A 57,671-nucleotide genomic window follows, 5' to 3' on the forward strand; every position below is an offset into this window, starting at 1 on the left:
AGCTGATGCGCAACGCCGCGGCGTACTGGCGCGGCAGCGAGAAGAACCCGATGCTCCAGCGCATCTACGGCACCGCCTGGCCGACCAAGGACGAGCTGAAGGCGCACCTGGAGTTCCTGGAGGAGGCCGCCAAGCGCGACCACCGCAAGCTCGGCAACGAGCTGGACCTCTTCTCCTTCCCCGACGAGATCGGCCCCGGCCTCGCGGTCTTCCACCCCAAGGGCGGCGTCATCCGCCGGGCCATGGAGGACTACTCGCGCCGCCGTCACGAGGAGGAGGGCTACGAGTTCGTCTACAGCCCGCACGCCACCAAGGGCAAGCTCTTCGAGAAGTCCGGCCACCTGGACTGGTACGCCGACGGCATGTACCCGCCCATGCAGCTCGACGACGGGGTGGACTACTACCTCAAGCCGATGAACTGCCCGATGCACAACCTGATCTTCGACGCGCGGGGCCGCTCGTACCGCGAACTGCCCCTGCGTCTCTTCGAGTTCGGCACGGTGTACCGGTACGAGAAGTCGGGCGTCGTGCACGGCCTGACCCGCTCGCGCGGCTTCACGCAGGACGACGCGCACATCTACTGCACCAAGGAGCAGATGGCCCAGGAGCTGGACCGCACGCTCACCTTCGTGCTGAACCTGCTCCGCGACTACGGGCTCACCGACTTCTACCTGGAGCTCTCCACCAAGGACCCGGAGAAGTACGTCGGCTCCGACGAGACCTGGGAAGAGGCCACCGAGACCCTGCGTCAGGTCGCCGAGAAGCAGGGCCTGCCCCTGGTCCCGGACCCGGGCGGCGCCGCGTTCTACGGCCCGAAGATCTCGGTGCAGTGCCGAGACGCCATCGGCCGTACCTGGCAGATGTCGACCGTGCAGCTCGACTTCAACCTGCCGGAGCGCTTCGACCTGGAGTACACCGGCCCGGACGGTTCCAAGCAGCGCCCGGTCATGATCCACCGTGCCCTGTTCGGTTCCATCGAGCGCTTCTTCGCCGTGCTCCTGGAGCACTACGCGGGCGCGTTCCCGGTCTGGCTCGCCCCGGTGCAGGCCGTCGGCATCCCGATCGGCGACGCCCACATCCCCTACCTCCAGGAGTTCGCCGCCAAGGCGCGCAAGCAGGGGCTGCGGGTGGACGTGGACGCTTCCTCGGACCGGATGCAGAAGAAGATCCGCAACGCGCAGAAGGCGAAGACGCCCTTCATGCTCATCGTGGGTGACGACGACATGAACGCGGGCACGGTGTCCTTCCGCTACCGCGACGGTTCGCAGGAGAACGGCATCCCGGTCGACGAAGCCCTCGCCAAGATCGCGAAGGCTGTCGAGGACCGCGTGCAGGTCTGATCCGTCACGCAGGAACGGCCTCCGGAGCGCTACCCGCGCTCCGGGGGCCGTCTCGTCCTCCCGGGTGAACACCTGGATCAGCCAGGACGAGAACGACCCCGTGACCGCGCCGAGCAGTGCCAGGCCGCCGGCCATCAGCCCCGCCGCGACAGTCCGCCCCCAGAACGTGACCGGTGCGGCGTCCCCGTAGCCGACCGTCGTGAGCGTCGCGCACGCCCACCACACCGCGTCGCCGAACGTGCGGATCGAGGCGCCGGGAGCCGTGTGCTCCAGGTGGTAGACCGCGAGCGCGGCGGCGAAACCGAGCAGGGCGGCGGTCAGGCCCGCGTACGAGATCACTCGCGCGTACAGACCGAGCCGCGGCCGGTCGCGGCGTTGCTGCACCGCCGTGTACACCTTGACCATGCGCAGCGGGCGCAGCAGGGGCAGCAGCAGGACCAGGGTGTCGAGCCAGTGCGTGCGCGGGAAGCGCGCGCCCAGTCCGCTGAGCCGCAGCCGGGCCCCGTAGTCCACGAGGAACAGCAGCCAGGTCGACCAGACGAGGATCAGGGCGAGGTCGTTCCAGGGCTCGTCGTCGTGCGGAGTCAGCACCCGGACCGCGTACCCGGTCAGGAAGAGCAGCCCCGCGGCGAAGAGCGGAACCTCCGTGCGTCGCTCCCAGCGGGTCAGCCGGGTGGGTGGCTCGGGGGCGGGTCCGTCGCTCATCGCCTCAGCATCGCGGGCGGCCGGGCGGTGCGGCCCCGGCGACACGCTCCGCCGGGGTGACGCAATATGCTGATCGGCATGACGAGTGAGCCGGAGCAGCAGATCGGCGTGGGGACGCCCGACGCATTCCAGCGCCTGTGGACTCCCCACCGGATGGCGTACATCCAGGGCGAGAACAAGCCGAGCGGCCCGGGCGCCGAGGACGGTTGTCCGTTCTGTTCGATCCCCGCCAAATCCGACGAGGACGGGCTCCTCGTGGCGCGCGGCGAGCACGTCTACGCGGTGCTGAACCTGTACCCGTACAACGGTGGTCACCTCATGGTCGTCCCCTACCGTCATGTGGCCGACTACACCGAGCTGGACGGCCCGGAGACGGCGGAGCTGGCGGACTTCACCAAGCGCGCGATGGTCGCGCTGCGGGCGGCCTCCGGGGCGCACGGCTTCAACATCGGCATGAACCAGGGCTCCGTGGCCGGCGCCGGGATCGCCGCGCACCTGCACCAGCATCTGGTGCCGCGCTGGGGCGGGGACGCCAACTTCATGCCGGTCATCGGCCACACCAGGGTGCTGCCCCAGCTGCTGGGCGACACCCGGGCGATGCTGTCCGACGCCTGGCCGAAGGGCGAGCTGTCTGCCCGCTGAGCGCGGTACGTGAGAGGGGAGGCCCGGCCGGGCCTCCCCTCTCACGTCACGTCCTACGCGTCGTAGACGTCGGCCTTGCGCGGGGCCGGGTCCTGGACGAGGCCGCTCAGTATCATCGAGCGGTTGTCGAAGCGCTCCGTGTCGACGCCGTTCTCCGCGAGGACTCGCATCGCCGCCGTGTGGACGGCCCGCAGCACCGGGGTGGCGGCGCGCATCGCGTCGTCCGCCATGAAGCGGTGGTTCCAGGGCTTGGCCGCCCACGCGTGCCGCAGCCCGAACGGCTCGGGCAGCACTATCTTCCCGCCCAGGTAGTCCAGCAGCGGCGGATACCAGGTGAGCGGGGCCCGCAGGGCCAGCCGGACGACCTCCTTGGCGTCCACCAGCGCCAGCTGGATGTCCCGGGTCTCCCAGAAGCGGACGGTCTTGTTGACGGTCCTCGTCTTCGCCGCCGGCTTGGAGAGGAACAGGCCGTGTACCGGGCCCAGCGCGTGGCCCGTGACCTCGATGCGCAGGGTCTCGTGGAGCACGGTGACGGTGATCATCATGGTGATCACCAGCTGGCCGTCCCACAGGGTGAACTGGACGCCCAGGTAATGCCGGTCGCCGCTGCCGAACTGCTGGTGGTTGCAGATCCGCTGTATCTCGTGGGGCTTCACCTGGAAGGTGGCGACGTCCTCGCCCTCGGGGCGCGTGACGGAGTCGGCGTTCTCCCCGATGGGCGAGACGATCCAGTGCTTCACGGACGGCTTCGGGAAGCCGCCGGTGTTCAGCGGTCCGCGCTCCAGCATCTTCAGCTGGTCGTGGATGATCCGGATCAGGTCCCAGCTGCGGAACTGGTGGATCTCCCTCGTCGGGTCCTTGGGCAGCAGCTCCTCGGCCAGCTGCCAGCTGCCCCAGCGGGTGCCCATCCCGAGGACGCCCTTGGGACCCGCGTAGAAGACGGCGTTCGACTGCTGCTCGGCCGACAGCTTCTCCAGGCTCTGGCGCAGGGCCTCGCGGGCGGTCTCGTTGGGGTTCTTCGGCACCGCCTCGGGGATCTTCGCGATCACCCCGGCGCCGGAGAGCAGGCCTTCCCAGCGGGCCCGCATGTCCCTGGCCGAGGTCTCCGCGATCCGCTTGGCGATCAGCCAGCCGATCACCGGGGCGATGAGCGCGCCCCGGACGTAGAGCGCGAGCAGCCCGTCCAGGGGGAGCACGACCATCAGGACCAGCGCGCCGATCCCGAAGGCGGCCAGGAGGATCGTGCCGACCGCGCGGAACGCCATGTCCTTGGACTTGTTGAGCGCCTCCCGGACCCGGAAGGCGATCACCCAGGCCAGCATGCCGGGCAGGAACAGGACGCCGAACACCACGGTCACCAGGGTGAGCCGGGTGTCACGGGCCTTGCGCAGGTTGTTCGCCGACAGGCAGTGCTCCACCACGGTCTGTGGGTCCGTGCCGAAGGACTGGATGAGCGCCTTGCGGGCGCCGCCGAGCATCCGCTCCTGGACGGCACGGGCGAACGCCTCGCCGAGATTCGGCTTGAAGTAGTCGGACTTGAAGAGTTTCGAGGAGCCCGGCTTCACCGCCGATTTGTGCCACTCGCTGTTGGCGTCGAGGATCGTCTCCACCGGACTGTCCCGATACGCCGCCGAGGCCAGGGCATTGGTCGCCACGGTCTGGCCGCCCGAGCCCTGGATCGGGACCTGGGCCCCGGGTGAGAAGTCGAATCCGTCGTTGGCCACCTGTCGCCCCCACTCGCCGCACGTCCGCTCCTGCGGTGTGCCCAACTACCGTACGCGGCATACCTTCTGAGCTGCGACCACAGCGTATCGTCCTGATCACACCACTACCCGTCACCCGCGTGCATCGAACGGCGTGTGCGACAGTGCGCCGGTCACGCGCCGGGGCCCCCGTCCGACCGCTCCGCGCGGACCCGGTCTGCCACCTGGGGCGGCATCGCCTCGTGCCGGGCGTACGCGCGGTCGAAGCGGCCGGTGCCGTGCGACAGGGAGCGCAGGTCCACCGCGTACCGGCCGACCTCGATCTCCGGCACCTCGGCCCGTACGACGGTGCGCCCGCCCGGACTCTGCTCGGTGCCCACGACACGCCCTCGCCGCCCCGAGAGGTCGCTCATCACCGGGCCCACGTAGTCGTCGGGGATCAGGACGCTCACCTCGCATACCGGTTCCAGGAGCTGGATGCGGGCGTCGGACGCGGCCTCGCGCAGCGCGAGCGCCCCGGCGGTCTGGAAGGCGGCGTCCGAGGAGTCCACCGAGTGCGCCTTGCCGTCCAGCAACGTGACGCGCACGTCGACCAGGGGGTGCCCGGCGGCCAGCCCTCGGGCGGCCTGGGCCCGCACGCCCTTCTCCACCGAGGGAACGAACTGACGCGGCACCGAACCGCCGACGACCTTGTCGACGAACTCGATGCCCGAGCCCGGAGGCAGCGGCTCCACCTCGATCTCGCAGATCGCGAACTGGCCGTGCCCGCCCGACTGTTTGACGTGCCGTCCGCGCCCGGCGGCCCACCCGGCGAACGTCTCGCGCAGCGGCACCCGGTGCGGTTCCGCGTCGACCTGGACGCCGTAGCGGCTGCGCAGCCGCTCCAGGGCCACCTCCTGGTGGGCCTCGCCCAGGCACCACAGGACGACCTGACCGGTGTCCGGGTTCTGTTCGAGGCGCAGCGTGGGGTCCTCGGCGACCAGCCGGGACAGGCCCTGCGACAGCTTGTCCTCGTCCGCCTTGCCGTGCGCCCGTACGGCCAGCGGGAGCAGCGCGTCGGGCGTCGACCAGGGTTCGATCAGGACGGGGTCGTCGGCCGGGGAGAGCGTGTCGCCGGTCTCCGCCTCACCGAGCCGGGCCACGCACGCCAGATCGCCCGCGACGCACCGGTCCAGGGCGTGCTGCCGGCGGCCGAAGGGTGAGGTGAGCGCCCCGACGCGGATCTCCGCCTCGTGACAGGGGCGGGGCGCGTGTCCCGTGGCGCCCAGACCGTGGCCGCAGAGGTGTACGGAGTCGTCGGGGCGCAGGGTGCCGGAGAAGACGCGGACCAGCGAGACCCGGCCCACGTACGGGTCGGAGGCCGTCTTGACGACCTCGGCGACCAGCGGGACCCCGGGATCGCAGGCCGGGGCGGGCCGTGGCTCGCCCGACGGGGTGGTGACGGTGGGTGGGGTGCGCTCCAGCGGGGTCGGGAAGCCGCGGGTGATCAGGTCCAGCAGTTCCACCGTGCCGACGCCCTGCCGGGCGCCCTCGGCCGCGGGCGCCGCCGTGAGGACGGGGTGGAAGGAGCCCCGGGCGACGGCCCGTTCGAGGTCGGCGATCAGCGTCGCGACGTCGAGGTCCTCGCCGGCGAGATAGCGGTCCATCAGGGACTCGTCCTCGCTCTCGGCGATGATCCCCTCGATCAGCCGGTCCCGGGCCGCCCGCAGGGGCTCCTCCTGGTCGGGCGCCGGGGGCCGCTCGGCGCGTTCCCCCGAGGAGTAGTCGAGGACGCGTCGGCTCAGCAGCCCGGTGAGGCCGGTCAGCGGGGCGTGCCCGTCTGCGCCCTCGGGCCCCGGCACGGGCAGGTACAGGGGCAGTACGGCGTCGGGGTCCTCGCCCCCGAAGGCCTCGGCGCAGATCCGGTTCATCTCCCGGTAGGAGGTGCGGGCGGTGTCCAGGTGCGTCACCACGATCGCCCGTGGCATGCCGACGAAGGCGCACTCCTCCCAGGCGGCCCGGGTGGTCGCGGCCACGGTCGCCGCGTCCTGGGCCGCGGAGACGACGAAGAGGGCCGCGTCCGCCGCGCGCAGCCCGGCCCGCAGCTCCCCGACGAAGTCCGCGTATCCGGGTGTGTCCAGCAGATTGATCTTGCAGCCGTCCCAGGCCACCGGGACCAGCGAGAGCTGTACGGAGCGCCGTCGGCGCCGCTCGATCTCGTCGTGGTCGGAGACGGTCGCCCCGTCCTCGACCCGCCCGGCCCGGTTCACGGCCCCCGCCGTCAGGGCCAGCGCCTCGACCAGTGTGGTCTTGCCCGATCCGCTGGGGCCGACCAGCACCACGTTCCGTACGGCGGAGGGGTGGTCGGCCGTCGATACTCCTCCGGCGGCCCCGGGGTGTGCGTGTGCCTTGTCGCCCATGGTGCGTGCCTCCCGGTCGATGGCGCGGTGCGGGGGAGGGCGACCGCGCGCGGAGCAGCGGTGGTCACGGGCAGGGGGAGGCCGGCGCGGCGGCTTCGGCGACGCCCGCGGTCCTTCGAGCTTGGCACCGCGACGGGGCCCCGTCCATACGTCGCGTACGGCACGGCTCGTCCGGACGGGGCTCTGCCCCTACGTCGCGTACGGCGCGGCTCGTACGTCGCGTACGGCGCGGTTCGTACGGCGCGCACCGGCACGCCCCGGAAGGCGGGCACCGGCACGGGCCACAGCGGCGCGTACGCGCCCGGCCCCTGCGGGTGCCGGTGTGACACCCGGCGGCGGGTGCCCGTCCGGTGGAAGGCACCGGCGGTGACTACGATGGGCCAGCCGGTGGCCGAAGGGGCCGCCCGGCGAACCGAACCCTCGGGAAGGCCATGCTGAACAAGTACGCGCGTGCATTTTTCACGCGTGTCCTCACACCGTTCGCCGCTCTGCTGCTCCGCCTCGGGGTCAGCCCCGACGCGGTCACTCTCGTCGGCACGGCCGGAGTGATGGCAGGTGCGCTGGTCTTTTTCCCCATGGGGGAGTTCTTCTGGGGCACGATCGTCATCACGATCTTCGTCTTCTCCGACCTCGTCGACGGCAACATGGCGCGGCAGGCCGGGATCTCCAGCCGGTGGGGCGCGTTCCTCGACTCGACGCTGGACCGGGTCGCCGACGGGGCGATCTTCGCCGGATTCGCCCTCTGGTACGCGGGCGGCGGTGACGACACCATCCTGTGCGCCGTCGCGATCTTCTGCCTGGCCAGCGGCCAGGTGGTCTCGTACACCAAGGCGCGGGGCGAGTCGATCGGCCTGCCGGTCGCGGTCAACGGTCTGGTGGAGCGCGCCGAGCGCCTGGTGATCTCGCTGGTCGCCGCCGGTCTCGCCGGACTGCACGCATTCGGCGTCCCCGGTATCGACGTCCTGCTGCCGATCGCGCTCTGGATCGTCGCCGCGGGCAGCCTCGTGACGCTGATCCAGCGCGTGGTGACCGTACGCCGCGAATCCGCCGAGGCGGACGCCGCGGAGACCGCCTCGGGACCGGCCGCCGTGGACCCGTCCGCCGCCGGTTCCGCCGGTCAGGCCGGTCAGGTCGGCCGGGGGAGCGAGGGCGACCGGTGAGCGCCGACGCGTCCGACCTGAAGGGGCGGCTCACCGACGGGCTCTACGGACTGGGCTGGGGCGCCGTCAAGAAGCTGCCCGAGCCCGCCGCCGCCCGGCTCTTCTCCACCATCGCCGACCAGGTGTGGAAGCGGCGCGGCAAGAGCGTGCTGCGCCTGGAGTCGAACCTGGCCCGGGTCGTCCCCGACGCGGGTCCGGAACGGCTGGCCGAGCTGTCGCGGGCCGGGATGCGTTCCTACATGCGCTACTGGATGGAGTCCTTCCGGCTGCCCACCTGGAGCCCCCGGCGCATCAAGGACAGCATCGACATCGCCGACGTCCACCACCTGGCCGAGGGCCTGGACGCCGGGAAGGGCGTGATCGTCGCCCTGCCGCACCTGGCCAACTGGGACCTCGCGGGAGCCTGGGTCACCACCGACCTGAAGGTCCCCTTCACCACCGTCGCCGAACGCCTGGAGCCCGCGACGCTCTACGACCGGTTCGTCGCCTACCGCGAGGGCCTGGGCATGGAGGTCCTGCCGCACAGCGGCGGGGCCGCGTTCGGAACCCTGGCCCGGCGGCTGCGCGCGGGCGGTCTGATCTGCCTGGTCGCGGACCGGGACCTGTCCGCGTCCGGCGCCGAGGTGTCGTTCTTCGGCGCCACCGCCCGGATGCCCGCGGGCCCGGCGCTGCTCGCCCAGCAGACCGGCGCGCTGCTGATGCCGGTAACGCTCTGGTACGACGGCACACCCGTGATGAAGGGGCGCATCCACCCGGCGGTCGAGGCGCCGGCAGAAGGCACCCGCGCCGAGAAGACCGCCGCCATGACCCAGGCGATGGCCGACGCCTTCGCGGGCGGCATCGCCGAGCACCCGGAGGACTGGCACATGCTCCAGCGACTCTGGCTGGACGATCTGGACCCCCGGGGGGAATCCACGTGAAGATCGGCATCGTCTGCCCGTACTCCTGGGACGTACCGGGCGGCGTGCAGTTCCACATCCGGGACCTCGCCGAACACCTGATCCGGCTCGGCCACGAGGTCTCCGTCCTGGCCCCCGCCGACGACGAGACGCCACTGCCGCCCTACGCCGTCTCGGCGGGCCGGGCCGTCCCCGTCCCGTACAACGGCTCCGTCGCCCGGCTGAACTTCGGCTTCCTCTCGGCGGCCCGGGTGCGGCGCTGGCTCCACGACGGCACGTTCGACGTCATCCACATCCACGAGCCGACCTCCCCGTCGCTGGGCCTGCTGGCCTGCTGGGCGGCGCAGGGGCCGATCGTCGCCACCTTCCACACGTCCAACCCGCGCTCCCGGGCGATGATCGCCGCGTACCCGATCCTCCAGCCCGCGCTGGAGAAGATCAGCGCCCGGATCGCCGTCAGCGAGTACGCCCGGCGCACCCTGGTCGAGCACCTCGGCGGGGACGCCGTCGTCATCCCCAACGGCGTCGACGTCGGCTTCTTCGCCAAGGCCGAGCCGAAGACCGCGTGGCAGGGCGGGACCCTCGGCTTCATCGGCCGCATCGACGAACCCCGCAAGGGCCTGCCCGTCCTGATGAAGGCGCTGCCCGCGATCCTCGCCGCCCACCCCGAGGCCCGGCTGCTGGTCGCCGGGCGCGGCGACGAGGAGGAGGCGGTTGAGACCCTGCCGAAGGAGCTGCGCGAGCGCGTCGAGTTCCTCGGCATGGTCAGCGACGAGGACAAGGCCCGGCTGCTGCGCAGCGTCGATGTGTACGTGGCCCCCAACACCGGCGGCGAGAGCTTCGGCATCATCCTGGTCGAGGCGCTGTCGGCCGGTGCGCCGGTGCTGGCGAGCGACCTGGACGCCTTCGCACAGGTGCTGGACCAGGGCGCGGCGGGCGACCTGTTCGCCAATGAGGACGCCGACGCGCTGGCGGCCGCCGCGATCCGGCTGCTGGGCGACCCCGAGCGCCGGGCCGGACTGCGCGAGCGCGGCGAGGCCCACGTACGGCGCTTCGACTGGGCGACGGTGGGGGCCGACATCCTCGCGGTGTACGAGACGGTGACCGACGGGGCCGCCTCGGTCGCGGCGGACGAACGCTCCGGGCTGCGGGCCCGGTTCGGCCTGGCCCGGGACTGAGCCCCGGGGGCTCCTGTGGAAGCGGGGGCCCCCGGCGACGGTAGCGTGGGGGCCCGTGACCGTAACCCTCATCGTCTGGATCGTCGTCGCCCTCATCGCGGTCGGCGTGTACCTCAGCTGGACCGCCGGCCGGCTCGACCGGCTGCACTCCCGGATCGACGCCGCCCGCGCCGCCCTCGACGCCCAACTGCTGCGCCGCGCCTCGGTCACCCAGGAGCTGGCCACCTCCGGCGTCCTTGACCCGGCCGCCTCGATCGTCCTGTACGAGGCCGCGCACGCCGCCCGGCAGGCGGAGGAGGACCACCGCGAGGTCGCCGAGAGCGAACTGAGCACCGCCCTGCGCGCCGTGTTCGGCGAACCGGCGCAGGTCGACGCGGTGAAGGAGATCCCCGGCGGCGAGGACGCGGCCACCGAACTGGCCGCCGCCGTACGCCGCGTCCCCATGGCCCGACGCTTCCACAACGACTCCGTACGCGCCGCCCGCGCCCTGCGCCGGCACCGTACCGTCCGGCTCTTCCGACTGGCCGGGCACGCTCCGTTCCCGCTCGCCTTCGAGATGGACGACGCCCCACCGGTGGCCCTCGCGGACCGGCCCGGCACCTGACAGCCGCCGGGCCGGGATCGGTTCAGGGGCCGATCCGGGGACCGACGCAGGGCCAAAACGATCCACGGCCTGTCCATTGGCCCTTGCTGTGGACTGGTCCCGGGGCGTTTGCTCGGCGTTGCAGTCTCCAGCGTCTTTCACCGAGTGAGGTCCCGTGTCCACGCTTCCCAGCACCCCGCAGTCCGCCGAGTACCCCGCCACCGGCACCGCCCGCGTCAAGCGCGGCATGGCCGAGCAGCTCAAGGGCGGGGTGATCATGGACGTCGTCGACGCCGAACAGGCGAAGATCGCCGAGGACGCGGGCGCCGTCGCCGTCATGGCCCTGGAGCGGGTCCCGGCCGACATCCGCAAGGACGGCGGCGTGGCCCGGATGTCCGACCCCAACATGATCGAGGAGATCATCGGGGCCGTCTCCATCCCCGTGATGGCCAAGTCCCGCATCGGCCACTTCGTCGAGGCCCAGGTGCTCCAGTCCCTCGGCGTCGACTACATCGACGAGTCCGAGGTCCTCACCCCGGCCGACGAGGTCAACCACAGCGACAAGTTCGCCTTCACCACTCCCTTCGTCTGCGGCGCCACCAACCTGGGCGAGGCCCTGCGCCGCATCGCCGAGGGCGCGGCCATGATCCGCTCGAAGGGCGAGGCCGGCACCGGCAACGTCGTCGAGGCCGTACGCCACCTGCGCCAGATCAAGAACGAGATCGCCCGGCTGCGCGGCTTCGACAACAACGAGCTGTACGCCGCGGCCAAGGACCTCCGCGCCCCCTACGAGCTGGTCAAGGAGGTCGCCGAGCTCGGCAAGCTGCCCGTCGTGCTGTTCTCCGCCGGCGGCGTCGCCACCCCGGCCGACGCCGCGCTGATGCGTCAGCTCGGCGCCGAGGGCGTCTTCGTCGGCTCCGGCATCTTCAAGTCCGGCGACCCGGCCAAGCGCGCCGCCGCCATCGTGAAGGCCACCACCTTCTACGACGACCCGAAGGTCATCGCGGACGCCTCCCGCAACCTGGGCGAGGCCATGGTCGGCATCAACTGCGACACCCTGCCCGAGTCCGAGCGCTACGCCAACCGCGGCTGGTAACCACTGATGAGCGACACCCCCCTGATCGGCGTTCTGGCTCTCCAGGGCGACGTACGGGAGCATCTGATCGCCCTGGCCTCGGCGGACGCCCTGGCCAGGCCGGTCCGGCGCCCCGAGGAACTCGCCGAGGTCGACGGCCTGGTCATACCGGGCGGCGAGTCCACCACCATGTCCAAACTGGCCGTGCTCTTCGGCATGATGGAGCCGCTGCGCGAGCGGGTCCGGGCCGGGATGCCGGTCTACGGCACCTGCGCCGGAATGATCCTGCTGGCCGAGAAGATCCTCGACCCCCGCTCGGGCCAGGAGACCATCGGCGGCATCGACATGATCGTGCGGCGCAACGCCTTCGGCCGGCAGAACGAGTCGTTCGAGGCCGCGGTCGAGGTCGGCGGCGTCGAAGGCGGCCCGGTGGACGGTGTGTTCATCCGCGCGCCGTGGGTCGAGTCCGTCGGGGCCGAGACCGAGGTCATCGCCGAACACGGCGGGCACATCGTGGCCGTCCGGCAGGAAAACGCCCTCGCCACCTCGTTCCATCCCGAACTGACCGGCGACCATCGCGTACACGCTCTGTTCGTGGACATGGTGCGCGCGGTGAACTGAGCGGGCCCCGGTAGGATCTCTCGGGTTCGACTCGATTTTGGTGACGCGAAGGAGAAGGCAGATGTCCGGCCACTCTAAATGGGCTACGACGAAGCACAAGAAGGCCGTGATTGACGCCAAGCGCGGCAAGCTCTTCGCGAAGCTGATCAAGAACATCGAGGTCGCGGCGCGCTCCGGCGGCGTGGACCCCGACGGCAACCCCACGCTCGTCGACGCCATCCAGAAGGCGAAGAAGAGCTCCGTCCCGAACAAGAACATCGACTCCGCGGTCAAGCGCGGTGGCGGTCTCGAAGCGGGCGGCGCCGACTACGAGACGATCATGTACGAAGGCTACGGCCCCAACGGCGTCGCGGTGCTCATCGAGTGCCTCACCGACAACCGCAACCGTGCCGCGTCCGACGTACGTGTCGCGATGACCCGCAACGGCGGCTCCATGGCCGACCCGGGCTCCGTCTCGTACCTGTTCAACCGCAAGGGCGTCGTGATCGTGCCCAAGGGCGAGCTGACCGAGGACGACGTCCTCGGCGCGGTCCTCGACGCGGGCGCCGAGGAGGTCAACGACCTCGGCGAGACCTTCGAGGTGGTCAGCGAGGCCACGGACATGGTCGCGGTGCGCACCGCGCTCCAGGAGGCGGGCATCGACTACGACTCCGCCGAGGCCAACTTCCTCCCGACCATGCAGGTCGAGCTGGAGGAAGAGGGCGCCCGCAAGATCTTCAAGCTCATCGACGCGCTGGAGGACAGCGACGACGTGCAGAACGTCTTCGCCAACTTCGACGTGTCCGACGAGGTCATGGAGAAGGTCGACGCCTGACGGCACGGCCGACAGGTCCCACACGACGGGCCGACGGGGCACTCCCCGTCGGCCCGTCGTCCTGTGGTTGCGACGGATTGTCAGTGCGACCCGATAGCCTGCGGGAACAGATGATCGAGCGGGCGCGGCGCGCGTCGGCGACGGGCTGAGGACAGGGGGGCTCCATGCGCGTTCTGGGCATTGACCCGGGGCTGACCCGGTGCGGCGTCGGCGTGGTCGAAGGAGTAGCGGGAAGACCCTTGACCATGATCGGCGTCGGCGTCGTGCGCACCCCTTCCGACGCGGAGCTGGGCGACCGGCTCGTCGCCGTCGAGCGCGGCATCGAACAGTGGCTCGACGAACACTCCCCGGGCTTCGTCGCGGTCGAGCGCGTCTTCGCCCAGCACAACGTACGCACCGTGATGGGCACCGCCCAGGCCAGCGCGGTCGCCATGCTCTGCGCCGCCCGCCGCGGCATCCCCGTCGCCCTGCACACCCCCAGCGAGGTCAAGGCGGCGGTCACCGGATCCGGCCGCGCCGACAAGGACCAGGTCGGCGCCATGGTGACCCGCCTGCTGAGGCTGGACGCACCGCCCAAGCCCGCCGACGCCGCCGACGCCCTGGCCCTGGCCATCTGCCACATCTGGCGCGCCCCCGCCCAGAACCGGCTCCAGCAGGCCGTCGCCGCCCACCGCACGTCCCGCACACCCGGGGCGGCCGGCGCCCTCGGCGCCTCCCGTGCGCCCGGGGTCTCCCGCCCGCCCGGCCCGCCGGGGGCTCCCGGTACGTCCCGCACGCTGAAAGGCCGCACCGCATGATCGCTTTCGTCTCCGGCCCGGTGGCCGCCCTCGCCCCGACCACCGCCGTCATCGAGGTCGGCGGCATCGGCATGGCGGTCCAGTGCACCCCGCACACCCTCGCCGACCTGCGCGTCGGCAAGGAGGCCAAGCTCGCCACCTCGCTGGTCGTCCGCGAGGACTCGCTCACGCTGTACGGCTTCGCGGACGACGACGAGCGGCAGGTGTTCGAGCTCCTCCAGACCGCCAGCGGCGTCGGCCCCCGCCTCGCCCAGGCCATGCTCGCCACCCACAGCCCCGACGCCCTGCGCCTCGCGGTCTCCACCGGCGACGAGAAGGCGCTGACCGCCGTCTCCGGCATCGGGAAGAAGGGCGCGCAGAAGCTGCTCCTGGAGCTCAAGGACCGGCTCGGCGAACCGGTCGGCGCGCACATCGGCCAGCAGGGCATCGGCACCCCCGTCACCTCCGGCTGGCGCGACCAGCTCCAGGCCGCCCTCATCGGCCTCGGTTACGCGAGCCGCGAGGCCGACGAGGCCGTCAACGCCGTCGCCCCGCAGGCGGAGGCAGCCGTCGCCGAGGGCACGGCGCCCCCCGTGCCGCAGTTGCTGCGGGCCGCCCTGCAGACTCTCAACCGCGCCCGCTGACCGGCACCGAACCACCGAAGAGGCCCTTGATGAACTGGGACGAGACCGGACCCGAGACCGACGAGCCGACCGGCCCGGTCCTCGACGACCGGCTGGTCGACGCGGACGCCGATGGCGAGGACACCGCGGTCGAGGCGGCACTGCGCCCCAAGGACCTGGAGGAGTTCGTCGGCCAGGAGAAGGTCCGCGAACAGCTCGACCTGGTCCTCAAGGCCGCCCGCGCCCGTGGCGCCACCGCCGACCACGTGCTGCTCTCCGGCGCACCGGGCCTCGGAAAGACCACTCTTTCGATGATCATCGCGGCGGAGATGAACGCCCCGATCAGGATCACCTCGGGCCCCGCCATCCAGCACGCCGGCGACCTCGCGGCGATCCTCTCCTCCCTCCAGGAGGGCGAGGTCCTCTTCCTCGACGAGATCCACCGCATGTCCCGGCCCGCCGAGGAGATGCTCTACATGGCGATGGAGGACTTCCGGGTCGACGTCATCGTCGGCAAGGGCCCCGGCGCCACCGCCATCCCGCTCGAACTGCCCCCCTTCACCCTGGTGGGGGCCACCACCAGGGCCGGGCTGCTGCCGCCCCCGCTGCGCGACCGCTTCGGCTTCACCGGGCACATGGAGTTCTACGCCCCCGCCGAGCTGGAGCGCGTCATCCACCGCTCCGCCCGCCTCCTCGACGTCGGCATCGACGTGGAGGGCGCCGCCGAGATCGCCGGACGCTCCCGCGGCACCCCCCGTATCGCCAACCGCCTGCTGCGCCGCGTCCGCGACTACGCCCAGGTCAAGGCGGAGGGCACGATCGACCGGGAGATCGCGATGGCCGCCCTCAAGGTGTACGAGGTTGACGCCCGCGGACTGGATCGGCTGGACCGCGCCGTCCTCGGCGCCCTGCTGAAGCTCTTCGGCGGCGGCCCGGTGGGGCTGTCCACGCTGGCGGTCGCGGTGGGGGAGGAGCGGGAGACCGTCGAGGAGGTCGCCGAGCCCTTCCTCGTACGGGAAGGACTGCTGGCCAGGACCCCGCGCGGCCGCGTCGCCACCCCGGCGGCCTGGGCGCATCTGGGACTGGTCCCGCCGCAGCACGGAGCAAAGGGACAACAGGGCCTGTTCGGGGCGTGATGCGTCACAGGTTCGCGTGCACAGGAACCCCGGTGCCATGCTGGGCGTTGTTCCAACGATGCGGACTCGCTTAGACTCCGCCGATGCCGCCCTTACCGGTCGGTGTACCCACCCCCGTATATACAGGCCGCATGCCAGCGCGGTCGTGCGAAGGAATTCCCGTCCCGTGGATATCTTGACTCTCCTCCCCTTCATCGTGCTCATCGGGGCCATGTTCCTGATGACCCGTTCCGCCAAGAAGAAGCAGGCGGCGGCCGCGCAGATGCGCAACGACATGCAGCCCGGCACCGGCGTCCGGACGATCGGGGGCATGTACGCCACCGTCAAGGAAGTCCACGACGACACCGTTATCCTCGAGGTCGCTCCCGGCGTGCACGCCATCTACGCGAAGAACTCCATCGGCGCCGTCCTGGACGACGCGGAGTACAACCGCATCGTGCACGGTGACGACCCGGAGCTGGACGCGGACGGCACGGTCGTTCCCGACGACGCCTCCTCGCTGACCGGCGAGTCCGAATCCGCCGAGGTCGCCAAGATCGACCTGGCCAAGGACGACGCGGCCGACGACGTCGAGCCCGAGGACGCCGCGGTCAAGGAAGTCAAGGACGCCAAGGACGCCAAGGACGAGAGCAAGACCGACGGCGACGCCGACTCCAAGTAGTTCTCACGATCCCGGGGACGTCGCGCGCCCACCGGCGCGCGGCGTCCCCGGGACCGTGCGGTCGTCTGCGGGGGCAGGGTCCCCACTACACTTCGTGGCCGCTCGGGCGCGTACCCGGCGCGGGGCGGTTGGACAGGGAGAAACGAGAAGGTGGCAGCACCCAAGAAGGGCCGAGGGCCGTCCGGCGGTCAGGGCAGGCCGGGGCGTTCCCTGGCTCTGATCCTCATCGCCATGGTCGCGCTCACCGGCGGGTTGTTCCTGTCCGGGCACACCACGCCCCGGCTGGGCATCGACCTGGCCGGCGGGACGTCGATCACGCTGGAGGCGCAGAACCAGCCCGGCAAGCCGAACGCGATCAACCCGACCAACATGAACACCGCGGTCGGCATCATCGAGCGGCGCGTCAACGGTCTGGGCGTCTCCGAGGCCGAGGTCCAGACCCAGGGCTCGAAGAACATCATCGTCAACATCCCCAAGGGGACGAACTCCAAGCAGGCCCAGGAGCAGGTCGGCACCACCGCCCAGCTCTACTTCCGGCCTGTTCTGACGGTGCAGGCCAGCGGCCCCGAGGAGCCCAAGCCCTCCGGCTCCGCGACTCCCTCGGGCAGCGCCACCCCGAAGCCCGGCGAGTCCGCCGAAGGTGCGGACAAGCCCGAGGGCGAGGAGGCCACCGGCTCCCAGGCCACTCCCTCCGCGAGCGCCACCACCCAGGGCCGCGCTGTCACCGGCGCCCTGACGAAGGACGACCCGACCCCCGGCGCCTCCGACAAGCCGAAGCCGTCCGACTCCCCCGAGGCCACGCCTCCCGCGGACCCGGCCACGGCCAAGCTCCAGGAGGAGTTCGCCAAGCTCGACTGCAGCGACCCCAAGCAGCGCACGGAGGCCGGGCAGAACGCCAAGCCCACCGACTCGATCGTCGCCTGCGGCTCGAACGTCCCGGGCAGCTACGAGAAGTACGTGCTCGGCCCGGCCGAGGTCTCCGGCAGCGACGTCGACGACGCCAAGGGCGCCATCGAGCAGCAGACCGGCGAGTGGATCGTGTCGATGGAGTTCACCTCCGCCGGCGCCAAGAAGTTCCAGACGATCACCAGTCGGCTCTCGCAGCAGCAGCCGCCGATGAACCAGTTCGCGATCGTCCTCGACGGCGAGGTCGTCTCCGCTCCCTCGGTGCGCACGGCGCTCAGCAAGAACGCCCAGATCTCCGGCAGCTTCGACCAGCAGTCGGCCGAGGACCTCGGCAACATCCTTTCCTACGGCGCACTCCCGCTGACCTTCGAGGAGGTCAGCGTCACCACGGTGACCGCCGCGCTCGGCAGCGAGCAGCTCAAGGGCGGTCTGATCGCCGGCGCCATCGGTCTGGCACTGGTCGTCGTCTACCTGGTCGTCTACTACCGGGGGCTCGCGTTCATCGCGCTCCTGAGTCTCCTGGTCTCCGGCGTACTGACCTACACGATCATGGCTCTGCTGGGCCCGGCCATCGGCTTCGCGCTGAACCTGCCGGCGGTCTGCGGGGCCATCGTCGCCATCGGCATCACAGCGGACTCGTTCATCGTCTACTTCGAACGCGTCAGAGACGAGATCCGCGAGGGGCGCACGCTCCGTCCCGCCATCGAGCGCGCCTGGCCGCGCGCCCGGCGCACCATCCTGGTCTCCGACTTCGTGTCGTTCCTGGCCGCCGCGGTGCTCTTCATCGTCACCGTCGGCAAGGTGCAGGGCTTCGCCTTCACGCTCGGCCTCACCACGCTCCTCGACGTCGTCGTGGTCTTCCTCTTCACGAAGCCCCTCATGACGCTCATGGGCCGGACGAAGTTCTTCTCCAGGGGCGGCCCGTGGTCCGGGCTGGACCCGAAGCGGCTCGGCGCCCAGCCGCCGCTGCGCCGCTCGCGCGGTGTCAACGCCCCCACCGAACCGAAGGAGGCGTGAGATGTCGCGACTCGGCAATCTCGGCGCCCGGCTCTACCGTGGCGAGGTCGGCTACGACTTCATCCGTAACCGCAAGATCTGGTACGGCATCTCGATACTGATCACCATCACGGCCATCATCGGCGTGGCGGTCGGCGGTCTGCGCATGGGCATCGAGTTCAAGGGCGGCGCGGTCTTCACGACCGACACCAAGGCCCAGATCTCCACCGCCCAGGCCACGGACGTGGCGACCGAGGCCTCCGGCCACATGGCGATCGTCCAGGAACTGGGCAACGGCGGTCTGCGCATCCAGATCACCGAGGTCGACACCGCCAAGGCCAACGAGATCAAGGAGACGCTCTCCGACGAGCTCGGTATTCCCGCCAACGACATCAACGCGGACCTGGTCGGCCCCAGCTGGGGCGAGCAGATCGCCAACAAGGCGTGGACCGGCCTCGGGGTCTTCATGATCCTGGTGGTGATCTATCTGGCCATCGCCTTCGAGTGGCGGATGGCCGTCGCCGCCCTCATCGCGCTGATCCACGACATCACCATCACGGTCGGCGTCTACGCCCTGGTCGGCTTCGAGGTCACCCCGGGCACGGTGATCGGTCTGCTGACCATTCTCGGTTACTCCCTGTACGACACGGTGGTGGTCTTCGACAGCCTCAAGGAGGGCCAGAAGGACATCACCAAGCAGACCCGCTTCACGTACAGCGAGATCGCCAACCGGTCGATCAACAGCACCCTGGTCCGCTCCATCAACACCACCGTGGTGGCGCTGCTGCCGGTGGCCGGTCTGCTGTTCATCGGCGGCGGCGTCTTCGGCGCGGGCATGCTGAACGACATCTCGCTGTCGCTGTTCGTCGGTCTCGCCGCCGGCGCCTACTCCTCGATCTTCATCGCCACGCCGCTCGTCGCCGACCTCAAGGAACGCGAGCCGCAGATGAAGGCGCTGAAGAAGCGGATCCTCGCCAAGCGGGCCGCCGCGGCCGCCAGGGGCGAGTCCCCCGACGACCACGGCCCCGAGGACCTGCGCGACGACACCGAGACGGCGGGCACGACGATCGGCCGCCCCCGGTCGCACGGCCGCACCCCCGGGAAGCGCTGAGCGATGACGAGCACCACCGAATCCACCAGGGAGCTGCTGCTCAGCCGGATCCGCGATGTCGCGGACTACCCGAAGCCGGGCGTGATGTTCAAGGACATCACCCCGCTGCTCGCGGACCCGGTGGCCTTCACGGCGCTCACCGACGCCCTCGCGGAGCTGTGCGTTCGGCACGGCGCCACGAAGATCGTCGGCCTGGAGGCGCGCGGCTTCATCCTGGCCGCGCCCGTCGCGGTCCGGGCGGGCATCGGGTTCATCCCGGTCCGCAAGGCCGGAAAGCTCCCCGGCGCCACGCTGAGCCAGTCCTACGAGCTGGAGTACGGCAGCGCGGAGATCGAGATCCACGCCGAGGACCTCGACGCGGAGGACCGCGTCATGATCATCGACGACGTCCTCGCCACCGGCGGCACCGCCGAGGCCTCGCTGGAGCTCATCCGGCGGGCCGGCGCCCAGGTCGCGGGCGTCGCGGTCCTCATGGAGCTCGGCTTCCTCGCGGGCCGGGCCCGTCTGGAACGGCGCCTCGCAGGCGCACCGCTGGAGGCTCTGATCACGGTCTGATCCGCAGGTCACCGTCCTGCGACGGACACCGAGCACGAGGGATGGGCACCCGGGAACACCGGGTGCCCATCCCTCGTTGTGCAGGCTCCCGACGTCCCCGGGCGAGGTCCCGCCGGGGGATCGATACCATGGGCTCTCCGGGTACCCCGGATCCGCACGAGGAGCGCTCTTGCCAGACGAGGCCCAGTCAGCCGCCGCCCCGCAGCCCGACAAGCCCGTGGCGGCCCCCGCCACGCCGGAAAAGGCCGCGCCCTCGAACGCGCCGGAGCCGCCCGCGCCCGCCGAGCCCGCCGCCGACGCCGCGCGCCCCCCGGCCGCCGCGAAGCCCGCCGCGCCGGCCGCCCCTCCCGCGAAGCCCGCAGGCCCCGAGACTCCGCCGACTCCGGCCGGGACGACCGGGCCCGCGCAGCCACCGGCGAGGAAACCGGCCCCCGAGGCGCCCAAGCCCCCGGCCCCCGGCCCCCCGGCGAGGACCGGGGCCACCGCCGGGTCCGCCTCCCGCACCGGCGGCTCCTCCAACCGGGTGCGGGCCCGCCTCGCCCGACTGGGCGTACAGCGCTCCAGCCCGTACAACCCGGTCCTGGAACCCCTCCTGCGGACGGTCCGGGGCAACGACCCCAAGATCGAGTCGGCCACGCTCCGCCAGATCGAGAAGGCCTACCAGGTCGCCGAGCGCTGGCACCGCGGTCAGAAGCGCAAGAGCGGCGACCCCTACATCACCCACCCGCTGGCCGTCACCACGATCCTCGCCGAGCTGGGCATGGACCCGGCGACGCTGATGGCGGGCCTGCTGCACGACACCGTCGAGGACACCGAGTACGGCCTGGACACCCTGCGGCGCGACTTCGGCGACCAGGTCGCCCTGCTCGTCGACGGCGTCACCAAGCTCGACAAGGTCAAGTTCGGCGAGGCCGCACAGGCCGAGACCGTACGCAAGATGGTCGTCGCCATGGCCAAGGACCCCCGGGTCCTGGTCATCAAGCTCGCCGACCGCCTCCACAACATGCGCACCATGCGCTACCTCAAGCGGGAGAAGCAGGAGAAGAAGGCCCGCGAGACACTGGAGATCTACGCCCCGCTGGCGCACCGGCTGGGCATGAACACCATCAAGTGGGAGCTGGAGGACCTCGCCTTCGCGATCCTCTACCCCAAGATGTACGACGAGATCGTCCGGCTCGTCGCCGAGCGCGCCCCCAAGCGCGACGAATACCTCGCCATAGTGACCGACGAGGTCCAGGCCGACCTGCGCGCCGCCCGCATCAAGGCCACCGTCACCGGCCGCCCCAAGCACTACTACAGCGTCTACCAGAAGATGATCGTGCGAGGCCGCGACTTCGCCGAGATCTACGACCTGGTGGGCATCAGGGTCCTCGTCGACACGGTCCGCGACTGCTACGCGGCGCTCGGCACCGTCCACGCCCGGTGGAATCCGGTGCCCGGGCGGTTCAAGGACTACATCGCGATGCCCAAATTCAACATGTACCAGTCACTGCACACCACGGTGATCGGTCCCAGCGGCAAGCCCGTCGAGCTCCAGATCCGCACCTTCGACATGCACCGCCGCGCCGAGTACGGCATCGCCGCCCACTGGAAGTACAAGCAGGAGCCCTCCGCCGGCGCCTCCAAGGTCCGTACCGACGTGCCCAGGAGCACCGGGCGCGGGCAGGACACCGTCAACGACATGGCGTGGCTGCGTCAGCTCCTGGACTGGCAGAAGGAGACCGAGGACCCCAGCGAGTTCCTGGAGTCCCTGCGCTTCGACCTCTCGCGCAACGAGGTGTTCGTCTTCACGCCGAAGGGCGACGTGATAGCGCTGCCCGCAGGCGCGACCCCCGTCGACTTCGCGTACGCCGTCCACACCGAGGTCGGCCACCGGACCATAGGAGCACGCGTCAACGGGCGGCTCGTCCCGCTCGAATCGACGCTCGACAACGGCGACCTGGTCGAGGTCTTCACCTCCAAGGCGGCCGGCGCCGGACCCTCCCGGGACTGGCTCGGCTTCGTCAAGTCGCCGCGCGCCCGCAACAAGATCCGCGCCTGGTTCTCCAAGGAGCGCCGCGACGAGGCCATCGAGCAGGGCAAGGACTCCATCGCGCGCGCCATGCGCAAGCAGAACCTGCCGATCCAGCGCATCCTGACCGGCGACTCCCTGGTCACCCTCGCCCACGAGATGCGCTACCCGGACATCTCCTCGCTGTACGCGGCGATCGGCGAGGGCCATGTCGCGGCGGCGGGCGTCGTACAGAAACTGGTGCAGGCACTCGGCGGCCACGACGAGGCCAACGAGGACCTCGCCGAGTCCACTCCGCCCTCGCACGGCGGTCGCGGCAAGCGCCGCGCCAACGCGGATCCCGGCGTCGTCGTCAAGGGCGTCGAGGACGTCTGGGTCAAACTGGCCCGCTGCTGTACGCCCGTCCCCGGCGACCCGATCATCGGCTTCGTCACCCGGGGCAGCGGCGTCTCCGTGCACCGGGCCGACTGCGTCAACGTCGAGTCGCTCTCGCAGCAGCCCGAACGGATCCTGGAGGTCGAGTGGGCCCCCACCCAGTCCTCCGTCTTCCTCGTCGCCATCCAGGTCGAGGCGCTGGACCGCTCCCGGCTGCTCTCCGACGTCACGCGGATCCTCTCCGACCAGCACGTCAACATCCTGTCGGCGGCCGTCCAGACCTCCCGCGACCGGGTGGCCACCTCGCGCTTCACCTTCGAGATGGGCGACCCCAAGCACCTGGGCCACGTCCTGAAGGCCGTGCGCGGTGTGGAGGGCGTCTACGACGTCTACCGGGTCACCTCGGCCAGGCGGCCCTAAGGGCTGTCCCGCCCTCAGCAGCGGCAACGGAAAGGCCCCGGTACGCGACCGCGTACCGGGGCCTTCTGGCAGCCGTCTCTCTCAGCCGCCGAACTCCTCCAGGCCCTTGAGCGCCTGGTCCAGCAGCGCCTGGCGGCCCTCCAGCTCCTTGGCCAGCTTGTCCGCACGGGCGTTGTTGCCCTGGGCGCGCGCGGTGTCGATCTGGCCGCGCAGCTTGTCCACGGCGGCCTGGAGCTGACCCGTCAGACCCGCGGCGCGGGCCCGCGCCTCCGGGTTCGTCCGGCGCCACTCCGACTCCTCGGACTCCTGGAGCACCCGCTCCACCGCCTGCATCCGGCCCTCGACCTTCGGGCGGGCGTCACGCGGTACGTGGCCGATGGCCTCCCAGCGCTCGTTGATGGACCGGAACGCGGCCCGGGCCACCTTGAGGTCCTTCACCGGCACCAGCTTCTCGGCCTCCGCGGCGAGCTCCTCCTTGAGCTTGAGGTTCTCGCCCTGCTCGGCGTCCCGCTCCGCGAAGACCTCGCTGCGGGCGGCGAAGAAGACGTCCTGGGCACCGCGGAAACGGTTCCACAGGTCGTCCTCGGACTCGCGCTGGGCGCGGCCCGCCGCCTTCCACTCGGTCATCAGGTCGCGGTAGCGCGCGGCCGTGGTCACCCAGTCCGTGGAGCCGGACAGCGCCTCGGCCTCGGTGACCAGCTTCTCCTTGGCCTTGCGGGCGTCCTCGCGCTGGGCGTCCAGCGCGGCGAAGTGGGCCTTGCGCCGCTTGGAGAACGCCGAGCGGGCGTGCGAGAAGCGGTGCCACAGCTCGTCGTCCGACTTGCGGTCGAGACGGGGGAGACCCTTCCAGGTGTCCACCAGCGCCCGCAGCCGCTCACCGGCCGAGCGCCACTGCTCGCTCTGCGCCAGCTCCTCCGCCTCGACGACCAGGGCCTCCTTGGCCTGCTTGGCCTCGTCGGTCTGCTTCGCCTTGAGGACCTTGCGCTCCTCGCGCCGCGCCTCGACCGTCGCGACGAGCGCGTCCAGCCGCTTGCGCAGCGCGTCGAGGTCGCCCACCGCGTGGTGCTCGTCGACCTGCTGCCGCAGGTGGTCGATGGCCGTCGTCGCGTCCTTCGCCGACAGATCGGTGGTCTTCACCCGCCGTTCGAGGAGGCCGATCTCGACCGCAATGCCGTCGTACTTGCGCTCGAAATAGGCCAGAGCCTCCTCGGGCGAACCGGCCTGCCACGATCCGACGACCTGCTCGCCCTCGGCGGTACGCACGTACACGGTGCCCGTCTCATCGACACGGCCCCACGGGTCGCTGCTCACAGCGCCTCCTCCACCTGATGCCTGCGAGGGGGTTCGCCCCCCGGGCATCGTCCACAGTTTCCTGGGGCGGGCATCGCCCGCCCTGCACAACGCCAATCTAGGCGACCGGCCGCCCGGCTGTCCGCACTCAGCACGGCCGAAATTCTTCCCTCGGGCCGACGGCGGCGCTCCGCCCCGCCGGTGGCCGCCCGGCCGGTCACCGTGCCGTCGGTCCCGTCCCGACGGTTCAGCCCTTCTCGACCGCGGCCTTCTCGACCGTCACGGCCTTCTTCGGGGCGCCGTCGCCGGCACCGCCCTCGACACCGGCCTCGCCGACCTTCTGGACGGCCTTCAGCGAGGCGTCGTCCATCGTGCCGAACGGGGTGTAGGTGGGCGGGAGCTTCGTCTCCTTGTAGACCAGGAAGTACTGGCTGCCACCGGAGTTCGGCTGACCGGTATTGGCCATCGCCACCGTGCCCGGCGGGTAGACGACCGTGCCGTCGGCGCCCGCCTTGCCGAGCGCGTCCAGGTTCTCGTCCGGGATGTTGTAGCCGGGACCGCCCGTGCCGTCGCCCTTCGGGTCGCCGCACTGGAGCACGAAGATGCCCTGGGTGGTCAGCCGGTGGCACTTGGTGTCGTCGAAGTAGCCCTTGTCGGCGAGCGCCTTGAAGGAGTTCACCGTCTCCGGTGTCTTTGCCGCGTCCATCGAGAACGCTATGTCGCCCTGGCTCGTCTTGAGCGACATCGTGTACTTCGCCTTCTTGTCGATCTTCATCGGCGGCGTGGGAGCCTTGCTCTCGCTCTTCGAAGGCTCCGGAGCGGGGCTCTGGCTCGACGCCGCGTCGCTCTTCTTGTCCTTGTCGTCGTCCTTGCCCGCCACGACGAACGAGCTCACACCCACGACGGCGACCACGGCCACCGAGGCCGCGACGATCGCGGTGACGCGCCTCGTCCTGCTGCGGGCCTCCTCCCGGCGCTTCTGCTGGCGCTCGAACTTTTCCCGGGCGAGCTGCCGCCGCCGCTGTTCGCTGCTGGACACCGGTTGGGCTCCTTGTTACGTCGTGAGATGAGGGCCTGAGTTGCCCGTACCGTATATGGGTTACCTGTGTCATGAGGAGCGCCGGTAGGCTCTGATCCGCCGCATCCTTCGCCGTTGCCGCATCCTCCGGACGAACATTAAGGACGATCGTGCTCATTGCCGGGTTCCCCGCCGGGGCCTGGGGGACCAATTGCTATCTGGTCGCCCCCGCCGCCGGTGAGGAGTGCGTGATCATCGACCCGGGCCACCAGGCCGCCCAGGGCGTCGAGGAAACGCTGAAGAAGCATCGGCTCAAGCCCGTCGCCGTCGTGCTCACCCACGGCCATATCGACCACGTCGCCTCCGTCGTCCCGGTCTGCGGCGCCCATGACGTCCCCGCCTGGATCCATCCCGAGGACCGCTACATGATGAGCGACCCGGAGAAGGCGCTCGGCCGCTCGATCGGGATGCCGCTCATGGGCGAGCTGACCGTGGGGGAGCCGGACGACGTCAAGGAGCTGACCGACGGCTCGAAGCTGACCCTGGCCGGTCTGGAGTTCGGCGTCTCGCACGCGCCCGGCCATACCAAGGGGTCGGTGACGTTCGGGATGCCCGAGGCCGCGGACGTTCCGCCGGTCTTCTTCTCGGGCGACCTGCTCTTCGCCGGCTCCGTCGGACGCACCGACCTGCCCGGCGGCGACCACGCCGAGCTGCTCGAGTCGCTGGCCCGTGTGTGCCTGCCGCTCGACGACTCGACCGTGGTGCTGTCCGGCCACGGCCCCCAGACGACCATCGGCCGCGAGCGCGCCTCCAACCCGTTCCTGAACGGTCTGGACGCGGCGCCGCGCCGAGGAATGTAGACGAGAGACGCAATCGTGAGCACCTTTCAGGCCCCCAAGGGCACGTACGACCTGACCCCGCCCCGTTCCGCGACGTTCCTCGCCGTGCGCGAGGCCATCGCCGCCCCGCTGCGCGACTCGGGCTACGGCTACATCGAGACGCCCGGCTTCGAGAACGTCGAGCTCTTCGCCCGCGGTGTCGGTGAGTCCACCGACATCGTCACCAAGGAGATGTACACCCTCACCACCAAGGGCGGCGACCAGCTGGCCCTGCGCCCCGAGGGCACGGCGTCCGTGCTCCGCGCCGCCCTGGAGGCCAACCTTCACAAGGCGGGCAACCTCCCCGTCAAGCTCTGGTACTCCGGCTCGTACTACCGCTACGAGCGCCCGCAGGCGGGCCGCTACCGTCACTTCTCGCAGGTCGGCGCCGAGGCCATCGGCACCGAGGACCCGGTCCTGGACGCCGAGCTGATCATCCTCGCCGACCAGGCGTACCGCTCGCTGGGCCTGCGCCGGTTCCGCATCCTGCTGAACTCGCTGGGCGACAAGGAGTGCCGCCCGGTCTACCGCGAGGCGCTCCAGACCTTCCTGCGGGACCTGGACCTCGACGAGGAGACCCGCCGCCGCATCGAGATCAACCCGCTGCGCGTCCTGGACGACAAGCGGGCCGACGTGCAGCAGCAGCTCACGGACGCCCCGAAGCTCCGCGACTACCTCTGCGACGCGTGCAAGGCGTACCACGAGGAGGTCCGGGCGCTCCTCACGACCGCCGGGGTCGCCTTCGAGGACGACGAGAAGCTGGTGCGCGGCCTCGACTACTACACCCGTACGACCTTCGAGTTCGTCCACGACGGTCTCGGCTCCCAGTCCGCCGTGGGCGGCGGCGGCCGCTACGACGGACTGTCCGAGATGATCGGCGGCCCCGAGCTGCCGTCCGTCGGCTGGGCACTCGGCGTGGACCGCACGGTCCTCGCGCTGGAGGCCGAGGGCATCGAGCTCGACCTGCCCTACACCACCAGCGTGTACGCGGTCCCGCTCGGCGAGGAGGCACGCCGGGTGCTGTTCGGCGTCGTCACCGAACTGCGCCGCGCGGGGATCGCCGCCGACTTCGCGTTCGGCGGCCGCGGCCTGAAGGGCGCGATGAAGAGCGCCAACCGCTCGGGCGCGCGCTACACCCTGGTCGCGGGCGAGCGCGATCTCGCCGAGGGCGTCGTCCAGCTCAAGGACATGGAGTCCGGCGAGCAGGGCCCGGTGAAGCTGGCCGAGGTCGCGGCGGAACTGACGAAGCGCCTCGGCTGACCGAGTCGTGAGCGGGGCGCGGGCGGAAAGACCTCAGGTCCTTCCGCCCGCGCCTTTTCGTCTGCCGTCAACCAGGCGGAAGGGGATTCATCCTCGCCGGTGACCCCGGCTTGGAGCCGCCCGCGCGCCCGGTGTCGCCGGACCGGCGCGGGGGACACGCGCATCGTCCGTAGTCCTGGCCCCGCCACCCAGCGACCCCGCCCGGGGGAGTGCTCGCGGACGCACACCTTTATGTCCATCGAACGGTTGGTCCGTACGGGGGTGCGGCACAATGACCATGCCCGGCTGACCACTCGGTGACGGAACGGCGATATGACGACTGCAGCGGTAGACCACGACCTCTCCTCCGATCAGGACGAGGGCGGCCGCAAGCGCACCTTCGGGGCCGGACGCGGTCTCGCCCTGCTCCTGGTGATCACCGGCGCGGCCGGACTGCTGGCCGCCTGGGTCATCACGCTCGACAAGTTCAAGCTGCTGGAGGACCCCTCCTTCACCCCCGGGTGCAGCCTCAACCCCGTCGTCGCGTGCGGCAACATCATGAAGAGCGAGCAGGCCTCCGTGTTCGGGTTCCCCAACCCGATGCTGGGCCTCGTGACGTACGGCATGGTCATCGCGATCGGGATGGGGCTCCTCGCCGGCGCGCGCTTCCGCGGTTGGTTCTGGCTCGGGCTGAACGCCGGGACGCTCTTCGGCGTCGGCTTCTGCACCTGGCTCCAGTACCAGTCGCTGTACAACATCAACTCGCTCTGCCTGTGGTGCTGCCTGGCCTGGGTCGCCACCATCGTCATGTTCTGCTACGTGACCACGCACAACGTCAAGCACCGCATCCTCCCGGCCCCGGCCTGGCTGCGCAGCGGGCTCACCGAGTTCCCCTGGGTGCTGCCGGTGATGTGGATCGGGATCATCGGCATGCTGATCCTGACCCGCTGGTGGGACTTCTGGACCAGCTGACCCCCACCTACCCATCCGGTAGGTGGGTCGGCGGCGCTGTCAGTGGGGTCGCATAGGCTTCATGACGTGGAGCCCGACCTCTTTACCGCAGCCGCCGAAGACCGCCAGGAGAAGGACCCGTCCAGCAGCCCTCTCGCTGTCCGGATGCGTCCTCGTGTCCTCGACGAGGTCGTCGGCCAGCAGCATCTGCTGAAGCCGGGCTCGCCGCTGCGCCGCCTCGTGGGCGAGGGCGGCGGCGGACCGGCCGGCGCGTCCTCGGTCATCCTGTGGGGCCCGCCCGGCACCGGCAAGACGACCCTGGCGTATGTGGTCAGCAAGGCGACCAACAAGCGCTTCGTCGAGCTCTCCGCGATCACCGCGGGCGTCAAGGAGGTCCGGGCCGTCATCGAGAGCGCGCGCCGCGCCACCGGTGGCTTCGGCAAGGAGACCGTCCTCTTCCTCGACGAGATCCACCGCTTCTCCAAGGCCCAGCAGGACTCCCTGCTCCCCGCCGTGGAGAACCGCTGGATCACCCTCATCGCCGCCACCACGGAGAATCCGTACTTCTCGATCATCTCCCCCCTCCTCTCGCGCTCCCTGCTGCTCACCCTGGAATCGCTGACCGACGACGACCTGCGTGATCTGCTGCGACGGGCGCTGACCGACGAGCGGGGCCTGGGCGGGGCGGTCACCCTGCCCGAGGACGCCGAGGCGCATCTGCTGCGCATCGCCGGCGGCGACGCGCGCCGGGCCCTGACGGCGCTGGAGGCCGCGGCGGGCGCGGCCATCGCCACGGGCGAGGCGGAGATCACCCTGGCGACGCTGGAGGCGACCGTCGACCGCGCCGCCGTGAAGTACGACCGGGACGGCGACCAGCACTACGACGTGGCCAGCGCGCTCATCAAGTCGATCCGCGGCTCCGACGTGGACGCCGCTCTGCACTACCTGGCCCGCATGATCGAGGCGGGGGAGGACCCGCGCTTCATCGCCCGCCGGCTGATGATCTCGGCCAGTGAGGACATCGGCCTGGCCGACCCCACCGCGCTGCCCACCGCCGTGGCCGCCGCCCAGGCGGTGGCCATGATCGGGTTCCCGGAGGCGGCGCTCACCCTCAGCCATGCCACCATCGCCCTGGCGCTCGCCCCCAAGTCCAACGCGGCGACCCTGGCGATCTCCGCCGCGCAGGAGGACGTGCGCAAAGGGCTCGCGGGACCCGTCCCGGCCCATCTGCGCGACGGCCACTACAAGGGCGCAGCCAAGCTCGGCCACGCCCAGGGCTATGTCTATCCGCACGACGTGCCGGGTGGCATCGCCGCCCAGCAGTACGCCCCGGACGCGGTCCGCGACCGGCGGTACTACACCCCCACCCGCTACGGCGCCGAGGCGCGGTACGCGGACGTCGTCGAGCGCGTTCGCGAGCGCCTGGGCCGGTCCGGGGAGAGCGCGGAGCCGTCCTAGGTCCTGTCGTCGAACTCCCGTCGTCGCCCGGAGGCCGGCCCTGCGGGGTCAGGTGCGTGCGGGGTCAGGCGAGAGTTCGACGACAGGGCCTGGAGCCTCCCGGTCGCCGGTTCAGGAGGCGGCAGCCTCGAAGAGCGTGTGCATGGCGCGGCGCAGTTCGGTGACGTCGCGGACGGGCTCCGGGAACTCGAAGCGGGCGTCGAAGCAGGAACCCCGGTCCTCTACGAAGCGGACCCGCAGCCCGAAGCGGTCCAGGGCGACAGGCACGGCCTTGGGCTGCTGCGAAGAGCAGGCGCGGGCGGTGCGCTCGCCCAGCAGATCGCACAGGGTGCGCATCTGCTCGTCGTGGGCGGAGTGCAGATGCTGGAGCAGCTCCGGCTCGTGGAGGACCAGCGGGTCGGGTACCGCGTCCCGGAAGTCCTCCGGCTCGATGTCCTCGGCGCCCCAGAGGTCGTCCACGTACGCCTCGCCGAACTCCAGGCGCAGCATCATCCGGCCGGGCTGGGCCAGTCCGGGGACGGAGGTGAGCCAGCCGGAGACCCACGCGCGGCCGCGGATCCGGTGCGGTACGGAGACCGGGGCGACGTCCGTGATCTCCAGCACGGCGGTCAGCTCGTCGCCCTGCGCGTGCGTGGCGGCCCGAACGGCCGGGGAATCCGCGGGGTATTCGAGGAACAGGTCGCCCTCGGGGCCCACGCTCCGGCCGGCCGGGATCAGGGGTTCGGCGCGGGCCGGATCGAGCCCCGGTACGACGAGCAGCGCGGAGCAGGTACTCTGTACGAGAGTTCGTGTGCGCTCGGCTGCTGACGGCATCCGAGTGTTATCAAGCCCGCTGGGACGCGGCTGACCACGATCAGATCGGCCTTCCGTCGTAGCAGCACCTTCTGGTGTGCTGCCGCTGTCTGTGCTGTCCGTGACGTGAGTGGTGTTCCCAGGGCGAGACATGCGATCTCCTTGAGTAAGGTAAGCCTAACCTAACCTACAACGGAGGTCTGGAGAACGTGCCTAACCAGTCGCGTCCCAAGGTCAAGAAGTCGCGTGCCCTCGGCATCGCTCTGACGCCCAAGGCTGTCAAGTACTTCGAAGCTCGTCCGTACCCGCCGGGCGAGCACGGCCGTGGCCGCAAGCAGAACTCGGACTACAAGGTCCGTCTGCTGGAGAAGCAGCGCCTGCGCGCGCAGTACGACATCAGTGAGCGCCAGATGGCGCGCGCCTACGACCGTGCCAAGAAGGCCGAAGGCAAGACGGGCGAGGCGCTGGTCGTCGAGCTCGAGCGACGCCTCGACGCCCTGGTCCTGCGTTCGGGCATCGCCCGCACCATCTACCAGGCCCGTCAGATGGTCGTCCACGGCCACATCGAGGTCAACGGCGGCAAGGTCGACAAGCCGTCCTTCCGCGTGCGCCCCGACGACGTCGTCCAGGTCCGCGAGCGCAGCCGCACCAAGGTCCCCTTCCAGGTGGCCCGCGAGGGTGGCTACGACACCGACGGTGAGACCCCGCGCTACCTCCAGGTGAACCTGAAGGCCCTGGCCTTCCGCCTGGACCGGGACCCGAACCGCAAGGAGATCCCGGTGATCTGCGACGAGCAGCTCGTCGTCGAGTACTACGCCCGCTGATCCAGGCGTAGCCGCTCTCACCAGCGCTCCGGCCCGCCCCTCCCTGTCATCCGGGAGGCGGCGGGCCTTCGCGTTTCCCCGGATCCGCCCGCCGTCGGCGTGCCGCCGGCGTCCGGTCCGTCCATCGCCGCTGCCGGTCCGCCGCCGGCCAGGGCCCGTTCGACCGCGGTGGCCGGATCCAGCCGCCGGCCCGCCCGCAGCCCCTCCTCGTACGCCACGCTCCCCAGCTCCCGGCGCGCCCGCTCCTCGCACTCCGCCCGCGGCCGCCCGTAGAACGCCGAGCCGAACAGCTGCAACCCCACCGACGGCCAGATGCCCTCCGCCGCTCCCTGGAGCACGGCGGCCTCCCGGGGGTCCCCCTCCACCGCCGTCACCAGGGCCAACAGCTCCAGCGACAGCACCGTGCCCAGCAGGTCGTTGAACGTCCGGCCGATCGTCAGGCACTCCCCGAGCATCTGCCGCGCCCGGGCCGGCCGCCCCCGCCGCAGCGCCGCGTACGCCAGGACGTACAGCGCATACGCCAGCGCCCACCGCTCCCCGTGGTCCTCGCAGATCTCCCGGACCTCGTCGCAGATCGCCGCCGCCGCGTCCAGATCGCCGAGGAACGCCACCGCCATGGCCAACTCCACCTGCGCCATCAGCACATTGCTGTTCAGCTCGCCTACCTCGCGGTACCGGCCGAGCGCGTCCCGGAGCAGCTCCTCGGCGCGCTCCATATCGTCCGTCACGATCGCCAGGCACCCCGTGCGGTGCACCGCGTACGCCAGTGCCGTCGCGTCCCCGGAGCGCTCGGCCTCCTCCCGGCACTCCTGGAGCGCCGAGATCGCGCCGACCGCGTCACCCTGCAGCACGGCCACGTAGCCCAGTACCCACAGCACCTTCAGCCGTGCCGCGTCGTGCGGGGTCGGCTCCTCCAGGACGTGGTCCAGCCAGTGCCGGCCCTCGGACAGCCGCCCGCAGCCGGCCCAGTAGAACCACAGCGTGCCCGCCAGATGCTGCGCCAGATGCACCTCGTCGGGGCTCTCCATCGAATATTCCATCGCCCGGCGGAGGTTGGGCAGCTCGCTGTCGACGCGCGCCGCCACCTCCGCCTGGCGCGGACTGAACCAGTCCAGCTCGCACCAGGTCGCGAGCCCCAGGAACCAGTCCCGGTGCCGCCGACGCAGCCGCGGGGCGTCCCCGGCGGCCGCCAGCCATTGCGCCCCGTACTCGCTGACCGTGTCCAGCAGCCGGTAGCGGGCACCGGTCGGGCCGTCCTCGCGCTCCACCACCGACTGGGCGAGCAGTTCGTCCAGCACATCGAGCACCGAATCGGCCGGCAGATCCGGCCCGCCGCAGATGTACTCGGCGGCCTCCAGGTCGAACGATCCCGCGAAGACCGAGAGCCGCGCCCACAGCAGCCGTTGCTCGGGCGTGCACAGCTCATGGCTCCAGCCGATCGCCGTACGCAGCGTCTGGTGGCGGGGCGGCGCGCCGCGACGGCCGCCGGTCAACAGCCGGAACCGGTCGTCCAGGCGCAGGAGCACCTGTTCCACCGAGAGGGCGCGCAGCCGCCCGGCCGCCAGTTCCAGGGCCAGCGGAATGCCGTCGAGGCGGCGGCAGAGCTCCAGCACGGACGCCCGCTCGCCCGCCGTCGGCCCCCAGCCCGGCCGGACCCCGCGCGCCCGCTCGGTGAAGAGCTCCACGGCGTCCCCGTCGGACATCGGGGCGAGCGGATACGTCCGCTCCCCGTCCACCCGGAGGGGGCAGCGTCCGGCCGCGAGCACCTGGAGGCGCGGAGCCCGGCGCAGGAGTTCGGTGACGAGGTCGGCGCAGGCGTCGACGAGGTGCTCGAAGCCGTCGATCACCAGCAGCGTCCGGCGCTCGGAAAGATGCTCGACGAGGGCGGCGCGCGGGGGCCTGCTCGTGTGATCGGTCAGCCCCAGGGCGTCGACCAGAGCGTGTTCCAGCAGGTCGGGGTGGCGGACGGCGGAGAGCTCGGCCAGTAGGACCCCGTCGCAGTACCGTTTCTCCCGAAGCGCGGCGACCCGGGTGACGCACCGGGTCTTGCCCACGCCCGCCACTCCGGCCACGGTGACGAGCCTGGACTCCTCCAGCAGCCCGCCCAGCTCGGCCAGTTCGTCCTCGCGCCCGACGAAGGGGTTCAGTTCGGCCGGGAGGTTGCCGGGCGCCGGTGCGGGGCGGGCGTCCGGATCGTCGGGATTCGGGCCGGGGTCGTGCAGGCGTCGCATGAAACACGGAGCGTACTGGCTTGAAAGCTCTCCGTACAATCTCGTTATGGCAACTCCCGCCCGGCCCGCGGAGAATGCGGTAGGGGAGGAGATGCGCGGCGCGATAGGCTCGTACGACGACGATCGGACGTCCGGGCCGGGGCCCGGACGCGACCGACGGAGACAAGGCCCGGCAGGGCCGGAGCGACGAGCAGAGAGCGGTGCACAGTGTCCGGTGGAGAGGTGGCCGGGATCCTCGTGGCCGTCTTCTGGGCGATCCTGGTCTCGTTCCTCGCCGTGGTCCTGGTGAGGCTCGCCCAGACGCTCAGGGCGACCACCAAGCTCGTGGCGGACGTGACCGACCAGGCCGTTCCGCTGTTGGCCGACGCCTCGGCGACGGTGCGCTCCGCGCAGACCCAGCTGGACAAGGTCGACGCCATCGCGAGCGACGTCCAGGAGGTCACCTCCAACGCCTCCGCGCTCTCCACGACCGTCGCCTCCACCTTCGGCGGCCCCCTCGTCAAGGTCGCCGCGTTCGGCTACGGCGTACGGCAGGCCCTCGGCCGCCGCACCGCACCCGAGCCCGAACCGGAACCGGCGCGGGGCCGCGGCTCCGCCCGTCGCACGGTGATCGTCGGCCGGACCGTACCCTCGGCGCGCGGACGCAGGCGCGCACGCCGAAACGCCCGCGGACAGAAGGACTGATCGAGCGATGTTCCGCCGCACGTTCTGGTTCACCGCCGGCGCAGCCGCCGGTGTGTGGGCCACCACCAAGGTCAACCGCAAGCTCAAGCAGCTGACCCCCGAGAGCCTCGCGGCGCAGGCCGCGGACAAGGCGATCGAGACCGGTCACAAGCTCAAGGACTTCGCCCTCGACGTACGCGAGGGCATGGTCCGGCGCGAAGCCGAACTGGGCGGCGCCCTGGGCCTTCAAGCGCCGGTCGACCCCGACCTTCCCGTACAGCGGCACTTCGCCGTCGAAGCGGCCGAACCGCCCGCGAACGCGAACACGTACCGCACGCTCCCCCGCAACTCGAACAACCGGAATGAGGACCACTGATGGAGTCGGCTGAAATTCGCCGCCGCTGGCTGAGCTTCTTCGAGGAGCGCGGTCACACCGCCGTGCCTTCGGCGTCGCTCATCGCGGACGACCCGACTCTGCTGCTGGTCCCCGCGGGCATGGTCCCCTTCAAGCCGTACTTCCTCGGCGAGGTCAAGCCGCCAGCCCCGCGCGTCACCAGCGTGCAGAAGTGCGTCCGCACGCCGGACATCGAAGAGGTCGGCAAGACCACCCGGCACGGCACCTTCTTCCAGATGTGCGGCAACTTCTCCTTCGGGGACTACTTCAAGGAAGGTGCCATCCAGCTCGCCTGGGATGCGCTGACCAACTCCGTCGAGGACGGCGGCTACGGCCTCGACCCCGAGAAGCTCTGGATCACGGTCTACCTCGACGACGACGAGGCCGAGCAGATCTGGCGCGACAAGATCGGCGTTCCCGCCGAGCGCATCCAGCGCCTGGGCAAGAAGGACAACTTCTGGTCCATGGGCGTCCCGGGACCCTGCGGCCCGTGTTCGGAGATCAACTACGACCGCGGCCCCGAGTTCGGCGTCGAGGGCGGCCCGGCCGTCAACGACGAGCGCTACGTGGAGATCTGGAACCTGGTCTTCATGCAGTACGAGCGCGGCGCCGGCGACGGCAAGGAGGACTTCCCGATCCTCGGGGACCTGCCGTCGAAGAACATCGACACCGGTCTCGGCCTCGAACGCCTCGCCATGATCCTCCAGGGCGTACAGAACATGTACGAGACCGACACCCTGCGCGTCGTCATGGACAAGGCCACCGAGCTGACCGGCGTGCGCTACGGCGCCGAGCAGGGAACCGACGTCTCGCTCCGCGTCGTCGCCGACCACATCCGTACGTCGGTGATGCTCATCGGCGACGGCGTCACCCCCGGCAACGAGGGCCGCGGCTACGTGCTGCGCCGCATCATGCGCCGCGCCATCCGCAACATGCGTCTCATGGGCGCCACCGGCTCCGTGGTGAAGGACCTGGTCGACGTCGTGATCGACACGATGGGCCTCCAGTACCCGGAGCTGATCACCGACCGCAAGCGCATCGAGACGGTCGCGCTCGCCGAGGAGGCCGCCTTCCTCAAGGCCCTCAAGGGCGGCACCAACATCCTGGAGACCGCCGTCACCGAGACCAAGGCCGCCGGCGGCCAGGTCCTCGCCGGCGACAAGGCGTTCCTGCTCCACGACACCTGGGGCTTCCCGATCGACCTCACCCTGGAGATGGCCGCCGAGCAGGGGCTCTCCGTGGACGAGGACGGCTTCCGCCGCCTCATGCAGGAGCAGCGCGACAAGGCCAAGGCCGACGCCCGCGCCAAGAAGACCGGTCACGCCGACCTCTCCGCCTACCGCGAGGTCGCCGACACCTCCGGCGCCACCGAGTTCACCGGCTACACCTCCACCGCCGGCGAGTCCACCATCGTCGGCCTGCTGGTCGACGGCGTGCCCTCGCCCGCCGCCACCGAGGGCGACGAGGTCGAGGTCGTCCTCGACCGCACCCCCTTCTACGCCGAGGGCGGCGGCCAGCTCGCCGACACCGGCCGCATCCGGCTCGACACCGGCGCCGTGATCGAGATCCGCGACGTCCAGAAGCCGGTCCCCGGCGTCCACGTGCACAAGGGCGTCGTCCAGGTCGGCGAGGTGACGGTCGGGGCTCCTGTCTTCGCCTCCATCGACAGCACCCGCCGCCGCGCCATCGCCCGCGCCCACAGCGCCACGCACCTCACGCACCAGGCACTGCGCGACGCGCTCGGCCCGACGGCCGCCCAGGCCGGCTCGGAGAACTCGCCCGGCCGCTTCCGCTTCGACTTCGGTTCGCCCGCCGCCGTCCCCGGCACGGTCCTCACCGACGTCGAGCAGCGGATCAACGAGGTCCTCTCGCGGGAGCTCGACGTCCAGGCCGAGGTCATGTCCATCGACGAGGCCAAGAAGCAGGGCGCCATCGCCGAGTTCGGCGAGAAGTACGGCGAGCGGGTCCGCGTCGTCACCATCGGCGACTTCTCCAAGGAGCTGTGCGGTGGCACCCACGTCCACAACACCGCCCAGCTGGGTCTGGTGAAGCTGCTGGGCGAGTCCTCCATCGGCTCCGGCGTGCGCCGTATCGAGGCCCTTGTCGGCGTGGACGCGTACAACTTCCTCGCCCGGGAGCACACGGTCGTCGCCCAGCTCCAGGAGCTGGTCAAGGGCCGCCCCGAGGAGCTCCCCGAGAAGATCGCGGGCATGCTCGGCAAGCTCAAGGACGCCGAGAAGGAGATCGAGAAGTTCCGCGCGGAGAAGGTCCTCGCGGCCGCCGCCGGACTCGTCGAGTCCGCCAAGGACGTCCGCGGCACCGCCCTGGTCACCGGCCAGGTCCCCGACGGCACCTCCGCCGACGACCTGCGCAAGCTGGTCCTGGACGTGCGCGGGCGCATCCAGGGCGGCCGGCCGGCCGTCGTGGCCCTGTTCACCACGGCCAACGGTCGCCCGCTCACCGTCATCGCCACCAACGAGGCCGCCCGCGAGCGCGGTCTCAAGGCCGGTGACCTGGTGCGCGCCGCCGCCAAGACCCTCGGCGGCGGTGGCGGCGGCAAGCCGGACGTCGCCCAGGGCGGCGGCACCAACCCGGCCGCCATCGGCGACGCCGTCGCCGCCGTCGAACGCCTCGTCACCGAGACCGCGTGACGAGCGGGACGACGCCGATGCGCCGGGGCCGACGGCTCGCCGTCGATGTCGGGGACGCCCGGATCGGGGTCGCCTCGTGCGACCCCGACGGGATCCTGGCCACGCCGGTGGAGACCGTGCCGGGACGCGATGTCCCGGCCGCCCACCGGCGGCTCCGCCAACTCGTCGAGGAGTACGAGCCGATCGAGGTCGTCCTCGGCCTGCCGCGCTCCCTCGGCGGCGGCGAGGGCCCGGCGGCCCTCAAGGTCCGGGAGTTCGCCCAGGCGTTCGCCCGCTCGATCGCACCCGTTCCGGTGCGGTTGGTGGACGAGAGGATGACCACAGTGACGGCCGCTCAGGGGATGCGCGCCTCGGGCGTGAAGTCCAAGAAGGGCCGGTCTGTCATCGACCAGGCTGCCGCTGTGGTGATCCTTCAGAACGCTCTGGAGTCCGAACGGGCGTCAGGCAACCCCCCGGGTGAGGGCGTCGAAGTGGTTGTCTGATCGCGATACGGTAACGTTCCGCGCGATGCGGCGGTGTTCGAACAAACACCGCACAGCGAAGCGAAGAGACGGAACGGCGTCTCGCGGCTCTAGGGGATCGATGACTGAGTATGGCCGGGGCCCCGGCTCCGAACCGTGGCATCCCGAGGACCCCTTGTACGGGGACCAGGGATGGGGAGGCCAGCAGGCCGCCCACGGCCAGGGCCAGTACGGCGACCAGCAGCAGTCCTTTCCGCAGGACCCGTACGCCCAGCAGCAGTCCTATCCGCAGGACCCGTACGCCCAGAACCACCAGCAGTACCAGCAGCAGGATCAGCAGCAGAACCAGCAACAGTACGACGAGCAGAACCAGCAGCCGTACGCCCAGCAGAACCAGCAGCAGCAGCAGTACGGCACGCCTCAGCAGGACCCGTACGCCCAGCAGCCGGGTGCCCAGCCGCAGTACGACGGCGGCTGGGACACCGGGCAGCAGGCCGCCATGCCGTACGGGGCCGAGCCCCAGGACCCGTACGCCCAGCAGCCCGGCGGCTACGACGCAGCGCAGGACTACTACGGCACCCCTGAGGCCTACCCTCCGCCGCAGCCCCCGGGCCGCCGCGACGCCGCAGCCGAGCAACAGCAGCAGTCGCCGACGGACTGGGATCCGGAGGCGCCGCAGGAGGAGACGCACCCCTTCTTCACCGGTGCGGACGAACCGGCCGGCCGCGAGCCGCGCGACGACGATGACCCGGACGACGACGGTTCGCGCGCCTCGCGCCGCGATCGCGGCGGCAGCGACCGGCGGGGCGGCAAGGGCAAGAAGAAGAGCCGCAGCGGCGTCGCCTGTCTGGTGGTCTCCGTCGTCCTGGTCGGCGGCCTCGGCGGAGTCAGCTACGTCGGCTACACCTTCTGGAAGAAGCAGTTCGGCGCTCCGGCCGACTACGCGGGGGCGGGTACCGGCCAGGTCGAGGTCGAGATCCCCGAAGGGTCGCTCGGCTACGACATCGCCAACATCCTGCGCAAGAAGGGCGTCATCAAGTCCTCCGACGCCTTCGTCGCCGCGCAGAATGACAACCCCAAGGGCAAGTTGCTCCAGGCCGGCGTCTACCTCATGAAGAAGGAGATGTCCGCCGCCAGCGCGATCGACCTGATGCTCGACCCCAAGAGCCAGAACGCTTTCGTGATCCCCGAGGGCACCCGTAACGTCACGGTCTACGCGAAGATCGACGAGCGGCTGGAACTGGAGAAGGGCACGACGGCGAAGGTCGCCAAAACCAAGGCGGAGTCCCTGGGCCTGCCCGACTGGGCGGACGACAACCCGGATGTGAAGGACCCGCTGGAAGGCTTCCTGTACCCGGCCGCCTATCCGGTCGCCAAGGGGTCGAAGCCCGAGGACGCGCTGAAGCGGATGGTCACGCGGGCCAACAAGGAGTACGACAAGCTCGACCTGCCGGCGAGTGCGAAGGAGCTCGGTCTCAAGAACCCGTGGGAACTGATCACCGTCGCGAGCCTCGTACAGGTCGAGGGCAAGTACAAGCACGACTTCGACAAGGTCGCACGCGTCGTCTACAACCGTCTCAAGCCGGGCAACATGGAGACGGTCGGGCGGCTCGAATTCGACTCCACGGTCAATTACATCAAGGGCCAGAGCACCCTGGACATCGGCGCGGTCGACGAGGTCCGGAAGATCGACGACCCGTACAACACCTACAAGATCATCGGCCTGCCCTCCGGCCCGATCAGTAATCCTGGCGCGGACGCCCTGCACTCGGCGATGAACCCCAAGCCGGGCCCCTGGTACTACTTCGTCTCGATCAACGAGGACAAGACGGTCTTCGCCGAGACCAACGAGGAGCACGAGAAGAACCGGCGGGAGTACGAAGAAGGGAAGTCCGGCCAGTGAGCGAGCCTCGCCGGGCGGCCGTCCTCGGCTCGCCCATCGCCCACTCCCTCTCCCCGGTCCTGCACCGCGCCGCGTACGCCGAGCTCGGCCTCCACGACTGGTCCTACGACCGGTTCGAGGTCGACGAGGCGGCGTTGCCGGGCTTCGTCGCGGGGCTGGACCCCTCCTGGGCCGGGCTGTCGCTGACCATGCCGCTCAAGCGGGCGATCATCCCGCTGCTCGACGAGATCAGCGCGACGGCCGCCTCGGTGGAGGCCGTCAACACGGTCGTGTTCACCGAGGATGGGCGGCGGGTCGGTGACAACACCGACATCCCCGGCATGATCGCCGCTCTGCGGGAGCGCGGTATCGACGAGGTCGACTCCGCCGCGGTCCTCGGCGCCGGAGCCACCGCCTCCTCCGCACTCGCCGCGCTCTCCGCGGTCTGCGCCGGACCCGTGACGGCGTACGTGCGCGGCCCCGAGCGCGCGGCCGAGATGCGGGCCTGGGGGGAACGGCTCGGCGTCGATGTCGTGATCGCCGACTGGGCGGACGCGGCAGCGGCACTGACCGCGCCACTCGTCGTCGCCACCACCCCGGCCGGTGCCACCGACGCCCTGGCCCAATCCGTGCCGGCGGCCCCGGGCATCCTCTTCGACGTGCTGTACGAGCCGTGGCCCACCGGGCTCGCCGCCGCCTGGTCGGCGCACGGCGGGGCCGTCGTCGGCGGACTCGACCTCCTCGTGCACCAGGCACTGCTCCAGGTCGAGCAGATGACCGGCCGCGTCCCGGCGCCGCTGACCGCCATGCGGCAGGCCGGGGAAGCCGCGCTCGCGGCCCGCTGACGGGCCACCGGGCCCGCGCCGTCCGTCCGTCTGCTGGACCGGCGGCCGGATCGCGCCCCCGGTCGTGGGAGGATCAAAGGCGGCGGGCCAGGGCCGCGCACCCGGTGGCGCCGTTGGATTTCAGGCGCGAGCATGAGGAGCACCGTTGAGCAGGTTGCGCTGGCTGACCGCGGGGGAGTCGCACGGCCCCGCACTGGTGGCGACGCTGGAGGGCCTTCCCGCCGGCGTCCCGATCACCACGGAGATGGTGGCGGAGGCGCTGGCCCGGCGACGGCTCGGTTACGGCCGCGGCGCGCGGATGAAGTTCGAGAAGGACGAGGTCACCTTCCTCGGCGGCGTACGCCACGGCCTCACCATGGGCTCCCCGGTCGCCGTCATGGTCGGCAACACCGAGTGGCCCAAGTGGGAGCAGGTCATGTCGGCCGACCCGGTCGACCCCGACGAGCTGGCGAAGCTCGCCCGCAACGCCCCGCTGACCCGCCCCCGGCCCGGCCACGCCGACCTCGCGGGGATGCAGAAGTACGGCTTCGACGAGGCCCGGCCGGTCCTGGAGCGCGCCAGCGCCCGGGAGACCGCCGCGCGTGTCGCCCTCGGGGCCGTCGCCCGCTCCTACCTCAAGGAGACCGCGGGCATCGAGATCGTCAGCCATGTCGTCGAGCTGGCCGCCGCCAAGGCGCCGTACGGGGTCGTCCCCGTCCCCGCCGACGTGGAGAAACTGGACGCCGACCCGGTCCGCTGCCTGGACGCCGACGCGTCCAAGGCGATGGTGGCCGAGATCGACCAGGCCCACAAGGACGGCGACACCCTCGGCGGGGTCGTCGAGGTGCTGGCGTACGGCGTGCCCGTCGGACTCGGCTCGCACGTGCACTGGGACCGGCGCCTGGACGCCCGGCTCGCCGCCGCGCTCATGGGTATCCAGGCCATCAAGGGCGTCGAGGTCGGCGACGGCTTCGAGCTGGCCCGGGTCCCCGGCTCCCAGGCGCACGACGAGATCGTCGCCACCGAGGACGGCATCAGGCGCACCTCCGGGCGGTCCGGCGGCACCGAGGGCGGGCTCACCACCGGCGAGCTGCTGCGCGTGCGCGCCGCGATGAAGCCCATCGCGACCGTGCCGCGCGCCCTGGCCACCGTGGACATCGTCACCGGCGAGGCCACCAAGGCCCATCACCAGCGCTCCGACGTCTGCGCCGTCCCTGCCGCGGGCATCGTGGCGGAGGCCATGGTGGCCCTCGTCCTGGCCGACGCGGTCGCGGAGAAGTTCGGCGGCGACAGCGTCCCCGAGACCCACCGCAACGTCCAGTCGTACCTCGACCACCTCCAGATCCGATGAGCGGCCCCCTGGTCGTCCTCGTCGGCCCGATGGGCGTCGGCAAGTCCACCGTCGGCGAACTGCTCGCCGCGCGGCTCGGCACCACCTACCGGGACACCGACGCCGACGTCGTCGCCGCGGCCGGCAAACCGATCGCGGAGATCTTCTACGACGAGGGCGAGGAGCACTTCCGCGCCCTGGAGCGCCGGGCCGTCGAGGCGGCCGTCGCCGGGCACCCGGGCGTCCTCTCCCTCGGCGGCGGGGCCGTCCTGGACGCGGCGACCAGGGAGCTGCTGGCCGGCCGTCCGGTCGCCTACCTCTCCATGGACGTGGACGAGGCCGTCCGCCGCGTCGGCCTGGGCGCCGCCCGCCCCCTGCTCGCGGTCAACCCGCGCCGGCAGTGGCGCGATCTGATGGATGCCCGCCGCCACCTCTACGAAGAGGTCGCCCGCACCGTCGTCGCCACCGACGAGCACACCCCCGAAGAGGTCGCCCAGGCGATCATCGACGCACTGGAACTGCCGGAGGGCCAAGCCGCCCCCGGCGTGGAGAACACCGGCATGACGCAGCAGGGACCCACCCGCATCCAGGTCGCAGGCTCCGCGGGCTCCGACCCGTACGAGGTCCTCGTCGGCCACCAGCTCCTGGGCGAGCTGCCCCAGCTGATCGGCGACCGCGCGCGACGCGTCGCCGTCCTGCACCCGGAGGCGCTCGCCGAGACCGGTGAGGCGGTCCGTCAGGACCTCGCCGGCCAGGGGTACGAGGCCATCGCCATCCAACTGCCCAACGCGGAGGAGGCCAAGACCGCCGAGGTCGCCGCCTACTGCTGGAAGGCGCTCGGCCAGACCGGCTTCACCCGCACCGACGTCATCGTCGGCATCGGGGGCGGCGCCACCACGGACGTCGCCGGGTTCGTCGCCGCCACCTGGCTGCGCGGGGTGCGCTGGATCGCGATCCCGACCACCGTGCTCGGCATGGTCGACGCGGCCGTCGGCGGCAAGACCGGCATCAACACCGCCGAGGGCAAGAACCTGGTGGGCGCCTTCCACCCGCCCGCCGGGGTCCTCTGCGACCTCGCCGCGCTGGACTCGCTGCCGGTCAACGACTACGTCTCCGGCATGGCCGAGATCATCAAGGCCGGGTTCATCGCCGACCCGGTCATCCTGGACCTGGTCGAGGCCGACCCCGAGGGCGCGCGCACCCCGGCCGGGCCGCACACCGCCGAGCTGATCGAGCGGTCCATCCGGGTCAAGGCCGAGGTCGTCTCCAGCGACCTCAAGGAGTCCGGTCTCCGCGAGATCCTCAACTACGGCCACACCCTGGCCCACGCCATCGAGAAGAACGAGCGCTACAAGTGGCGCCACGGCGCGGCCGTCTCCATCGGCATGGTCTTCGCCGCCGAGCTGGGCCGGCTCGCCGGACGCCTCGACGACGCCACCGCCGACCGGCACCGCAGTGTCCTCGCGTCGGTGGGCCTGCCGCTCGCCTACCGCGGCGACCAGTGGCCCAAGCTGCTGGAGAACATGAAGGTCGACAAGAAGTCGCGCGGCGACCTGCTGCGCTTCATCGTCCTGGACGGCATCGGCAGGCCCACCGTCCTGGAGGGACCCGACCCGGCCGTGCTGCTCGCCGCCTACGGGGAGGTCTCCGCGTGACCCGCAGGGTATTCGTCCTGAACGGCCCCAACCTCGGACGGCTCGGCTCGCGTGAACCCGACGTCTACGGAGCCACCTCCTACGCCGGACTCGTCGACGCCTGCACGACCCTCGGCAAGGAGCTCGGCTTCGACGTCGAGGTGCGGGAGACCAACGACGAGGGCCAGCTCATCCGCTGGCTCCACGAGGCGGCGGACGGATCGATTCCGGTCATTCTCAACCCGGGCGCGTTCACGCACTACTCGTACGGCATGCGGGACGCGGCCGCCCAGCGCACCGCCCCGCTGATCGAGGTGCACATCTCCAACCCGTACACCCGCGAGGAGTTCCGGCACACGTCCGTGGTCGCCGCGGTGGCCACGGGCACGGTGGCCGGGTTCGGCATCGGCTCCTACCGGCTCGCTTTGCGCGCCCTGGCCGACGAACTGACGGACTGACACCCCGCGGATGCCCGTCCGCACTCCGCACGGCCGACGGGCACTTCGCACCCTCCCGGGCCGTTCACCCCGAGACGGCCCGGGAAGGTACGGTGGCCGTCCCATCAGCGTCAGTTGCAGTTACGAGACGGAGTGGCACCGGATGCAGCACGCAGCGGGGGCCCCGCTGCCGCCGCCCCACGGCCCCGGTATCGGGAACGTCGGCCGGCCGTACCAGGCCCAGCACGCCGGGCACCCCGGCCCGCCCCCGATATCCCCGCCGCCGCCCCTTCCGGGGCAGGCGCCCCAGGCTCCCGGCCAGGCCCCGCCCCCGTCCTCCGGCCGGCCCCAGCAGCCCGCCGCCCCCGGCCGGTCCCCGCAGCCGAGCTGGAGCGGCACCGGACCCACGCCGCCGCCCGCCGGGCAGGTCACCGGGCACACCGGGCACGTCCAGCTGCCCCCGGGCGGTCCCGTTCCGCTGCCGGCACCGCCCGTCGGGGCCGGCACCGGCGGTGCGACGCTCGCCGTCCTGCTCATCGGCCCCGCCGGGGCGGGCAAGACCACGGTCGCCAAGCTCTGGGCGGCCCGCCGCCGGGTGCCCACCGCCCACGTCTCCCTGGACGACGTCCGCGAATGGGTCCGCTCCGGCTTCGCCGACCCGCAGGCCGGCTGGAACGACCACTCCGAGGCCCAGTACCGGCTGGCCCGCCGCACCTGCGGCTTCGCCGCCCGCAACTTCCTCGCCAACGGCATCTCCTGCATCCTCGACGACGCCGTCTTCCCCGACCGCCCGGTCGTCGGCCTCGGCGGCTGGAAGCGCCACGTGGGCCCCGGCCTGCTGCCCGTGGTCCTGCTGCCCGGCCTGGAGATCGTCCTGGAGCGCAACGCCGCCCGCAGCGGCAACCGCAGGCTCTCCGACGAGGAGGTCGCCCGCATCCACGGCCGGATGGCCGGCTGGTACGGCTCCGGCCTCCCGATCATCGACAACTCCACGTACGACGTCGAGACCACCGCGCGTGTCCTGGACGACGTACTGGCCCGCTCCATCGCGAGCCCGCCCACCTGGTAGCCGTCGCGGGCCCGCCGGGCCGGGCGGGCCCCCGACGGCGGGCGACCGGACGGCGCCTCGCCGGCCGGAACCCCGGTCGGGTGCGCCGGCCGGGCGGGGAGCCGTCCTCGCTCGTACGCTCGAACCATGTCAGAGGTGCACGCCGTCCGACGCGGGCTGCTCCGCGACCGGTGCGCCGCCGCGGGCTCCGCGGCCGCCCTGGTCTCCCGGCCCGCCAACGTCCGCTATCTCGCGGGCGGAGCGCCGCCCGGGGCCGTGCTGCTGCTCGGCCCCGGCGAGGACGTTCTGCTCTGCCCCCGCGCCCCGACCGGTGAACCCGCCCACGGGCGGCCCGACGAGGCGCTCCGGATCGACCTCCTGCCCGCCCCGGACGGGGACCCGGTGGTCGCCGCTGCTGGCCTCGCCGCCTCGGCGGGCGCCGATTCGCTCGCCGTCGAGGAACACGATCTGACCGTGGCCCGGCACCGCGCCATGGGGAAGGCCGCCCCACGCCTGATCCTGGCCGATCTGGGCTTCACCGTGGAGCAGCAGCGGATCGTCAAGGACGAGGAGGAGATCGGCTGCCTCCGGATCGCCGCCGAGATCACCGACCAGGCCCTCGGCGAACTCCTCGAATCGATCCTCGTCGGCCGCACCGAGCGGCATCTCGCCCTCGAACTGGAGCGCCGCCTGGTCGACCACGGGGCGGACGGCCCCGCCTTCGCCACCTCCGTGGCCACCGGCCCCAACTCCGGCCAGGGCCGCCACCGGCCCTCGGACCGCAGGGTGGAGGAGGGGGATTTCCTCTCCGTCCGCCTCGGGGCGAGCTACCACGGCTACCGCTGCGAGATCGGCCGGACCTTCGTCATCGGCACCGCCCCCGCCGAGTGGCAGATCGAGCTCTACGACCTCGTTTTCGCCGCTCAGCGGGCCGGCCGGGAAGCCCTGGCGCCGGGGGCCGCCTACCGGGACGTGGACCGTGCGGCCCGGCATCCGCTGGAGTCGGCGGGCCACGGAGAGGGACTTCAGCCGAGGACCGGGCACGGTGTGGGCCTGGAAATCGAGGAGGACCCGCAACTGGCACCGACAGCCATGGGTAAACTGGACGCTTGTGTGCCGGTCACCGTCGAACCGGGGGTCCACCTCCCGGGCCGGGGCGGTGTCCGGATCGATGACACGCTCGTCGTGCGCCCCGAGGCGGACGGCGGACCCGAGCTACTCACCATGACGACCAAGGAGCTGCTCGCGCTCTAGCGCGCATCCTCGGTCGTTCCACCAGCTTCAGTCCAGGAGATTCCGCAACCGTGGCTTCCACGAACGACCTCAAGAACGGCCTGGTGCTCAAGCTCGACGGAGGCCAGCTCTGGTCCGTCGTCGAGTTCCAGCACGTCAAGCCCGGCAAGGGCCCCGCCTTCGTGCGCACCAAGCTCAAGAACGTGCTCTCCGGCAAGGTCGTCGACAAGACGTTCAACGCCGGCGTGAAGGTCGAGACGGCCACCATTGACCGCCGAGACATGCAGTTCTCGTACATGGACGGCGAGTACTTCGTCTTCATGGACATGAGCACCTACGACCAGCTCATGGTCGAGCGCAAGGCCGTCGGCGACGCCGCCAACTTCCTGATCGAGGGCTTCACCGCCTCCGTCGCCCAGCACGAGGGCGAGGTGCTCTACGTCGAGCTGCCCGCCGCCGTCGAGCTGACGATCCAGCACACCGACCCGGGCGTCCAGGGCGACCGCTCCACCGGCGGCACCAAGCCGGCCACGCTGGAGACCGGTTACGAGATCGGCGTGCCGCTCTTCATCAGCACCGGCGAGAAGATCAAGGTCGACACCCGCTCGGGCGACTACCTCGGCCGGGTGAACAGCTAACCGTGGCTGCCCGGAACAAGGCCCGCAAGCGCGCCTTCCAGATCCTCTTCGAGGCCGACCAGCGCGGTGAGTCCGTGCAGAGCGTCCTCGCGGACTGGGTTCGGCTCTCGCGGACCGACGACCGTCAGCCGCCGGTCGGTGAGTTCACGATGGAGCTCGTCGAGGGGTACGCGCAGTACGCGGACCGGATCGACGACCTGATCGTCACCTACGCCGTGGACTGGGAGATCGACCGCATGCCGGTCGTCGACCGGAGCATCCTGCGGCTCGGTGCGTACGAGCTGATCTGGATGGACGAGACCCCGGACGCCGTGGCGATCGACGAGGCCGTCCAGCTCGCCAAGGAGTTCTCCACCGATGACTCCCCGTCCTTCGTGAACGGCCTGCTGGCCCGTTTCAAGGACCTGAAGCCGAACCTCCGCCGGGAGCAGTAGCCCCGGCCGCGACGGTTCGGTCGCACACACCACGAAGGGCCCGGGGTCAGCCGACCGTGGGCCCTTCGTCGTACCCGGGAACCCCCGCGCCGGCCGCATGGGCCCGGGGCGCGGGCCGGGAACGCAGACGCCGGGAGGGCGGGGGCACGAAGGTCCCCGCCCACCCGGCGGCACGTTTCTGCTGTGGGGCCCCGCCCCGCTCGCTCAGCCCTCGTCGTGGGAGACCGCGCGGCGCGCGTCCGCGTCCAGCACGCCCCAGCTGATGAGCTGCTCCGTGAGGACGGAAGGCGACTGGTCGTAGATGACGGCGAGCGTGCGCAGGTCGTCCTGGCGGATCGAGAGCACCTTGCCGTTGTAGTCACCGCGCTGGCTCTGGATGGTCGCCGCGTAGCGCTGCAGCGGACCGGCCTTCTCCGGCGGGACGTGGGCGAGGCGCTCCAGGTCCAGGACGAGCTTCGGCGGCGGCTCCGCGGCCCCGCCCGGCGTCGTACCGGGCAGCAGCTCCTGCACCGGGACCCCGTAGAAATCCGCCAGCTCGGCGAGGCGCTGTACGGTCACCGCACGGTCGCCGCGCTCGTACGAACCGACCACGACGGCCTTCCAGCGACCCTGGGACTTCTCCTCCACGCCGTGGAGGGAAAGGCCCTGCTGGGTGCGGATGGCACGGAGTTTGGCCCCGAGCTGTTTTGCGTATTCGCTGGACATATGGCTCCCCGGACGCTGGAACAGTGTGCGGCTCCGCCGCGTGGCTGGTAACTCACTGTGAGGTTACGCAGCGTTACTTGGATGCGTCAAGCCGAATGGTCCGGACCGGTGCCTCCCGGGGGCGGGGCCAGGGCCGGGCGCAAGCCCTGGTAGCGTGGATGACGCAATTTCGACGTCCTTTAACGATCCGTCCCGTGAGGCGGAGAAGGAGGTCCGTTTCCTATGGACGCACAGCACGACCACACCGGCAACGCGGCACGCCCCGTTCTCGAGGCCCCCGACATCGCCCGTGTTCTGACCCGTATCGCCCACGAGATCGTCGAACGCGCCAAGGGCGCCGACGACGTGGTGCTGCTCGGCATCCCGACCCGAGGCGTCTTCCTCGCCCGTCGGCTGGCCGAGAAACTCCAGGAGATCACCGGCCGGAAGACGCCGGTCGGATCGCTCGACATCACCATGTACCGCGACGACCTGCGGATGCGCCCGGCGCGCGCCCTGGCCCGTACCGACATCCCCGGCGAGGGGATCGAGGGCAGCCTGGTCGTCCTGGTCGACGACGTGCTCTTCTCCGGCCGCACGATCCGCGCCGCCCTCGACGCGCTCGGCGACATCGGCCGCCCCCGCGCGGTGCAGCTCGCGGTCCTGGTCGACCGCGGCCACCGGGAGCTCCCGATCCGCGCGGACTACGTCGGCAAGAACCTCCCCACGTCGCTGCGGGAGACGGTCAAGGTCCAGCTCGCCGAGGAGGACGGCCGCGACGCCGTGCTGCTGGGCGTCAAGCAGGCCGCCCCCGCGGACACGCAGTAGCCCGAGCCCTCCCGTACGGCCTTTCGGGTACGTACGGCCGCTCCCGCGTGCCCGCATGCCTGAAACTCCCTCCAGCAACCCGGAGACCCCCCAGATGAAGCGTCACCTCATCTCGGCCGCCGACCTCACCCGCGACGACGCCGTCCTGATCCTCGACACCGCCGAGGAGATGGCCAGGGTCGCGGACCGGCCGATCAAGAAGCTCCCCACCCTGCGCGGCCGTACCGTCGTCAACCTCTTCTTCGAGGACTCGACCCGCACCCGCATCTCCTTCGAGGCGGCCGCCAAACGGCTGTCCGCCGACGTCATCAACTTCTCCGCCAAGGGGTCGTCCGTCTCCAAGGGCGAGTCCCTGAAGGACACCGCGCTGACCCTGGAGGCGATGGGCGCCGACGCCGTCGTCATCCGGCACGGCGCCTCCGGAGCCCCCTACCGGCTCGCCACCTCCGGCTGGATCGACGGGGCCGTGGTCAACGCCGGCGACGGCACCCACGAACACCCCACCCAGGCCCTGCTGGACGCCTTCACGATGCGCCGCCGGCTCGTCGGCGCCGACGTCGGGCTCGGCCGCGACCTGGACGGCCGCCGCATCACGATCGTCGGCGACATCCTGCACAGTCGTGTCGCCCGCTCCAACGTCCACCTGCTCACCACGCTCGGCGCGCACGTCACCCTGGTGGCCCCGCCCACCCTGGTCCCCGTCGGCGTCGAGAAGTGGCCCTGCGACGTCAGCTACAGCCTCGACGACGTGCTGGCGAAGTCCGATGCGGTGATGATGCTGCGTGTGCAGCGTGAACGGATGAACGCCGCGTACTTCCCGACCGAGCGCGAGTACTCCCGCCGCTACGGCCTGGACGGCGAGCGGATGGCGAAGATGCCCGAACACGCCATCGTCATGCACCCCGGCCCGATGGTCCGCGGCATGGAGATCACCGCCGAGGTCGCCGACTCCGACCGCTGCACGGTCGTCGAGCAGGTCGCCAACGGCGTCTCCATCCGCATGGCCGTGCTCTACCTGCTGCTCGGCGGCTCCGACACCGCGCTGTCCGCCGCCCCCGCCCGTACCGAGGAGAACAAGTAACCATGAGCAAGATCATTGTCCGCGGTGCGCGGATCCTCGGCGGCGAGCCGCAGGACGTACTGATCGACGGGGAGACCGTCACCGAGGTGGGCACCGGCCTCGACGCCGCCGGCGCCACCGTGATCGAGGCCGAGGGGCAGATCCTGCTGCCCGGCCTGGTCGACCTGCACACCCATCTGCGCGAGCCCGGCCGCGAGGACTCCGAGACCGTCCTCACCGGCACCAAGGCCGCGGCCGTCGGCGGCTTCACCGCCGTGCACGCCATGGCCAACACCTTCCCCGTCGCCGACACCGCCGGCGTCGTCGAGCAGGTCTGGCGCCTCGGCAAGGAGTCCGGCTACTGCGACGTCCAGCCCGTGGGCGCCGTCACCGTCGGCCTGGAGGGCAAGCAGCTCGCCGAGCTCGGCGCGATGCACGACTCCGCCGCCGGGGTGAAGGTCTTCTCCGACGACGGCAAGTGCGTCGACGACGCGGTGATCATGCGCCGCGCCCTGGAGTACGTGAAGGCCTTCGACGGCGTCGTCGCCCAGCACGCCCAGGAGCCCCGCCTCACCGAGGGCGCCCAGATGAACGAGGGCATCGTCTCCGCCGAACTCGGGCTCGGCGGCTGGCCCGCCGTCGCCGAGGAGTCGATCATCGCCCGCGACGTCCTCCTCGCCGCCCACGTCGGCTCCCGCGTCCACATCTGCCACCTCTCCACGGCCGGCTCCGTGGAGATCGTCCGCTGGGCCAAGTCCAAGGGCTGGAACGTCACCGCCGAGGTCACCCCGCACCACCTCCTCCTCACCGACGAGCTGGTCCGCACCTACAACCCGGTCTACAAGGTGAACCCGCCGCTGCGCACCGAGGCCGACGTCCTGGCCCTGCGCGAGGCGCTCGCCGACGGCACGATCGACTGCGTCGCCACCGACCACGCCCCGCACCCGCACGAGGACAAGGACTGCGAGTGGGCCGCGGCCGCCATGGGCATGGTGGGCCTGGAGACCGCGCTCTCGGTCGTCCAGCAGACGATGGTGGACACCGGCCTGATGGACTGGGCGGGCGTCGCGGACCGCATGTCCTTCCGCCCCGCGGCCATCGGCCGGCTCGAAGGACACGGCCGCCCCGTCTCGGCGGGTGAGCCCGCCAACCTCACTCTGGTCGATCCGGCATACCGTGGAGCCGTGGACCCCGCGGGCTTCGCGTCCCGCAGCCGAAACACCCCCTACGAGGGCCGTGAGCTGCCGGGCCGCGTCACCCACACCTTCCTGCGGGGCCGTGCCACGGTCGTCGACGGGAAGCTCGCGTGACAACTCTGACCCCCCTGTACCACCTGGCCGCCGAGCAGAAGTCGGCGGAAGTGACGGACTGGGCCGCCCGCATCGCCTGGGTGATCGGCCTGTTCGTCTTCATCGCCTTCGTCTACTGGCTGATGCGCCAGGGCTGGAAGTGGCGCGCCAGCCTCCAGTCCGATCTGCCGGAGCTCCCGGCCACCCCCGAGGACTTCGACGGCGACGAGACGCTGCTGACGCTCCACGGGCGCTACCACGCCTCCACCACCGCCGGGCAGTGGCTCGACCGGATCGTCGCGCACGGCCTCGGCACCCGCAGCCGCACCGAGCTCACGCTCACCGCCCGCGGCCTGGACGTCGTACGCCCCGGGGCGGCCGACTTCTTCATCCCGGCCGACGCCCTGCGCGAGGCCCGCCTCGACAAGGCGCTCGCGGGCAAGGTCCTTCCCGAGGGCGGCCTGCTGATCATCACCTGGGCGCACGGCGAGACGCTGATCGACTCCGGCTTCCGCTCCGACCACGCAGCCGAGCACCAGGCCTGGGTCGACGCCGTCAGCCGGCTCACCGGCGCACCGGCCGCCACGGAACTCACCAGCACCCCTACGGAAGGCACCGCACGATGACGATCTCCACCCGGGGGGCCCAGACCCCCGCCGTACTCGTCCTGGAGGACGGCCGCGCCTTCCGCGGCCGTGCCTACGGGGCCGTGGGGGAGACCTTCGGCGAAGCGGTGTTCTCCACCGGCATGACCGGCTACCAGGAAACGCTGACCGACCCCTCGTACCACCGCCAGGTCGTCGTCATGACGGCCCCGCACGTCGGCAACACCGGCGTGAACGACGAGGACCCCGAGTCCGCTCGCATCTGGGTCTCCGGCTACGTCGTCCGCGACCCCGCCCGCAAGCCCTCCAACTGGCGCTCCCAGCGCTCGCTGGACGAGGAACTGGCGGCGCAGGGCGTCGTCGGCATCAGCGGCGTCGACACCCGCGCCCTCACCCGCCACCTGCGCGAGCGCGGCGCGATGCGCGTCGGGATCTTCTCCGGCGAGGCGCTGGCCGACGAGGCCGCACTGCTGGCCAGGGTCCAGCAGGCACCCGAGATGGTGGGCGCCGACCTCTCCGCCGAGGTCGCCACCAAGGAGGCCTACGTCGTCCCCGCGATCGGCACGAAGAAGTTCACCGTCGCTGCGATCGACCTCGGCATCAAGGGTATGACCCCGCGCCGGATGGCCGAACGCGGCATCGAGGTGCACGTGCTGCCCGCCACCGCCACGCTGGAGGAGGTGTACGCCGTGAACCCGGACGGCGTCTTCTTCTCCAACGGCCCCGGCGACCCGTCCACCGCCGACCACCCGGTCGCCCTCATGCGCGGCGTCCTGGAGCGCTCCACCCCGCTCTTCGGCATCTGCTTCGGCAACCAGATCCTCGGCCGCGCGCTCGGCTTCGGCACCTACAAGCTGAAGTACGGCCACCGCGGCATCAACCAGCCGGTGCAGGACCGCACCACAGGCAAGGTCGAGGTCACCGCGCACAACCACGGCTTCGCCGTCGACGCCCCGCTGGACCAGGTCTCCGACACGGAGTTCGGCCGGGCCGAGGTCTCCCACGTCTGCCTGAACGACCAGGTGGTCGAGGGCCTCCAGCTCCTGGACCGGCCCGCCTTCAGCGTCCAGTACCACCCCGAGGCGGCCGCGGGCCCGCACGACGCCGCGTACCTCTTCGACCGTTTCACCACCCTGATGGAGGGCCAGCGTGCCTAAGCGCTCCGATATCCAGTCCGTCCTGGTCATCGGCTCCGGTCCGATCGTCATCGGCCAGGCCGCCGAGTTCGACTACTCCGGCACCCAGGCCTGCCGCGTCCTCAAGGCCGAGGGCCTGCGCGTCATCCTGGTGAACTCCAACCCGGCGACGATCATGACCGACCCGGAGATCGCCGACGCCACCTACGTCGAGCCGATCACCCCCGAGTTCGTCGAGAAGATCATTGCCAAGGAGCGCCCCGACGCGCTCCTGCCCACCCTCGGCGGCCAGACCGCGCTGAACACCGCGATCTCCATGCACGAGAACGGCGTCCTGGAGAAGTACGGCGTCGAGCTCATCGGCGCCAACGTCGAGGCGATCAACAAGGGCGAGGACCGCGACCTCTTCAAGGGCGTCGTCGCGGCCGTCAAGGAGAAGATCGGCTACGGCGAGTCCGCCCGCTCCGTCATCTGCCACACCATGGACGACGTCATCGCCGGCGTCGACACCCTCGGCGGCTACCCCGTCGTCGTCCGCCCCTCCTTCACCATGGGCGGCGCCGGCTCCGGCTTCGCCCACGACGAGGAGGAGCTGCGCCGCATCGCCGGACAGGGCCTCACGCTCTCCCCGACCACCGAGGTGCTCCTGGAGGAGTCCATCCTCGGCTGGAAGGAGTACGAGCTGGAGCTGATGCGCGACAGGAACGACAACGTCGTGGTCGTCTGCTCCATCGAGAACTTCGACCCGATGGGCGTCCACACCGGCGACTCCATCACCGTCGCCCCGTCGATGACGCTCACCGACCGCGAGTACCAGCGGCTGCGCGACGTCGGCATCGCGATCATCCGCGAGGTCGGCGTCGACACCGGCGGCTGCAACATCCAGTTCGCCATCGACCCCGCCGACGGCCGGGTCATCGTCATCGAGATGAACCCGCGCGTCTCCCGCTCCTCGGCGCTCGCCTCCAAGGCGACCGGCTTCCCGATCGCCAAGATCGCCGCCAAGCTGGCCGTCGGCTACACCCTGGACGAGATCCCCAACGACATCACCGAGAAGACGCCGGCCTCCTTCGAACCGACCCTCGACTACGTCGTCGTCAAGGCCCCGCGCTTCGCCTTCGAGAAGTTCCCCTCCGCCGACTCCACCCTCACCACCACCATGAAGTCGGTGGGCGAGGCCATGGCGATCGGCCGGAACTTCACCGAGGCCCTCCAGAAGGCCCTGCGCTCCCTGGAGAAGAAGGGCTCGCAGTTCGCCTTCACCGGCCCGGTCGGCGACAAGGCCGAGCTGCTGGCCGAGGCGGTCCGCCCCACCGACGGCCGCATCAACACCGTCATGCAGGCGATCCGGGCCGGAGCCACCCAGGAGGAGGTCTTCGACTCCACGAAGATCGACCCCTGGTTCGTGGACCAGCTCTTCCTGATCAAGGAGATCGCCGACGAGCTGGCCTCCGCGGAGCGCCTGGACGCCGACCTGATCGCCGAGGCCAAGCGGCACGGCTTCTCCGACACCCAGATCGGCGAGATCCGCGGGCTGCGCGAGGACGTCGTCCGCGAGGTCCGGCACGCGCTGGGCATCCGCCCGGTCTACAAGACCGTCGACACGTGCGCCGCCGAGTTCGCCGCGAACACGCCGTACTTCTACTCCTCCTACGACGAGGAGAGCGAGGTCGCGCCCCGCACCAAGCCGGCCGTGATCATCCTCGGCTCGGGCCCCAACCGCATCGGCCAGGGCATCGAGTTCGACTACTCCTGCGTGCACGCCTCCTTCGCCCTGAGCGACGCGGGCTACGAGACCGTCATGGTCAACTGCAACCCGGAGACCGTCTCCACCGACTACGACACCTCCGACCGGCTCTACTTCGAGCCGCTCACCCTGGAGGACGTCCTGGAGATCGTGCACGCCGAATCGCTGGCGGGCCCGATCGCCGGTGTCATCGTGCAGCTCGGCGGCCAGACCCCGCTCGGCCTCGCGCAGGCACTCAAGGACAACGGCGTGCCCGTCGTCGGCACCTCCCCGGAGGCCATCCACGCCGCCGAGGACCGGGGCGCGTTCGGCCGGGTCCTGGCCGAGGCCGGACTGCCCGCGCCCAAGCACGGCACCGCCACCACCTTCGCCGAGGCCAAGGCCATCGCCGACGAGATCGGCTACCCCGTCCTCGTACGACCGAGCTACGTCCTCGGCGGGCGCGGCATGGAGATCGTGTACGACGAGACGCGCCTCGCCTCGTACATCTCCGAGTCCACCGAGATCAGCCCCACCCGGCCGGTCCTGGTCGACCGCTTCCTCGACGACGCCATCGAGATCGACGTGGACGCCCTCTACGACGGCACCGAGCTGTACCTCGGCGGCGTCATGGAGCACATCGAGGAAGCCGGCATCCACTCCGGCGACTCGGCCTGCGCCCTCCCCCGATCACGCTCGGCGGCTTCGACATCAAGCGGCTGCGCGCCTCCACCGAGTCCATCGCCAAGGGCGTCGGCGTCCTCGGACTGATCAACATCCAGTTCGCGCTCTCCGGCGACATCCTCTACGTCCTGGAGGCCAACCCGCGCGCCTCCCGCACGGTCCCCTTCACCTCGAAGGCGACCGCCGTGCCGCTCGCGAAGGCCGCCGCCCGCATCTCGCTGGGCGCGACCATCGCCGAGCTGCGCGCGGAGGGCCTGCTGCCCAGGACCGGCGACGGCGGCACCCTGCCGCTGGACGCGCCGATCTCCGTCAAGGAGGCCGTGATGCCGTGGTCGCGCTTCCGCGACATCCACGGCCGGGGCGTCGACACGGTCCTCGGCCCGGAGATGCGCTCCACCGGCGAGGTCATGGGCATCGACTCGGTCTTCGGCACGGCGTACGCCAAGTCGCAGGCCGGCGCCTACGGCCCGCTGCCCACCAAGGGCCGCGCGTTCATCTCGGTCGCCAACCGCGACAAGCGCTCGATGATCTTCCCGGCCCGCGAGCTGGTCGCCCACGGCTTCGAGCTGATGGCCACCTCCGGCACCGCCGAGGTCCTCAAGCGCAACGGCATCAACGCCACCGTCGTGCGCAAGCAGTCCGAGGGCCCCGGGCCCAACGGCGAGAAGACGATCGTCCAGCACATCCACGACGGCGAGGTCGACCTCATCGTCAACACGCCGTACGGCACCGGCGGCCGGCTCGACGGCTACGACATCCGCACCGCGGCCGTCGCCCGCTCCGTACCGTGCCTGACCACGGTCCAGGCGCTCGCCGCCGCCGTCCAGGGCATCGACGCCCTCAACCACGGCGACGTCGGGGTCCGTTCCCTCCAGGAACACGCGGAACACTTGATCGCGGCCCGCGACTAGCAGCCGAGAGGGGGACACCGTCGGACGGTGTCCCCCTCTCTGTGAGCCCTGTCGTTCGGGAGAGCCCCGTCGAGCACACCGAGCACCAAGGACATCCCTTCATGTACAAGCTCTTCTTCCGGCTGGTCTTCAAGCGGATGGACCCCGAGAAGGCCCACTACGCCGCCTTCCGCTGGATCCGCCTCGCCGCCCGGATCCCCGTCCTGCGCACCTTCGTCGCCGCCACCCTCGCCCCGCGCTTCGAGGAGCTGCGCACCGAGGCCCTCGGCCTGCGGATGCACGGCCCCTTCGGCCTCGCAGCCGGCTTCGACAAGAACGCCGTCGCCATCGACGGCATGGCGATGCTCGGCTTCGACCACATCGAGATCGGCACCGTCACCGGCGAACCGCAGCCGGGCAACCCCAAGAAGCGACTCTTCCGGCTGGTCGCGGACCGTGCGCTGATCAACCGCATGGGCTTCAACAACGAGGGCTCCGCCGCCGTCGCCGCCCGCCTGGCCGCCCGCAACCCGGTCTTCCGCACCACGGTCGGCGTCAACATCGGCAAGACCAAGACCGTCCCGGAGGCCGAGGCCGCCGCCGACTACGTGAAGTCCACCGAGGCGCTGGCCGGCCACGCCGACTACCTGGTCGTCAACGTCTCCTCACCCAACACCCCCGGCCTGCGCAACCTCCAGGCCACCGAGTCGCTGCGCCCGCTGCTCACCGCCGTGCGCGAGGCGGCCGACCGCACCGTCACCACCCGGCGCGTCCCGCTGCTCGTCAAGATCGCCCCGGACCTCGCGGACGAGGACGTCGACGCCGTCGCCGACCTCGCCGTGGAGCTGGGCCTGGACGGCATCATCGCCACCAACACCACCATCGCGCGGGAGGGCCTGGGCCTGAAGTCGGCCCCCTACCTGGTGGGGGAGACCGGCGGACTGTCCGGCGCGCCCCTCAAGGAGCGCTCACTGGAGGTCCTGAGCCGCCTGTACGCCCGTGTGGGGGACCGGATCACGCTGGTGGGCGTCGGGGGCGTCGAGAACGCCGAGGACGCCTGGCAGCGCATCCTCGCCGGAGCCACCCTCGTCCAGGGCTACAGCGCCTTCGTCTACGAAGGTCCCTTCTACGCCCGCGCGATCCACAAGGGCCTCGCCGCCCGGCTCGCCACCTCCCCGTACGCCACCCTCGCCGAGGCCGTCGGCGCCGAGACCCGGAAGAAGGCCGCCCTGTGACGCCCGAACCCTTCGGCGCCCGCCTGCGCCGCGCCATGGACACCCGCGGGCCGCTCTGCGTCGGCATCGATCCGCACGCCTCCCTGCTCACCTCCTGGGGCCTCGACGACGACATCGCCGGCCTGGAGCGCTTCACCCGGACCGTCGTGGAGGCGCTGGCCGACCGGGTCGCCGTCCTCAAGCCGCAGTCCGCGTTCTTCGAGCGCTTCGGCTCGCGCGGCGTCGCCGTCCTGGAGAAGGCCGTCGAGGAGGCACGCGCCGCCGGGGCGCTCGTGCTGATGGACGCCAAGCGCGGCGACATCGGCTCCACCATGGACGCCTACGCGGCGACCTACCTGGACAAGGACTCCCCGCTCTTCTCGGACGCGGTCACGCTCTCCCCGTACCTGGGCTTCGGCTCGCTGCGCCCGGCGCTCGACGCGGCCGCCGCCTCCGGCGCGGGCGTCTTCGTCCTCGCCCTCACCTCCAACCCGGAGGGCGCCGAGGTCCAGCGCGCCACGGCGGCCGACGGCCGCTCGCTCGCCCAGCTGATGCT

Annotated in this window: 49 protein-coding genes and 2 pseudogenes (2 of these 51 only partly in view); 43 read left to right on the forward strand and 8 right to left on the reverse strand. The window is 71.2% G+C overall.

From position 1 onward, the window contains the following. On the forward strand, positions 1–1,340 hold the 3' portion of the coding sequence (gene thrS, locus AC3CH1_RS31030; protein ID WP_488465906.1) for a threonine--tRNA ligase. It extends 637 nt beyond the left edge of the window; 1,340 of the gene's 1,977 nt are visible here — the last part of the coding sequence; its start codon lies off the left edge, out of view; the stop codon is at positions 1,338–1,340. Between the two features lie 29 nt (positions 1,341–1,369). Here thrS and AC3CH1_RS31035 read toward each other — a convergent pair. Continuing rightward, positions 1,370–2,045 (reverse strand): annotated as a pseudogene (locus AC3CH1_RS31035) (potassium channel family protein). A gap of 66 nt (positions 2,046–2,111) precedes the next feature. Here AC3CH1_RS31035 and AC3CH1_RS31040 point away from each other — a divergent pair. After that, positions 2,112–2,687 (forward strand): HIT family protein, encoded by a 576-nt coding sequence (locus AC3CH1_RS31040; RefSeq protein ID WP_488465907.1) that lies wholly within the window; start codon positions 2,112–2,114, stop codon positions 2,685–2,687. 53 nt (positions 2,688–2,740) lie between these two features. Here AC3CH1_RS31040 and AC3CH1_RS31045 read toward each other — a convergent pair whose 3' ends face one another. Both AC3CH1_RS31045 and AC3CH1_RS31050 read right to left on the reverse strand, forming a co-directional pair. Further along, complete coding sequence (locus AC3CH1_RS31045) at positions 2,741–4,411, reverse strand: hypothetical protein (RefSeq protein ID WP_488465908.1); 1,671 nt, start codon at positions 4,409–4,411, stop codon at positions 2,741–2,743. 152 nt (positions 4,412–4,563) lie between these two features. Next, positions 4,564–6,789: an elongation factor G-like protein EF-G2 gene (locus tag AC3CH1_RS31050; RefSeq protein ID WP_488465909.1), complete on the reverse strand. Its 2,226-nt coding sequence runs from the start codon at positions 6,787–6,789 to the stop codon at positions 4,564–4,566. A 431-nt stretch (positions 6,790–7,220) separates the two neighbouring features. Between AC3CH1_RS31050 and pgsA the strand changes: the two genes are divergently transcribed. The 15 genes from pgsA (at position 7,221) to AC3CH1_RS31125 (ending at position 22,689) form a co-directional block, all read left to right on the forward strand. Beyond that, a complete protein-coding gene (pgsA, locus tag AC3CH1_RS31055) occupies positions 7,221–7,949 on the forward strand; it encodes a phosphatidylinositol phosphate synthase (protein WP_488465910.1) in 729 nt (242 codons plus the stop codon). Next, entirely contained in the window at positions 7,946–8,869 is a 924-nt protein-coding gene (locus AC3CH1_RS31060; RefSeq protein ID WP_488465911.1) for a phosphatidylinositol mannoside acyltransferase, read from the forward strand. The genes pgsA and AC3CH1_RS31060 overlap by 4 nt, the downstream gene beginning before the upstream one ends. Then, a complete protein-coding gene (locus AC3CH1_RS31065) occupies positions 8,866–10,026 on the forward strand; it encodes a glycosyltransferase family 4 protein (RefSeq protein WP_488465912.1) in 1,161 nt (386 codons plus the stop codon). The genes AC3CH1_RS31060 and AC3CH1_RS31065 overlap by 4 nt, the downstream gene beginning before the upstream one ends. A gap of 55 nt (positions 10,027–10,081) precedes the next feature. Continuing rightward, on the forward strand, positions 10,082–10,630 hold the full coding sequence (locus AC3CH1_RS31070; RefSeq protein ID WP_050359396.1) for a hypothetical protein: 549 nt from the start codon (positions 10,082–10,084) through the stop codon (positions 10,628–10,630). A 154-nt stretch (positions 10,631–10,784) separates the two neighbouring features. Continuing rightward, positions 10,785–11,705: a pyridoxal 5'-phosphate synthase lyase subunit PdxS gene (gene pdxS / locus AC3CH1_RS31075; RefSeq protein WP_018960500.1), complete on the forward strand. Its 921-nt coding sequence runs from the start codon at positions 10,785–10,787 to the stop codon at positions 11,703–11,705. A 6-nt stretch (positions 11,706–11,711) separates the two neighbouring features. Continuing rightward, positions 11,712–12,305, forward strand: a complete 594-nt coding sequence (pdxT, locus tag AC3CH1_RS31080) for a pyridoxal 5'-phosphate synthase glutaminase subunit PdxT (protein WP_488465913.1) — start codon at positions 11,712–11,714, stop codon at positions 12,303–12,305. Between the two features lie 61 nt (positions 12,306–12,366). Further along, on the forward strand, positions 12,367–13,119 hold the full coding sequence (locus tag AC3CH1_RS31085) for a YebC/PmpR family DNA-binding transcriptional regulator (RefSeq protein WP_032794021.1): 753 nt from the start codon (positions 12,367–12,369) through the stop codon (positions 13,117–13,119). Positions 13,120–13,283: 164 nt separating this feature from the next. Further along, on the forward strand, positions 13,284–13,916 hold the full coding sequence (ruvC, locus tag AC3CH1_RS31090) for a crossover junction endodeoxyribonuclease RuvC (protein WP_488465914.1): 633 nt from the start codon (positions 13,284–13,286) through the stop codon (positions 13,914–13,916). Further along, positions 13,913–14,539 (forward strand): Holliday junction branch migration protein RuvA, encoded by a 627-nt coding sequence (gene ruvA / locus AC3CH1_RS31095; RefSeq protein ID WP_265602730.1) that lies wholly within the window; start codon positions 13,913–13,915, stop codon positions 14,537–14,539. Before ruvC ends, ruvA begins: the two co-directional genes overlap by 4 nt. Positions 14,540–14,568: 29 nt before the next feature. After that, a complete protein-coding gene (gene ruvB, locus AC3CH1_RS31100) occupies positions 14,569–15,654 on the forward strand; it encodes a Holliday junction branch migration DNA helicase RuvB (RefSeq protein ID WP_488465915.1) in 1,086 nt (361 codons plus the stop codon). A gap of 166 nt (positions 15,655–15,820) precedes the next feature. Next, the gene (gene yajC, locus AC3CH1_RS31105; protein ID WP_488465916.1) at positions 15,821–16,315 is read left to right on the forward strand and encodes a preprotein translocase subunit YajC; all 495 of its coding nucleotides are present in this window, start codon (positions 15,821–15,823) and stop codon (positions 16,313–16,315) included. A 150-nt stretch (positions 16,316–16,465) separates the two neighbouring features. Then, complete coding sequence (secD, locus tag AC3CH1_RS31110) at positions 16,466–18,238, forward strand: protein translocase subunit SecD (protein ID WP_488465917.1); 1,773 nt, start codon at positions 16,466–16,468, stop codon at positions 18,236–18,238. A gap of 1 nt (position 18,239) precedes the next feature. Continuing rightward, complete coding sequence (secF, locus tag AC3CH1_RS31115; protein ID WP_488465918.1) at positions 18,240–19,328, forward strand: protein translocase subunit SecF; 1,089 nt, start codon at positions 18,240–18,242, stop codon at positions 19,326–19,328. A gap of 3 nt (positions 19,329–19,331) precedes the next feature. Beyond that, positions 19,332–19,883, forward strand: a complete 552-nt coding sequence (locus AC3CH1_RS31120) for an adenine phosphoribosyltransferase (RefSeq protein WP_488465919.1) — start codon at positions 19,332–19,334, stop codon at positions 19,881–19,883. Positions 19,884–20,052: 169 nt separating this feature from the next. Continuing rightward, complete coding sequence (locus tag AC3CH1_RS31125) at positions 20,053–22,689, forward strand: RelA/SpoT family protein (RefSeq protein WP_488465920.1); 2,637 nt, start codon at positions 20,053–20,055, stop codon at positions 22,687–22,689. Positions 22,690–22,770: 81 nt separating this feature from the next. Here AC3CH1_RS31125 and AC3CH1_RS31130 read toward each other — a convergent pair whose 3' ends face one another. Next, positions 22,771–24,000, reverse strand: a complete 1,230-nt coding sequence (locus AC3CH1_RS31130) for a DUF349 domain-containing protein (protein ID WP_488465921.1) — start codon at positions 23,998–24,000, stop codon at positions 22,771–22,773. A gap of 226 nt (positions 24,001–24,226) precedes the next feature. Further along, positions 24,227–25,018, reverse strand: coding sequence for a peptidylprolyl isomerase (locus AC3CH1_RS31135; RefSeq protein WP_488465922.1), 792 nt, complete (start codon positions 25,016–25,018; stop codon positions 24,227–24,229). A gap of 149 nt (positions 25,019–25,167) precedes the next feature. Here AC3CH1_RS31135 and AC3CH1_RS31140 point away from each other — a divergent pair, with 149 nt between their 5' ends. The 4 genes from AC3CH1_RS31140 (at position 25,168) to AC3CH1_RS31155 (ending at position 29,523) form a co-directional block, all read left to right on the forward strand. Continuing rightward, positions 25,168–25,857 carry an MBL fold metallo-hydrolase gene (locus AC3CH1_RS31140; protein ID WP_488465923.1) on the forward strand — a complete coding sequence of 230 codons (690 nt, stop codon included), beginning with the start codon at positions 25,168–25,170 and terminating at the stop codon, positions 25,855–25,857. 15 nt (positions 25,858–25,872) lie between these two features. Then, on the forward strand, positions 25,873–27,135 hold the full coding sequence (hisS, locus tag AC3CH1_RS31145; RefSeq protein WP_488465924.1) for a histidine--tRNA ligase: 1,263 nt from the start codon (positions 25,873–25,875) through the stop codon (positions 27,133–27,135). A gap of 312 nt (positions 27,136–27,447) precedes the next feature. After that, complete coding sequence (locus tag AC3CH1_RS31150) at positions 27,448–28,086, forward strand: vitamin K epoxide reductase family protein (protein WP_488465925.1); 639 nt, start codon at positions 27,448–27,450, stop codon at positions 28,084–28,086. A 66-nt stretch (positions 28,087–28,152) separates the two neighbouring features. Next, entirely contained in the window at positions 28,153–29,523 is a 1,371-nt protein-coding gene (locus AC3CH1_RS31155) for a replication-associated recombination protein A (RefSeq protein ID WP_488465926.1), read from the forward strand. Between the two features lie 111 nt (positions 29,524–29,634). Here the strand turns inward: AC3CH1_RS31155 and AC3CH1_RS31160 are convergent, their stop codons facing one another. Beyond that, positions 29,635–30,336 (reverse strand): DUF2470 domain-containing protein, encoded by a 702-nt coding sequence (locus tag AC3CH1_RS31160; protein ID WP_488465927.1) that lies wholly within the window; start codon positions 30,334–30,336, stop codon positions 29,635–29,637. Positions 30,337–30,524: 188 nt separating this feature from the next. On the opposite strand from AC3CH1_RS31160, the gene rpsD reads away from it, so the two are divergent. Further along, on the forward strand, positions 30,525–31,139 hold the full coding sequence (rpsD, locus tag AC3CH1_RS31165) for a 30S ribosomal protein S4 (protein WP_015607373.1): 615 nt from the start codon (positions 30,525–30,527) through the stop codon (positions 31,137–31,139). Positions 31,140–31,156: 17 nt separating this feature from the next. Here the strand turns inward: rpsD and AC3CH1_RS31170 are convergent, their stop codons facing one another. Then, positions 31,157–33,370 carry an ATP-binding protein gene (locus tag AC3CH1_RS31170; protein ID WP_488465928.1) on the reverse strand — a complete coding sequence of 738 codons (2,214 nt, stop codon included), beginning with the start codon at positions 33,368–33,370 and terminating at the stop codon, positions 31,157–31,159. Between the two features lie 222 nt (positions 33,371–33,592). Between AC3CH1_RS31170 and AC3CH1_RS31175 the strand changes: the two genes are divergently transcribed. From AC3CH1_RS31175 to nusB, 13 genes are all read left to right on the forward strand, one after another. Continuing rightward, positions 33,593–34,054 carry a DUF948 domain-containing protein gene (locus AC3CH1_RS31175; RefSeq protein WP_488465929.1) on the forward strand — a complete coding sequence of 154 codons (462 nt, stop codon included), beginning with the start codon at positions 33,593–33,595 and terminating at the stop codon, positions 34,052–34,054. A 7-nt stretch (positions 34,055–34,061) separates the two neighbouring features. Further along, positions 34,062–34,409 (forward strand): DUF6167 family protein, encoded by a 348-nt coding sequence (locus tag AC3CH1_RS31180; protein WP_488465930.1) that lies wholly within the window; start codon positions 34,062–34,064, stop codon positions 34,407–34,409. Continuing rightward, positions 34,409–37,078 carry an alanine--tRNA ligase gene (gene alaS / locus AC3CH1_RS31185; RefSeq protein WP_488465931.1) on the forward strand — a complete coding sequence of 890 codons (2,670 nt, stop codon included), beginning with the start codon at positions 34,409–34,411 and terminating at the stop codon, positions 37,076–37,078. The genes AC3CH1_RS31180 and alaS overlap by 1 nt, the downstream gene beginning before the upstream one ends. A gap of 17 nt (positions 37,079–37,095) precedes the next feature. After that, positions 37,096–37,560 (forward strand): Holliday junction resolvase RuvX, encoded by a 465-nt coding sequence (gene ruvX / locus AC3CH1_RS31190; protein WP_488466779.1) that lies wholly within the window; start codon positions 37,096–37,098, stop codon positions 37,558–37,560. A gap of 100 nt (positions 37,561–37,660) precedes the next feature. Beyond that, positions 37,661–39,442, forward strand: coding sequence for an endolytic transglycosylase MltG (mltG, locus tag AC3CH1_RS31195; protein WP_488465932.1), 1,782 nt, complete (start codon positions 37,661–37,663; stop codon positions 39,440–39,442). Then, a complete protein-coding gene (locus AC3CH1_RS31200; RefSeq protein WP_488465933.1) occupies positions 39,439–40,266 on the forward strand; it encodes a shikimate dehydrogenase in 828 nt (275 codons plus the stop codon). The genes mltG and AC3CH1_RS31200 overlap by 4 nt, the downstream gene beginning before the upstream one ends. Positions 40,267–40,411: 145 nt before the next feature. Beyond that, positions 40,412–41,596, forward strand: a complete 1,185-nt coding sequence (gene aroC / locus AC3CH1_RS31205; protein WP_488465934.1) for a chorismate synthase — start codon at positions 40,412–40,414, stop codon at positions 41,594–41,596. Continuing rightward, the gene (aroB, locus tag AC3CH1_RS31210; protein WP_488465935.1) at positions 41,593–43,230 is read left to right on the forward strand and encodes a 3-dehydroquinate synthase; all 1,638 of its coding nucleotides are present in this window, start codon (positions 41,593–41,595) and stop codon (positions 43,228–43,230) included. The genes aroC and aroB overlap by 4 nt, the downstream gene beginning before the upstream one ends. Further along, the gene (locus AC3CH1_RS31215; RefSeq protein ID WP_047175698.1) at positions 43,227–43,667 is read left to right on the forward strand and encodes a type II 3-dehydroquinate dehydratase; all 441 of its coding nucleotides are present in this window, start codon (positions 43,227–43,229) and stop codon (positions 43,665–43,667) included. Before aroB ends, AC3CH1_RS31215 begins: the two co-directional genes overlap by 4 nt. A gap of 142 nt (positions 43,668–43,809) precedes the next feature. Beyond that, positions 43,810–44,715, forward strand: coding sequence for a Pro-rich N-terminal domain-containing protein (locus AC3CH1_RS31220; protein WP_488465936.1), 906 nt, complete (start codon positions 43,810–43,812; stop codon positions 44,713–44,715). Positions 44,716–44,841: 126 nt separating this feature from the next. Then, positions 44,842–45,948: a M24 family metallopeptidase gene (locus AC3CH1_RS31225; protein WP_488465937.1), complete on the forward strand. Its 1,107-nt coding sequence runs from the start codon at positions 44,842–44,844 to the stop codon at positions 45,946–45,948. 50 nt (positions 45,949–45,998) lie between these two features. Then, positions 45,999–46,565, forward strand: coding sequence for an elongation factor P (efp, locus tag AC3CH1_RS31230; RefSeq protein ID WP_488465938.1), 567 nt, complete (start codon positions 45,999–46,001; stop codon positions 46,563–46,565). A 2-nt stretch (positions 46,566–46,567) separates the two neighbouring features. After that, positions 46,568–46,999, forward strand: a complete 432-nt coding sequence (nusB, locus tag AC3CH1_RS31235; protein ID WP_488465939.1) for a transcription antitermination factor NusB — start codon at positions 46,568–46,570, stop codon at positions 46,997–46,999. Positions 47,000–47,203: 204 nt separating this feature from the next. Here the strand turns inward: nusB and bldD are convergent, their stop codons facing one another. After that, positions 47,204–47,704: a transcriptional regulator BldD gene (bldD, locus tag AC3CH1_RS31240; protein ID WP_003970358.1), complete on the reverse strand. Its 501-nt coding sequence runs from the start codon at positions 47,702–47,704 to the stop codon at positions 47,204–47,206. Between the two features lie 222 nt (positions 47,705–47,926). Here bldD and pyrR point away from each other — a divergent pair, with 222 nt between their 5' ends. The 8 genes and pseudogenes from pyrR to pyrF form a co-directional block, all read left to right on the forward strand. Continuing rightward, a complete protein-coding gene (gene pyrR, locus AC3CH1_RS31245; RefSeq protein WP_097869618.1) occupies positions 47,927–48,511 on the forward strand; it encodes a bifunctional pyr operon transcriptional regulator/uracil phosphoribosyltransferase PyrR in 585 nt (194 codons plus the stop codon). A 94-nt stretch (positions 48,512–48,605) separates the two neighbouring features. Next, positions 48,606–49,592 (forward strand): aspartate carbamoyltransferase catalytic subunit, encoded by a 987-nt coding sequence (locus AC3CH1_RS31250; protein WP_488466780.1) that lies wholly within the window; start codon positions 48,606–48,608, stop codon positions 49,590–49,592. A gap of 2 nt (positions 49,593–49,594) precedes the next feature. Beyond that, positions 49,595–50,881, forward strand: coding sequence for a dihydroorotase (locus AC3CH1_RS31255; RefSeq protein WP_488465940.1), 1,287 nt, complete (start codon positions 49,595–49,597; stop codon positions 50,879–50,881). After that, positions 50,878–51,486, forward strand: a complete 609-nt coding sequence (locus AC3CH1_RS31260; protein WP_488465941.1) for a PH-like domain-containing protein — start codon at positions 50,878–50,880, stop codon at positions 51,484–51,486. The genes AC3CH1_RS31255 and AC3CH1_RS31260 overlap by 4 nt, the downstream gene beginning before the upstream one ends. Beyond that, positions 51,483–52,622 carry a glutamine-hydrolyzing carbamoyl-phosphate synthase small subunit gene (gene carA / locus AC3CH1_RS31265; protein WP_488465942.1) on the forward strand — a complete coding sequence of 380 codons (1,140 nt, stop codon included), beginning with the start codon at positions 51,483–51,485 and terminating at the stop codon, positions 52,620–52,622. The genes AC3CH1_RS31260 and carA overlap by 4 nt, the downstream gene beginning before the upstream one ends. Next, positions 52,615–55,922 (forward strand): annotated as a pseudogene (gene carB / locus AC3CH1_RS31270) (carbamoyl-phosphate synthase large subunit). The gene carA and the pseudogene carB overlap by 8 nt, the downstream one beginning before the upstream one ends. A gap of 101 nt (positions 55,923–56,023) precedes the next feature. Beyond that, a complete protein-coding gene (locus AC3CH1_RS31275; protein WP_488465943.1) occupies positions 56,024–57,136 on the forward strand; it encodes a quinone-dependent dihydroorotate dehydrogenase in 1,113 nt (370 codons plus the stop codon). Further along, positions 57,133–57,671, forward strand: the 5' portion of a protein-coding gene (pyrF, locus tag AC3CH1_RS31280) for an orotidine-5'-phosphate decarboxylase (protein ID WP_488465944.1). The gene runs 301 nt beyond the window's last position; the window shows 539 of its 840 coding nt (coding positions 1–539); its start codon is at positions 57,133–57,135; its stop codon lies off the right edge, out of view. Before AC3CH1_RS31275 ends, pyrF begins: the two co-directional genes overlap by 4 nt.

It is taken from the genome of Streptomyces sp. MGP-P1 (assembly GCF_057766565.1).

Coding starts and splice junctions, on each gene's coding strand:
- AC3CH1_RS31040 (WP_488465907.1), top strand. CDS start 2,112: ATGCTGATCGGCATGACGAGTGAGCCGGAGCAGCAGATCGGCGTGGGG.
- AC3CH1_RS31050 (WP_488465909.1), bottom strand. CDS start 6,789: ATGGGCGACAAGGCACACGCACACCCCGGGGCCGCCGGAGGAGTATCG.
- pgsA (WP_488465910.1), top strand. CDS start 7,221: ATGCTGAACAAGTACGCGCGTGCATTTTTCACGCGTGTCCTCACACCG.
- pdxT (WP_488465913.1), top strand. CDS start 11,712: ATGAGCGACACCCCCCTGATCGGCGTTCTGGCTCTCCAGGGCGACGTA.
- AC3CH1_RS31085 (WP_032794021.1), top strand. CDS start 12,367: ATGTCCGGCCACTCTAAATGGGCTACGACGAAGCACAAGAAGGCCGTG.
- ruvC (WP_488465914.1), top strand. CDS start 13,284: ATGCGCGTTCTGGGCATTGACCCGGGGCTGACCCGGTGCGGCGTCGGC.
- ruvA (WP_265602730.1), top strand. CDS start 13,913: ATGATCGCTTTCGTCTCCGGCCCGGTGGCCGCCCTCGCCCCGACCACC.
- ruvB (WP_488465915.1), top strand. CDS start 14,569: ATGAACTGGGACGAGACCGGACCCGAGACCGACGAGCCGACCGGCCCG.
- secF (WP_488465918.1), top strand. CDS start 18,240: ATGTCGCGACTCGGCAATCTCGGCGCCCGGCTCTACCGTGGCGAGGTC.
- AC3CH1_RS31120 (WP_488465919.1), top strand. CDS start 19,332: ATGACGAGCACCACCGAATCCACCAGGGAGCTGCTGCTCAGCCGGATC.
- AC3CH1_RS31150 (WP_488465925.1), top strand. CDS start 27,448: ATGACGACTGCAGCGGTAGACCACGACCTCTCCTCCGATCAGGACGAG.
- AC3CH1_RS31160 (WP_488465927.1), bottom strand. CDS start 30,336: ATGCCGTCAGCAGCCGAGCGCACACGAACTCTCGTACAGAGTACCTGC.
- AC3CH1_RS31170 (WP_488465928.1), bottom strand. CDS start 33,370: ATGCGACGCCTGCACGACCCCGGCCCGAATCCCGACGATCCGGACGCC.
- AC3CH1_RS31180 (WP_488465930.1), top strand. CDS start 34,062: ATGTTCCGCCGCACGTTCTGGTTCACCGCCGGCGCAGCCGCCGGTGTG.
- alaS (WP_488465931.1), top strand. CDS start 34,409: ATGGAGTCGGCTGAAATTCGCCGCCGCTGGCTGAGCTTCTTCGAGGAG.
- ruvX (WP_488466779.1), top strand. CDS start 37,096: ATGCGCCGGGGCCGACGGCTCGCCGTCGATGTCGGGGACGCCCGGATC.
- mltG (WP_488465932.1), top strand. CDS start 37,661: ATGACTGAGTATGGCCGGGGCCCCGGCTCCGAACCGTGGCATCCCGAG.
- aroB (WP_488465935.1), top strand. CDS start 41,593: ATGAGCGGCCCCCTGGTCGTCCTCGTCGGCCCGATGGGCGTCGGCAAG.
- AC3CH1_RS31220 (WP_488465936.1), top strand. CDS start 43,810: ATGCAGCACGCAGCGGGGGCCCCGCTGCCGCCGCCCCACGGCCCCGGT.
- AC3CH1_RS31225 (WP_488465937.1), top strand. CDS start 44,842: ATGTCAGAGGTGCACGCCGTCCGACGCGGGCTGCTCCGCGACCGGTGC.
- bldD (WP_003970358.1), bottom strand. CDS start 47,704: ATGTCCAGCGAATACGCAAAACAGCTCGGGGCCAAACTCCGTGCCATC.
- pyrR (WP_097869618.1), top strand. CDS start 47,927: ATGGACGCACAGCACGACCACACCGGCAACGCGGCACGCCCCGTTCTC.
- AC3CH1_RS31250 (WP_488466780.1), top strand. CDS start 48,606: ATGAAGCGTCACCTCATCTCGGCCGCCGACCTCACCCGCGACGACGCC.
- AC3CH1_RS31255 (WP_488465940.1), top strand. CDS start 49,595: ATGAGCAAGATCATTGTCCGCGGTGCGCGGATCCTCGGCGGCGAGCCG.
- carA (WP_488465942.1), top strand. CDS start 51,483: ATGACGATCTCCACCCGGGGGGCCCAGACCCCCGCCGTACTCGTCCTG.
- AC3CH1_RS31275 (WP_488465943.1), top strand. CDS start 56,024: ATGTACAAGCTCTTCTTCCGGCTGGTCTTCAAGCGGATGGACCCCGAG.